60 protein-coding genes and 2 tRNA genes are annotated in these 56,118 nt (G+C 46.1%); 32 read left to right on the forward strand and 30 right to left on the reverse strand.

All coding sequences use genetic code 11. The annotated features are described in order from the left end of the window. Nucleotides 1-115: 115 nt before the first annotated feature. The 6 genes from LZU85_RS18650 to lolB all read right to left on the reverse strand — a co-directional run bounded on the left by LZU85_RS18650 (nt 116) and on the right by lolB (nt 4,758). Nucleotides 116-192: transfer RNA gene (locus tag LZU85_RS18650), tRNA-Met, on the reverse strand. A 282-nt stretch (nt 193-474) separates the two neighbouring features. After that, nucleotides 475-1,566 carry a redox-regulated ATPase YchF gene (ychF, locus tag LZU85_RS18655; protein WP_176297968.1) on the reverse strand — a complete coding sequence of 364 codons (1,092 nt, stop codon included), beginning with the start codon at nt 1,564-1,566 and terminating at the stop codon, nt 475-477. Between the two features lie 10 nt (nt 1,567-1,576). Then, a complete protein-coding gene (gene pth / locus LZU85_RS18660) occupies nt 1,577-2,167 on the reverse strand; it encodes an aminoacyl-tRNA hydrolase (protein WP_176297967.1) in 591 nt (196 codons plus the stop codon). Between the two features lie 136 nt (nt 2,168-2,303). Then, on the reverse strand, nt 2,304-3,248 hold the full coding sequence (locus LZU85_RS18665; protein WP_011078371.1) for a ribose-phosphate pyrophosphokinase: 945 nt from the start codon (nt 3,246-3,248) through the stop codon (nt 2,304-2,306). Nucleotides 3,249-3,277: 29 nt separating this feature from the next. After that, entirely contained in the window at nt 3,278-4,165 is an 888-nt protein-coding gene (ispE, locus tag LZU85_RS18670; protein ID WP_176297966.1) for a 4-(cytidine 5'-diphospho)-2-C-methyl-D-erythritol kinase, read from the reverse strand. Beyond that, nucleotides 4,150-4,758, reverse strand: coding sequence for a lipoprotein insertase outer membrane protein LolB (gene lolB / locus LZU85_RS18675; RefSeq protein WP_176297965.1), 609 nt, complete (start codon nt 4,756-4,758; stop codon nt 4,150-4,152). The genes ispE and lolB overlap by 16 nt, the downstream gene beginning before the upstream one ends. Nucleotides 4,759-4,917: 159 nt before the next feature. Here lolB and hemA point away from each other — a divergent pair, with 159 nt between their 5' ends. From hemA to ybaK, 8 genes are all read left to right on the forward strand, one after another. Further along, on the forward strand, nt 4,918-6,177 hold the full coding sequence (gene hemA / locus LZU85_RS18680; RefSeq protein ID WP_103276927.1) for a glutamyl-tRNA reductase: 1,260 nt from the start codon (nt 4,918-4,920) through the stop codon (nt 6,175-6,177). 28 nt (nt 6,178-6,205) lie between these two features. Beyond that, on the forward strand, nt 6,206-7,294 hold the full coding sequence (prfA, locus tag LZU85_RS18685; protein ID WP_176298100.1) for a peptide chain release factor 1: 1,089 nt from the start codon (nt 6,206-6,208) through the stop codon (nt 7,292-7,294). Nucleotides 7,295-7,310: 16 nt separating this feature from the next. Next, a complete protein-coding gene (prmC, locus tag LZU85_RS18690; RefSeq protein ID WP_419795981.1) occupies nt 7,311-8,174 on the forward strand; it encodes a peptide chain release factor N(5)-glutamine methyltransferase in 864 nt (287 codons plus the stop codon). A gap of 23 nt (nt 8,175-8,197) precedes the next feature. Further along, on the forward strand, nt 8,198-8,581 hold the full coding sequence (locus LZU85_RS18695) for a SirB2 family protein (protein ID WP_045597639.1): 384 nt from the start codon (nt 8,198-8,200) through the stop codon (nt 8,579-8,581). A 38-nt stretch (nt 8,582-8,619) separates the two neighbouring features. Further along, on the forward strand, nt 8,620-9,429 hold the full coding sequence (locus LZU85_RS18700) for a SirB1 family protein (protein ID WP_011078364.1): 810 nt from the start codon (nt 8,620-8,622) through the stop codon (nt 9,427-9,429). Nucleotides 9,430-9,448: 19 nt separating this feature from the next. Next, complete coding sequence (gene kdsA / locus LZU85_RS18705; protein ID WP_026130489.1) at nt 9,449-10,300, forward strand: 3-deoxy-8-phosphooctulonate synthase; 852 nt, start codon at nt 9,449-9,451, stop codon at nt 10,298-10,300. 403 nt (nt 10,301-10,703) lie between these two features. Continuing rightward, the gene (gene ushA, locus LZU85_RS18710) at nt 10,704-12,365 is read left to right on the forward strand and encodes a bifunctional UDP-sugar hydrolase/5'-nucleotidase UshA (protein ID WP_176297963.1); all 1,662 of its coding nucleotides are present in this window, start codon (nt 10,704-10,706) and stop codon (nt 12,363-12,365) included. A 99-nt stretch (nt 12,366-12,464) separates the two neighbouring features. Continuing rightward, a complete protein-coding gene (gene ybaK / locus LZU85_RS18715; protein WP_053542084.1) occupies nt 12,465-12,944 on the forward strand; it encodes a Cys-tRNA(Pro) deacylase in 480 nt (159 codons plus the stop codon). 85 nt (nt 12,945-13,029) lie between these two features. Here ybaK and rluF read toward each other — a convergent pair whose 3' ends face one another. From rluF to LZU85_RS18730, 3 genes are all read right to left on the reverse strand, one after another. Further along, entirely contained in the window at nt 13,030-14,073 is a 1,044-nt protein-coding gene (gene rluF, locus LZU85_RS18720) for a 23S rRNA pseudouridine(2604) synthase RluF (protein WP_176297962.1), read from the reverse strand. A gap of 97 nt (nt 14,074-14,170) precedes the next feature. Continuing rightward, nucleotides 14,171-14,752, reverse strand: a complete 582-nt coding sequence (gene smrA / locus LZU85_RS18725) for a DNA endonuclease SmrA (protein ID WP_237288097.1) — start codon at nt 14,750-14,752, stop codon at nt 14,171-14,173. Between the two features lie 149 nt (nt 14,753-14,901). After that, on the reverse strand, nt 14,902-15,042 hold the full coding sequence (locus LZU85_RS18730; RefSeq protein ID WP_011078358.1) for a DUF3149 domain-containing protein: 141 nt from the start codon (nt 15,040-15,042) through the stop codon (nt 14,902-14,904). 256 nt (nt 15,043-15,298) lie between these two features. On the opposite strand from LZU85_RS18730, the gene LZU85_RS18735 reads away from it, so the two are divergent. Then, nucleotides 15,299-15,375: transfer RNA gene (locus LZU85_RS18735), tRNA-Pro, on the forward strand. A 335-nt stretch (nt 15,376-15,710) separates the two neighbouring features. Here the strand turns inward: LZU85_RS18735 and LZU85_RS18740 are convergent. Continuing rightward, nucleotides 15,711-16,571 (reverse strand): TraB/GumN family protein, encoded by an 861-nt coding sequence (locus LZU85_RS18740; RefSeq protein WP_237288099.1) that lies wholly within the window; start codon nt 16,569-16,571, stop codon nt 15,711-15,713. Nucleotides 16,572-16,983: 412 nt separating this feature from the next. Between LZU85_RS18740 and LZU85_RS18745 the strand changes: the two genes are divergently transcribed. After that, on the forward strand, nt 16,984-19,635 hold the full coding sequence (locus LZU85_RS18745; RefSeq protein WP_237288101.1) for a beta-N-acetylhexosaminidase: 2,652 nt from the start codon (nt 16,984-16,986) through the stop codon (nt 19,633-19,635). A 63-nt stretch (nt 19,636-19,698) separates the two neighbouring features. Here LZU85_RS18745 and LZU85_RS18750 read toward each other — a convergent pair whose 3' ends face one another. After that, a complete protein-coding gene (locus LZU85_RS18750) occupies nt 19,699-20,148 on the reverse strand; it encodes a DUF411 domain-containing protein (protein ID WP_237288102.1) in 450 nt (149 codons plus the stop codon). An 8-nt stretch (nt 20,149-20,156) separates the two neighbouring features. Beyond that, the gene (locus LZU85_RS18755) at nt 20,157-22,901 is read right to left on the reverse strand and encodes a cation transporter (protein ID WP_237288103.1); all 2,745 of its coding nucleotides are present in this window, start codon (nt 22,899-22,901) and stop codon (nt 20,157-20,159) included. Nucleotides 22,902-23,403: 502 nt separating this feature from the next. On the opposite strand from LZU85_RS18755, the gene LZU85_RS18760 reads away from it, so the two are divergent. The 3 genes from LZU85_RS18760 to gltX all read left to right on the forward strand — a co-directional run bounded on the left by LZU85_RS18760 (nt 23,404) and on the right by gltX (nt 26,974). Then, a complete protein-coding gene (locus LZU85_RS18760; RefSeq protein ID WP_176297957.1) occupies nt 23,404-24,522 on the forward strand; it encodes a porin in 1,119 nt (372 codons plus the stop codon). Between the two features lie 84 nt (nt 24,523-24,606). Next, complete coding sequence (locus LZU85_RS18765) at nt 24,607-25,398, forward strand: hypothetical protein (RefSeq protein WP_176297956.1); 792 nt, start codon at nt 24,607-24,609, stop codon at nt 25,396-25,398. 151 nt (nt 25,399-25,549) lie between these two features. Beyond that, nucleotides 25,550-26,974, forward strand: a complete 1,425-nt coding sequence (gltX, locus tag LZU85_RS18770; RefSeq protein ID WP_237288104.1) for a glutamate--tRNA ligase — start codon at nt 25,550-25,552, stop codon at nt 26,972-26,974. 79 nt (nt 26,975-27,053) lie between these two features. Here gltX and LZU85_RS18775 read toward each other — a convergent pair whose 3' ends face one another. The 5 genes from LZU85_RS18775 to bepA all read right to left on the reverse strand — a co-directional run bounded on the left by LZU85_RS18775 (nt 27,054) and on the right by bepA (nt 30,613). Continuing rightward, nucleotides 27,054-27,560: a Fe3+-citrate ABC transporter substrate-binding protein gene (locus LZU85_RS18775; RefSeq protein ID WP_176297954.1), complete on the reverse strand. Its 507-nt coding sequence runs from the start codon at nt 27,558-27,560 to the stop codon at nt 27,054-27,056. A gap of 223 nt (nt 27,561-27,783) precedes the next feature. Then, nucleotides 27,784-28,215: a DUF2069 domain-containing protein gene (locus tag LZU85_RS18780; protein ID WP_176297953.1), complete on the reverse strand. Its 432-nt coding sequence runs from the start codon at nt 28,213-28,215 to the stop codon at nt 27,784-27,786. After that, entirely contained in the window at nt 28,216-28,785 is a 570-nt protein-coding gene (gene wrbA / locus LZU85_RS18785) for an NAD(P)H:quinone oxidoreductase (RefSeq protein WP_176297952.1), read from the reverse strand. 6 nt (nt 28,786-28,791) lie between these two features. Next, entirely contained in the window at nt 28,792-29,142 is a 351-nt protein-coding gene (gene arsC, locus LZU85_RS18790) for an arsenate reductase (glutaredoxin) (protein WP_176297951.1), read from the reverse strand. A 16-nt stretch (nt 29,143-29,158) separates the two neighbouring features. Continuing rightward, complete coding sequence (bepA, locus tag LZU85_RS18795) at nt 29,159-30,613, reverse strand: beta-barrel assembly-enhancing protease (RefSeq protein WP_176297950.1); 1,455 nt, start codon at nt 30,611-30,613, stop codon at nt 29,159-29,161. A gap of 184 nt (nt 30,614-30,797) precedes the next feature. Between bepA and LZU85_RS18800 the strand changes: the two genes are divergently transcribed. Together LZU85_RS18800 and LZU85_RS18805 are read left to right on the forward strand one after the other, a co-directional pair. Continuing rightward, a complete protein-coding gene (locus LZU85_RS18800; RefSeq protein WP_176297949.1) occupies nt 30,798-31,040 on the forward strand; it encodes a sulfurtransferase TusA family protein in 243 nt (80 codons plus the stop codon). After that, entirely contained in the window at nt 31,033-32,103 is a 1,071-nt protein-coding gene (locus LZU85_RS18805) for an AI-2E family transporter (protein ID WP_176297948.1), read from the forward strand. Before LZU85_RS18800 ends, LZU85_RS18805 begins: the two co-directional genes overlap by 8 nt. 106 nt (nt 32,104-32,209) lie before the next feature. Here the strand turns inward: LZU85_RS18805 and bcp are convergent, their stop codons facing one another. Together bcp and LZU85_RS18815 are read right to left on the reverse strand one after the other, a co-directional pair. Next, on the reverse strand, nt 32,210-32,680 hold the full coding sequence (gene bcp, locus LZU85_RS18810) for a thioredoxin-dependent thiol peroxidase (protein WP_011079810.1): 471 nt from the start codon (nt 32,678-32,680) through the stop codon (nt 32,210-32,212). 13 nt (nt 32,681-32,693) lie between these two features. Next, nucleotides 32,694-33,236, reverse strand: coding sequence for a glycine cleavage system transcriptional repressor (locus LZU85_RS18815; protein WP_176297947.1), 543 nt, complete (start codon nt 33,234-33,236; stop codon nt 32,694-32,696). A gap of 315 nt (nt 33,237-33,551) precedes the next feature. On the opposite strand from LZU85_RS18815, the gene dapA reads away from it, so the two are divergent. Then, nucleotides 33,552-34,430, forward strand: coding sequence for a 4-hydroxy-tetrahydrodipicolinate synthase (dapA, locus tag LZU85_RS18820; RefSeq protein WP_176297946.1), 879 nt, complete (start codon nt 33,552-33,554; stop codon nt 34,428-34,430). Nucleotides 34,431-34,475: 45 nt separating this feature from the next. Further along, the gene (gene bamC, locus LZU85_RS18825) at nt 34,476-35,495 is read left to right on the forward strand and encodes an outer membrane protein assembly factor BamC (RefSeq protein WP_176297945.1); all 1,020 of its coding nucleotides are present in this window, start codon (nt 34,476-34,478) and stop codon (nt 35,493-35,495) included. Nucleotides 35,496-35,581: 86 nt separating this feature from the next. Here the strand turns inward: bamC and LZU85_RS18830 are convergent, their stop codons facing one another. From LZU85_RS18830 to LZU85_RS18845, 4 genes are read right to left on the reverse strand one after another with little or no spacing between them, the layout of a single operon-like run. After that, nucleotides 35,582-35,776: a DUF2897 family protein gene (locus LZU85_RS18830; protein WP_176297944.1), complete on the reverse strand. Its 195-nt coding sequence runs from the start codon at nt 35,774-35,776 to the stop codon at nt 35,582-35,584. Further along, nucleotides 35,773-36,462 (reverse strand): M15 family metallopeptidase, encoded by a 690-nt coding sequence (locus LZU85_RS18835; RefSeq protein WP_176297943.1) that lies wholly within the window; start codon nt 36,460-36,462, stop codon nt 35,773-35,775. The genes LZU85_RS18830 and LZU85_RS18835 overlap by 4 nt, the downstream gene beginning before the upstream one ends. Beyond that, nucleotides 36,459-37,592, reverse strand: a complete 1,134-nt coding sequence (gene dapE / locus LZU85_RS18840) for a succinyl-diaminopimelate desuccinylase (RefSeq protein ID WP_176297942.1) — start codon at nt 37,590-37,592, stop codon at nt 36,459-36,461. The genes LZU85_RS18835 and dapE overlap by 4 nt, the downstream gene beginning before the upstream one ends. 16 nt (nt 37,593-37,608) lie before the next feature. Next, nucleotides 37,609-37,956 (reverse strand): ArsC family reductase, encoded by a 348-nt coding sequence (locus LZU85_RS18845; RefSeq protein ID WP_237288105.1) that lies wholly within the window; start codon nt 37,954-37,956, stop codon nt 37,609-37,611. A gap of 204 nt (nt 37,957-38,160) precedes the next feature. Between LZU85_RS18845 and LZU85_RS18850 the strand changes: the two genes are divergently transcribed. Then, on the forward strand, nt 38,161-38,448 hold the full coding sequence (locus LZU85_RS18850) for a winged helix-turn-helix domain-containing protein (RefSeq protein WP_011079818.1): 288 nt from the start codon (nt 38,161-38,163) through the stop codon (nt 38,446-38,448). Between the two features lie 21 nt (nt 38,449-38,469). On the opposite strand, the gene LZU85_RS18855 is transcribed toward LZU85_RS18850, so the two are convergent. Together LZU85_RS18855 and LZU85_RS18860 are read right to left on the reverse strand one after the other, a co-directional pair. Next, nucleotides 38,470-38,802 carry a DUF4156 domain-containing protein gene (locus LZU85_RS18855; protein WP_176297940.1) on the reverse strand — a complete coding sequence of 111 codons (333 nt, stop codon included), beginning with the start codon at nt 38,800-38,802 and terminating at the stop codon, nt 38,470-38,472. A gap of 1 nt (nt 38,803) precedes the next feature. Further along, on the reverse strand, nt 38,804-39,166 hold the full coding sequence (locus LZU85_RS18860) for a DUF2956 domain-containing protein (RefSeq protein ID WP_237288106.1): 363 nt from the start codon (nt 39,164-39,166) through the stop codon (nt 38,804-38,806). Between the two features lie 102 nt (nt 39,167-39,268). Between LZU85_RS18860 and LZU85_RS18865 the strand changes: the two genes are divergently transcribed. Next, nucleotides 39,269-39,745 (forward strand): DUF2919 domain-containing protein, encoded by a 477-nt coding sequence (locus LZU85_RS18865; protein ID WP_011079821.1) that lies wholly within the window; start codon nt 39,269-39,271, stop codon nt 39,743-39,745. Nucleotides 39,746-39,807: 62 nt separating this feature from the next. After that, nucleotides 39,808-40,710, forward strand: coding sequence for a Dyp-type peroxidase (locus LZU85_RS18870; protein ID WP_237288107.1), 903 nt, complete (start codon nt 39,808-39,810; stop codon nt 40,708-40,710). Nucleotides 40,711-40,808: 98 nt separating this feature from the next. On the opposite strand, the gene LZU85_RS18875 is transcribed toward LZU85_RS18870, so the two are convergent. Further along, nucleotides 40,809-41,591, reverse strand: coding sequence for a nucleoside-specific channel-forming Tsx family protein (locus LZU85_RS18875; protein ID WP_176297938.1), 783 nt, complete (start codon nt 41,589-41,591; stop codon nt 40,809-40,811). A gap of 309 nt (nt 41,592-41,900) precedes the next feature. On the opposite strand from LZU85_RS18875, the gene LZU85_RS18880 reads away from it, so the two are divergent. The 3 genes from LZU85_RS18880 (at nt 41,901) to LZU85_RS18890 (ending at nt 43,881) form a co-directional block, all read left to right on the forward strand. Further along, nucleotides 41,901-42,494: an LON peptidase substrate-binding domain-containing protein gene (locus LZU85_RS18880; protein ID WP_237288108.1), complete on the forward strand. Its 594-nt coding sequence runs from the start codon at nt 41,901-41,903 to the stop codon at nt 42,492-42,494. A gap of 110 nt (nt 42,495-42,604) precedes the next feature. Then, on the forward strand, nt 42,605-43,198 hold the full coding sequence (locus LZU85_RS18885; RefSeq protein WP_176297936.1) for an RNA polymerase sigma factor: 594 nt from the start codon (nt 42,605-42,607) through the stop codon (nt 43,196-43,198). Then, a complete protein-coding gene (locus LZU85_RS18890; protein ID WP_176297935.1) occupies nt 43,195-43,881 on the forward strand; it encodes a ChrR family anti-sigma-E factor in 687 nt (228 codons plus the stop codon). Before LZU85_RS18885 ends, LZU85_RS18890 begins: the two co-directional genes overlap by 4 nt. A 118-nt stretch (nt 43,882-43,999) precedes the next feature. Here the strand turns inward: LZU85_RS18890 and LZU85_RS18895 are convergent, their stop codons facing one another. The 4 genes from LZU85_RS18895 to LZU85_RS18910 form a co-directional block, all read right to left on the reverse strand. Continuing rightward, the gene (locus LZU85_RS18895) at nt 44,000-45,400 is read right to left on the reverse strand and encodes an AmpG family muropeptide MFS transporter (RefSeq protein WP_176297934.1); all 1,401 of its coding nucleotides are present in this window, start codon (nt 45,398-45,400) and stop codon (nt 44,000-44,002) included. Nucleotides 45,401-45,456: 56 nt separating this feature from the next. Continuing rightward, on the reverse strand, nt 45,457-46,002 hold the full coding sequence (locus tag LZU85_RS18900) for a peptidylprolyl isomerase (RefSeq protein ID WP_176297933.1): 546 nt from the start codon (nt 46,000-46,002) through the stop codon (nt 45,457-45,459). Then, the gene (locus tag LZU85_RS18905; protein ID WP_237288109.1) at nt 46,002-46,571 is read right to left on the reverse strand and encodes a YajG family lipoprotein; all 570 of its coding nucleotides are present in this window, start codon (nt 46,569-46,571) and stop codon (nt 46,002-46,004) included. The genes LZU85_RS18900 and LZU85_RS18905 overlap by 1 nt, the downstream gene beginning before the upstream one ends. 80 nt (nt 46,572-46,651) lie before the next feature. Next, nucleotides 46,652-47,782 carry a methyltransferase gene (locus tag LZU85_RS18910; protein WP_237288110.1) on the reverse strand — a complete coding sequence of 377 codons (1,131 nt, stop codon included), beginning with the start codon at nt 47,780-47,782 and terminating at the stop codon, nt 46,652-46,654. 205 nt (nt 47,783-47,987) lie between these two features. Here LZU85_RS18910 and LZU85_RS18915 point away from each other — a divergent pair, with 205 nt between their 5' ends. From LZU85_RS18915 to nqrM, 9 genes are all read left to right on the forward strand, one after another. Next, nucleotides 47,988-48,299, forward strand: coding sequence for a BolA/IbaG family iron-sulfur metabolism protein (locus LZU85_RS18915; RefSeq protein ID WP_176297930.1), 312 nt, complete (start codon nt 47,988-47,990; stop codon nt 48,297-48,299). 489 nt (nt 48,300-48,788) lie between these two features. Beyond that, on the forward strand, nt 48,789-50,129 hold the full coding sequence (locus LZU85_RS18920) for a Na(+)-translocating NADH-quinone reductase subunit A (RefSeq protein ID WP_237288112.1): 1,341 nt from the start codon (nt 48,789-48,791) through the stop codon (nt 50,127-50,129). Nucleotides 50,130-50,134: 5 nt separating this feature from the next. Then, nucleotides 50,135-51,379: an NADH:ubiquinone reductase (Na(+)-transporting) subunit B gene (locus LZU85_RS18925; protein ID WP_080609201.1), complete on the forward strand. Its 1,245-nt coding sequence runs from the start codon at nt 50,135-50,137 to the stop codon at nt 51,377-51,379. Beyond that, nucleotides 51,369-52,139 (forward strand): Na(+)-translocating NADH-quinone reductase subunit C, encoded by a 771-nt coding sequence (locus LZU85_RS18930; protein ID WP_039469568.1) that lies wholly within the window; start codon nt 51,369-51,371, stop codon nt 52,137-52,139. Before LZU85_RS18925 ends, LZU85_RS18930 begins: the two co-directional genes overlap by 11 nt. Then, complete coding sequence (locus LZU85_RS18935; protein WP_011150983.1) at nt 52,139-52,771, forward strand: NADH:ubiquinone reductase (Na(+)-transporting) subunit D; 633 nt, start codon at nt 52,139-52,141, stop codon at nt 52,769-52,771. The genes LZU85_RS18930 and LZU85_RS18935 overlap by 1 nt, the downstream gene beginning before the upstream one ends. Before the next feature lie 7 nt (nt 52,772-52,778). Continuing rightward, on the forward strand, nt 52,779-53,375 hold the full coding sequence (nqrE, locus tag LZU85_RS18940) for an NADH:ubiquinone reductase (Na(+)-transporting) subunit E (RefSeq protein ID WP_039469569.1): 597 nt from the start codon (nt 52,779-52,781) through the stop codon (nt 53,373-53,375). A gap of 33 nt (nt 53,376-53,408) precedes the next feature. After that, nucleotides 53,409-54,635 carry an NADH:ubiquinone reductase (Na(+)-transporting) subunit F gene (nqrF, locus tag LZU85_RS18945; protein WP_080536559.1) on the forward strand — a complete coding sequence of 409 codons (1,227 nt, stop codon included), beginning with the start codon at nt 53,409-53,411 and terminating at the stop codon, nt 54,633-54,635. Nucleotides 54,636-54,805: 170 nt separating this feature from the next. Next, nucleotides 54,806-55,813, forward strand: a complete 1,008-nt coding sequence (locus LZU85_RS18950) for an FAD:protein FMN transferase (RefSeq protein ID WP_176297928.1) — start codon at nt 54,806-54,808, stop codon at nt 55,811-55,813. A 19-nt stretch (nt 55,814-55,832) separates the two neighbouring features. Further along, entirely contained in the window at nt 55,833-56,066 is a 234-nt protein-coding gene (gene nqrM, locus LZU85_RS18955; RefSeq protein WP_011079734.1) for a (Na+)-NQR maturation NqrM, read from the forward strand. Nucleotides 56,067-56,118 lie beyond the last annotated feature (52 nt).

Genomic DNA, 56,118 nt, shown 5'->3' on the forward strand with positions numbered 1-56,118 from the left:
AGGAGAGACTCGAACTCTCACACCTCGCGGCGCCAGAACCTAAATCTGGTGCGTCTACCAATTTCGCCACTTCCGCAACTATTCCTAATAACTCTCTAAAAAAAGTTCTTAGGGATGGTGGCTACGACGGGATTCGAACCTGTGACCCCATCATTATGAGTGATGTGCTCTAACCAGCTGAGCTACGTAGCCAAAACCATGTTTTCCGTTCCTTTCGTTTCATCGCTGTCTCGTCGGGAACGGGGCGCATTATGAGGAGTTGCGTCACAACCGTCAACAGTTTTTTTTAATAAATCGGGGGAAATAAATCGTTCGCTTTCTTTTTAAGCAAAGAGGCGTGTTTGTGATCGAAAACTGCTAACAAATTGACTTGGTTTGAATAACTTAATGTGAACTTTTTTCTCAGCCAATAAAAAAGCCAGCAAATTGGCTGGCTTTGTATTCGATTGAGTTGTTTAAAGTTTAAACAAACAATTAAACGTTGAAACGGAAATGAACCACATCGCCATCTTTTACGATGTACTCTTTACCTTCTAGACGCCACTTACCTGCGTCTTTTGCTCCGTTTTCACCTTTAAATTGGATGAAGTCATCGTAGGCAATGACTTCTGCACGGATGAAGCCTTTCTCAAAATCGGTGTGGATCTTGCCTGCCGCTTTTGGTGCGGTCGCACCAACAGGAATGGTCCATGCACGAACTTCTTTCACACCCGCCGTAAAGTAAGTGTGTAGGCTCAGCAACTCGTAACCTGCACGGATTACGCGGTTTAGGCCTGGTTCTTCAATGCCCATATCCGCTAGGAATTCTGCACGCTCGTCATCTTCCAGCTCTGCCATTTCCGATTCGATCGCGGCACAAACTGGAACAACAATGTTATTCTCTTTTGCTGCAAATTCACGAACTGCGTCTAGGTATGGGTTGTTTTCGAAGCCATCTTCATTCACGTTAGCGATGTACATGGTTGGCTTCAGTGTTAGGAAGTTTAGGTAACCAACGGCGGCAAGTTCTTCTTTAGACAGTTCTACAGTACGTGCTGAGCCACCTTCGGTGAGGACAGGAAGCAGCTTTTCTAGAACAGTCAGTTCGAATTTCGCGTCTTTATCGCCGCCTTTCGCTTTCTTCGCTTGGCGTTGAATGGCGCGTTCGCAAGAATCAAGGTCAGCCATGGCAAGTTCAAGGTTGATCACTTCGATATCTTCGATTGGAGAGACTTTGCCTGCAACGTGAACAATGTTTTCGTTTTCAAAACAACGAACTACGTGACCAATTGCGTCCGTTTCACGGATGTTGGCTAGGAATTTGTTACCCAGACCTTCGCCGCGAGATGCGCCAGCTACTAGACCTGCAATGTCAACGAATTCCATCGTGGTTGGCAGAATACGTTGTGGGTTTACGATTTTTGCCAATTCGTCTAAACGCAAGTCTGGCACTGGTACCACGCCAGTGTTTGGTTCGATTGTACAGAACGGGAAGTTAGCGGCTTCAATACCCGCTTTAGTCAGTGCGTTAAACAGAGTTGATTTACCAACGTTTGGCAAGCCAACGATGCCACATTTAAAACCCATGATTGTAACCTTATTCAGCTTTGAACGTGTGGAGGCGGTTTTGTGCTTTGGATAGACCATCTTTGATCAAAATATCCAAGCAGCGAACAGATTCGTCGACGGTAGCGTCGAGTAAGGATTGTTCACTGGCAGGTGCTTTACCCAGTACAAAACCCGCTACTTTATCTTTGTGTCCAGGATGGCCAATGCCGATCCGTAGACGGTAGAATTCTTTATTGTTGCCCAGTTTACTAATGGTATCTCGCAAACCATTGTGGCCACCATGGCCACCACCCTTTTTGAACTTTGCGATACCAGGAGGAAGATCCAGCTCGTCATGCGCGACCATGATCTCTTCTGGTTGAATCTGATAAAACTTTGCCAATGCGGCAATGGCTTTACCAGAAAGGTTCATAAAGGTAGTTGGAATCAGTAAACGCAGTTCCTGACCATTCATCACAATACGTCCTGTTAAGCCATAGAACTTTGCTTCATTCTTTAGCGTAACGTTGTGAACGCGTGCCAGTTCTTCTACTACCCAAGCGCCCGCATTGTGGCGAGTTTTGGCATATTCAGGCCCAGGATTAGCAAGGCCGACAAGAAGTTTGATCTGTTGACTCAAGGTTAGGATCTCTTTGGAATCTTCAAAAGCGCGGTATGATAGCACAGAAAAGTAACGATGGGCGAGGCCAAGCCTATTGCAAATAAAAACACCCCAATCAAGGGGTGTTCTAAAATTGGACTAATCGAAATGGCGATTAGTTAAACATCGCAGAGATAGACTCTTCGTTGCTGATACGACGGATCGCTTCAGCCAACATGCCAGAGAGAGTTAGTTGAGTCACTTTACCGGTTGCGGCCATCTCTTTGCTCAGTGTGATTGAGTCAGTCACGATCACTTGGTCAAGCACAGAGTTTTTGATGTTTTTCGCTGCGTTGCCTGAGAACACGGCGTGAGTTGCGTAAGCAAATACTCGCTTCGCACCACGTTCTTTCAATGCTTCAGCTGCTTTACATAGCGTGCCGCCAGTGTCGATCATGTCATCAACGATCACACAGTCACGACCTTCAACATCACCGATAAGGTTCATCACTTCAGAAACGTTGGCACGTGGACGACGCTTATCGACGATAGCAATATCGATATCACCAAGCGCTTTTGCCGTTGCACGAGCACGAACAACACCACCGAGGTCTGGAGATACAACCACAGGATCTTCTAGACCACGCGCGTGCATATCTTCAAGTAGTACTGGCGTACCGAAGATGTTGTCTACTGGCACATCGAAGAAGCCTTGAATTTGCTCTGCGTGTAGATCAATCGTCAGAACGCGGTCAACACCCACGTTTGAAAGGAAGTCTGCGACTACTTTTGCAGTGATTGGCACACGCGCTGAACGCACACGGCGGTCTTGACGAGCGTAACCAAAGTAAGGAATAACTGCTGTAATACGGCCCGCTGAAGCGCGGCGCATTGCATCAATCATTACGACCAGCTCCATTAGGTTGTCGTTGGTCGGAGCACAGGTAGATTGAATAATGAAAACGTCACTACCACGTACATTTTCGTTGATTTGTACCGCTACTTCACCGTCAGAGAAACGAGAAACAGTGGCGTCACCAAGAGAAATGTAGAGACGATCAGCAATACGTTGGGCTAGTTCAGGTGTTGCGTTACCAGCAAATAGCTTCATATCAGGCACGGTGGAAACCTCAGGGTTGCGTCCAGTTTTTAAATAGGTCGGTTTTGGGCTGAAAGATAATCAGCCAACGTCTCTTTTAGCGGCGAAACATTGCGCCCTTGAGCGACAAATGCCGAGACATTGTCAGAGAGTTGGGCAAGGATTGATTCCGCTTCAGATCTGCTGCTAAATTCAGCGAAAACGCAAGATCCGGTCCCCGTCAATCTTGACGGCGCGTATTGTAGCAGCCATGAAAGTTGCTTATCAACCTTTGGGTGGATCATTCGGACAATTTTTTCGCAATCGTTTCCGTATTCGCTGTCAAGAAGCGTTTCCAGAGAACGCTTTGGCGTATTTCTCGTCAAATCTGGATGCGTGAAAATATCGACGGTGGCGATGTGCACATCGGGTCTTACCACCAAATACCACTTCTCTTCTGGTTGTGCTGGAGTCAGTTTTTCACCAACACCTTCAGCAAATGCCGCATAGCCGCGCACAAAAACGGGCACATCCGCGCCCAGTTTTAAGCCAATGTCGGCTAGTTCATCATCAGAAAGACCAAGTTGCCAAAGAAAATTCAGAGCAACCAATGCCGTTGCTGCATTGGAAGAACCACCACCGATACCGCCGCCCATCGGCAATATTTTGTTCAGATGAATGTTGGCGCCCAAGGTGCATCCCGTCTTTTTCTGGAGTGCATTGGCCGCTTTCCAAATGAGATTTTGTTCTACGGGGAGATCGACAATGTCTGGCGTTAGTGTGATATGACCGCTGTCATTGGCTGTAATCGTGAGTTGATCGCCATGGTCAAGAAACTGAAATAACGTTTGCAGTTCGTGATAGCCATTTTCAGTACGGCCATTGATGTACAAGAAAAGATTGAGTTTGGCTGGTGAGGGCCAAGTTGTTGGGCTGGTAATCATTATTTTAGCGTCCACTTACTCACAACGATGTTTAATTTGATGTCTTGCTGGGTCAGGCTAAGCTTGGCTGGCAGCGGTACAACTTGCTGATGAAATTCCACATCGCGATACTGCGTGTAGGCGATATGCCAACGCTGAAAATTGAGATCTTTCTCTAATGAGCTGAGTGTATTTTGCTCATTGAGTTGAAAGTCGTCAGCGCCATTAGGCAAGCCGATGATCCAATCACTCAGTTGTTCGACAGGTATAACCAACCCGGTTAACTGTTGGACCAAAGCGGTCGCATTCTCAGCGGTTAAGATTTGATCGTCGTAGGTTTCAACGCGAGCACCTTGCGGCGTCATAGTGAGATTTAATGCGGTTTGGCCAAGAAATGTCGTAAAACGCAGGTGGCTTTGCGCTGATGAGTGTTTCCAGTAGAAGTTGAGGTTTTGTCGTTGATCTGGCGAGATGTAACCCAGTTTGCCGACGGCTTGAAATGATTGAATTTGTGACAGTTTGGCTTGATGACTTTGCCACTCAACGCTGGTGGGATGGTCCGGAAGGCCAGTACAGCCAAGCATAAACAGCGGCAAGAGCATTAACCAAAAATAAGTTCGTCGAAACATGGCGGATACTTTCTGTCTGATTTAAGTCTTTGAGCGCTCAACTATAGCATCGAACTCACGAAGTAAGGAAAACAAATCCGCTACACCCTTTTAATAAAGTCGTGCATAAAGTAAAATTCGCCTCCTAATTTTCCATTCTGTACAGAGAAAGCACTATCGATGTCTTTGCTTGCTATTGGCATAAATCACCACACCGCGTCGGTTGACTTGCGAGAGAAAGTGGCGTTCGGTCCAGACAAACTGGCCAATGCACTACAGCAGCTCAGCCAGCATGAAGCAGTCAATGGCAGCGTGATCCTCTCTACCTGTAACCGCACCGAGGTGTATTGCGATGTCAAATCGGGTGCACGCAGCAAGGTGATTGATTGGTTGAGCCAGTTTCATCAAATCGGTTTAGAAGAGCTCAAACCGAGTTTGTATGTGTATGAAGAACAAGCGGCAATTCGCCATCTGATGCGCGTTTCTTGCGGCTTGGATTCTTTGGTGCTGGGTGAACCTCAAATATTAGGGCAGGTGAAACAGGCGTATTCCGACTCGCGCGAGCAGCAGGCGGTAGATGCGTCTTTGGAAAAATTGTTTCAGAAAACCTTTTCCGTTGCTAAGCGCGTCCGCACGGAAACCGATATTGGCGGTAACGCCGTTTCGGTCGCCTATGCCGCTTGTACGTTAGCCAAACACATTTTTGAATCGTTAGAGAAATCGACGGTTTTATTGGTCGGTGCTGGTGAAACCATCGAGTTGGTGGCGAAGCACCTTCACGCGAATGGTTGTAGTAAAATGATTGTGGCAAACCGTACTCGCGAGCGTGCACTGACCTTAGCAGAGCAATTTGATGCTCAGGTGATCAGCTTGCAAGATATTCCCAATCACCTTGCCAAAGCGGACATAGTGATCAGCTCAACGGCGAGCCCACTGCCGATCATTGGCAAAGGCATGGTGGAAACTGCGCTCAAGCAGCGCCGTCATCAGCCCATTTTGCTCGTGGATATTGCGGTACCGCGTGATGTGGAAGCGCAAGTGGGCGATTTGAATGATGCTTACTTGTATACTGTTGACGATTTGCAATCAATTATTGACAGCAATATCGAGCAGCGCAAAGTCGAAGCGATTCAAGCAGAAGCGATCGTGGCGGAAGAAAGTGCCGCGTTTATGAGTTGGCTTCGCTCGCTCCAAGCGGTGGACAGTATTCGTGAGTATCGCCAGTCGGCCAATGACATTCGTGAGGAATTGCTCAGCAAAGCGTTGTTAGCACTGGAAAGCGGTGGTGATCCAGAAAAAGTACTGCGCGAACTGAGTAATCGCCTGACAAATAAACTCATCCATGCACCCACACGTGCGCTACAATTGGCCGCAGAGCAGGGTGAGCCCGCAAAATTAACCGTCATTCGCCAAAGCTTAGGGCTGGATGAACTCAAATAATTCTATCAATCAGTAAGATATATAAATGATGAAAGCCTCGATTCTAACCAAGCTAGAAATGCTGGTTGAGCGTTATGAAGAAGTGCAGCACCTTCTTGGTGATCCGGGAGTGATCGGTGACCAAGACAAATTCCGTGCACTGTCAAAAGAGTATTCTCAACTTGAAGAAGTCACTAAGTGCTTTACTGCCTATCAACAAGCGCAAGAAGATTTAGTTGCTGCGGAAGAGATGGCCAAAGAAGACGACGCAGAGATGCGTGAAATGGCACAAGAAGAGATCAAAGCAGCGAAAGCGGCGATTGAAAACTTGGCCTCGGAACTGCAAATCCTGCTGTTACCGAAAGATCCGAATGACAGTCGTAACTGTTTCCTCGAAATTCGTGCGGGTGCGGGCGGTGATGAAGCCGGTATCTTTGCTGGCGATCTGTTCCGTATGTACAGCAAGTTTGCAGAAAAACGTGGTTGGCGTATTGAAGTCATGTCCGCGAATGAAGCAGAACATGGCGGCTACAAAGAGATGATCGCGAAAGTGAATGGCGATGGCGCTTACGGTTTCTTGAAGTTTGAGTCGGGCGGTCACCGTGTTCAACGTGTGCCTGCAACCGAATCGCAAGGTCGCGTACACACCTCTGCGTGTACCGTGGCAATCATGCCTGAAATTCCTGAAGCGGAAATTCCAGAGATCAAAGCAAGCGATCTAAAAATTGATACCTTCCGCTCTTCTGGTGCGGGCGGTCAGCACGTCAACACCACCGACTCGGCAATCCGTATTACCCACTTACCAACTGGTACTGTCGTGGAGTGTCAGGACGAGCGTTCACAGCACAAAAACAAAGCCAAGGCGATGGCTGTTCTAGCGGCTCGTATTGTTCAAGCTGAAGAGGCTAAGCGTGCAGCTGAAGTGTCTGACACGCGTCGTAACCTGCTTGGTTCAGGCGATCGTAGTGACCGTATTCGTACCTACAACTACCCACAAGGCCGTGTGTCAGATCACCGCATCAACTTGACGATTTACCGTCTTTCTGAAGTGATGGAAGGCGATCTTCAGTCTTTGATCGATCCTGTGATTCAGGAACACCAAGCGGACCAATTGGCTGCTTTGGCGGACAACAACTGATCCCATGTCTGAGTTGATGACACTAGATGCCGCTGTTAAACAGGCGGCATCTCGCTTTTCTGAGTTAGGCAATGATTCGCCGTCTTTAGACGCTGCGGTATTGCTTTGCCATGTACTGGATAAGCCACGTAGCTATCTGTTTACCTGGCCAGATAAAATACTCACCGAACAAGAGCAGCAGCAGTTTGAAGCCTTAGTGGCGCGTCGACTGTCTGGCGAACCGGTGGCTTACATCATCGGTGAACGAGAGTTTTGGTCTTTGCCTTTTAAAGTCGCGCCATCGACGTTAATTCCTCGCCCTGATACCGAGCGTTTAGTGGAGTTGGCGCTAGAAAAAACGGCTACGCAAACGGGCTCTATCCTCGACTTAGGCACAGGCACGGGAGCGATTGCCATTGCACTGGCGTCTGAACTGCCACATCGCACTGTGATGGGCGTGGATTTGCAGCAGGAAGCGAAGCTGCTTGCTGAGTCGAATGCGCTGGCATTGAATATCAAAAATGTGACCTTTAAACAGGGCAGCTGGTTTGAACCTGTGGCTCAAGGCACAAAGTTTGCTTTAATCGTTTCCAATCCTCCTTATATTGATGAGAATGATCCCCATCTTAATCAAGGAGATGTGCGATTTGAGCCAAAAAGTGCTCTGGTTGCCGAAGAGTCTGGCCTGGCTGATATCCGTTATATCGCGCAACAGGCAAGTGACTATCTTGAGCCTCATGGCTGGCTGATGTTTGAACATGGCTACGATCAAGGTATCGCTGTTCGAGAAATCCTAGAAACGTTGGGATATCAAGAGGTAGCAACCGAGAAGGATTACGGTGGCAACGATCGAGTGACTTTGGGTTACTTCGTTGCTTTACCAGAAAACACGGATCACTAGATCCAGATATCAAAGAGAACACTATGTACGAAGCTTTGAAATACTTTCATTTACTCACCATCGTCATCAGCGCGTTGCTACTTTCCGTTCGCTATGCATTGATGATGATGAATTCAAATAAGTTGAAGCACCCATTTTTACAGCGTTTTCCTCATATCAACGACTCGTTATTGTTGTTGTCAGGTATTGCGCTGATTGTGATCACTGGTTTCATTCCATTTACCCCGTCGGCGCCTTGGCTCACCGAGAAAATCACCTGTGTAATGGCCTACATTGCTTTAGGTTTCTTCGCACTTAAACTGGGTAAAAACAAGCTGCTACGTACTTTTTCTTTCTTCGGCGCACTCGGTTGGCTGGCGATGGCAGGCAAATTAGCGGTTTCAAAGACACCGATGTTTTTCGGTTAAGAATATTTAGTGTGAATTAAGTAAACGGATAACAAGTAATGCTGGAATTGTTTGACGAAGATTTTGACAACATGGAACTGGTGGAAGGGGCGTTAGAGCTCAATAAAGCCATTAATCCAGAAACAGAAGATCTTTGGGTAAAGCATGAGTTGGCTCGTTTGTTAAAAGAAGCGGAAAACGAACTGTTTGTCGAGCGAGATGAAAAGCAGCGCTTTGATGCCTTTCTACGCCTATTTTTCATCCAATGGCAGTTCCAAGGTGATCGTGAAGCCTATTTTGATTCAGACAACAGCTTTATTGACAAAGTATTGCAGCGTCGGAAAGGTATCCCTGTCAGTTTAGGAGCGATACTGCTTTATCTAGGTCGCCAGCTTGGCTTCGATTTACATGGTGTCACCTTCCCAACCCAGTTTCTTTTGCGAGTGGATTGGTGTGAAGGGGGCGTTCAATACATCAACCCATTTAATGGTGAGTTTGTTGGCGAGCGCCTTTTACAAGCTTGGTTGATTGGTCACGAAGGGCCGTTAGCAACGTTGAAACCTGAGCATCTTGAGGTGGCGGATAACCCTACGGTGATTGGCCGCTGGCTTGCCTTGTTAAAAGGCGCACTACTTCGAGAAGAGCGCTATACTCTGGCTTTACGTTGTACCAATCTGGCGTTAACGTTTGTGCCAGATGACCCTTATGAAATTCGTGATCGCGGCTTTATCTATCAACAACTAGAGTGTCATCAAATTGCGGTGTCTGATTTTCAATATTTTATTGATCAGTGTCCCGATGACCCTGCGGCAGAGCTGCTAAAAAAACAAGTTAACGTTATGAGTGGCAAAGCGGTCACTCTACATTGATCAAATAAGAGACATAATGATGGAACAGAAAATTGTTCAGATTGGTGATATCCCAGTTGCCAACGATAAGCCATTTACTTTGTTTGCTGGCATGAACGTACTAGAGTCACGTGATTTGGCGATGCAGATCTGTGAGCACTATGTGAAAGTGACCGATAAGTTGGGCATTCCTTACGTATTTAAAGCGTCTTTCGATAAAGCCAACCGCAGTTCTGTTCACTCATACCGTGGCCCAGGTCTTGAAGAAGGGATGAAAATCTTCCAAGAGCTGAAAGACACGTTTGGCGTAAAGATCATCACCGATGTTCACACGGAAGCACAAGCGCAGCCTGTAGCGGATGTGGTGGATGTTATCCAGCTACCTGCGTTCTTGGCTCGCCAGACTGACCTTGTGGAAGCGATGGCCAAAACGGGCGCGGTAATCAACGTGAAAAAACCTCAGTTCATGAGCCCAGGTCAAGTGGGCAACATCGTTGAGAAATTTGCGGAGTGTGGCAACGATAAGATCATTCTTTGTGAGCGTGGTTCTTGTCATGGTTACGATAACCTAGTCGTAGATATGCTGGGTTTTGGCGTCATGAAAAAAGCATCAAAAGGCAGCCCAATCATTTTTGATGTGACCCACTCACTGCAAATGCGCGACCCATCAGGTGCGGCATCAGGCGGTCGCCGTGAACAGACCGTTGAACTGGCGAAAGCCGGTTTGGCAACGGGTATTGCTGGTCTGTTTATTGAGGCGCACCCAAATCCAGACCAAGCACGTTGTGATGGCCCATCGGCATTGCCACTTGACAAACTAGAGCCGTTCCTTGCGCAAATGAAAGCACTGGACGATCTGGTGAAAAGCTTCGCGAGTATCGACATCCGATAATATTTGCGTGTTATCGAGATCAAAAAGGACCGAGAAAACGGTCCTTTTTTTTGCTTGTAATTTGTCCCGCTGAACCTCTGTTTAATGCCTATTCTTCTAATACTGTTTAATTGGTGAGCTGATTCACATTTATCTCGAACGGCATGCAATCTCAGACAAACGTTTGCTTGTGATCGCGTGAGTTTTGTCACTGTAACTCTCAGGCTTTGTTACAGTTTTTCGTGGTTTTTATAGTGATCAATGCATCAGAAATATGAAAACGGACTGAAATGGTTTGGCCAGTTACTTTAAACTGTATCAAGTTTTACAGCCAACCTAACTCGGTTTAATAAATTGAGCTTATGTTTAAAAAGGCCTGTAGATATTTGCAGTGGAATCCCCAAAAAGTTCAAAAGGTATGACAATGAAGCAACGCCTGATTATAAAAACCGCGCTTAGCGCAGCTATTCTGGCAACTCTGGCGGGTTGTGCAACTCAGCCAACTCAAGAATGGGCAGCAGATACAACTTACAAACTGACAGTATTGCACACGAACGACCACCACGGCCGTTTCTGGCAAAACAAATACGGTGAGTACGGTATGGCAGCTCGCAAAACTCTGATCGACGAGCTGCGTGCTGACATCCAAGCGGAAGGCGGCAGCGTACTGCTACTTTCAGGTGGTGATATCAACACAGGTGTTCCTGAGTCAGACCTTCAAGATGCTGAGCCAGATTTCAAAGGCATGAGCAAAATCGGTTACGACGCAATGGCGCTGGGTAACCACGAGTTTGACAATCCTCTAGACGTACTGATGAAGCAGAAAGAGTGGGCTAACTTCCCAATGCTGTCTGCCAACATTTACGACAAGAAAACTGGCGAGCGCATGTTCCAAGCTTACGAGATGTTCGATAAGCAAGGCATTAAAATTGCGGTTATTGGTCTAACAACCGAAGACACAGCTAAGCTAGGCAACCCAGAATTCATTAGCGCAATTGACTTCCGTGATCCGAAGGAAGAAGCGAAGAAGCTGATTGCTGAGCTAAAAGAAACAGAAAAACCAGATTTGATCTTCGCCGTGACGCACATGGGTCACTACGAAGATGGTAAGCGTGGCATCAACGCTCCTGGCGATGTGGCACTGGCTCGTTACCTAAACGAAGGTGATCTAGACATGATCGTCGGTGGTCACTCGCAAGAGCCGGTTTGTATGGAAGCACCAAATGTGGTGAAGAAAAACTTCAAACCAGCAGACGAGTGTAAGCCAGACCAACAAAACGGTACTTACATCGTGCAAGCGCACGAGTGGGGTAAATACGTTGGCCGTGCTGATTACGAGTTCCGCAATGGTGAGCTACGCATGGTGAGCTACGATCTGATTCCGGTTAACCTGAAGAAGAAAGTGGAAGTCGATGGTAAGAGCCAGCGCGTCTTCATTGAAAGCGAAATTAAAGAAGATGCGGCATTGCTAGAATTCCTACGTCCTTACCAAGAGAAAGGGCAAGAGCAACTTAACGTCAAGATTGCAGACACAAACGGCAAGCTTGAAGGTGACCGTAATGTAGTTCGCTTCCAGCAAACTAACCTTGGTCGTCTAATCGCAGCTTCGCATATGGAGCGTGCAAAAGCTGACTTCGCAGTAATGAACTCGGGTGGTGTACGTGACTCGATTGAAGCGGGTGAAGTGACTTACAAAGATGTACTCACCGTTCAGCCTTTTGCAAACATCCTGACTTACACCGATATGACGGGTAAAGAAGTGCTGGATTACCTAAACGTTGTTGCAACGAAACCTGTTGATTCAGGTGCTTATGCGCAATTCGCAGGTATCTCAATGACAGTGGCAGACGGTAAAGTTTCTAACGTATTCATCGGTGGCAAACAGCTTCGTCTAGATGAAACTTACCGCTTCACCGTACCAAGCTACAACGCCGCGGGTGGTGATGGTTACCCTAAACTGACTGGCCACCCTGGTTACGTGAACACTGGTTTTGTGGATGCTGAAGTACTGAAAGAGTTCCTAGAGAAGAACAGCCCAATCGATGTGAACAAGTTCGCGCCAAATGGTGAAATTGTTTACAAATAATCGATAAGAGAAAGAGTTTGACTCAATCTCGCTGATATCTTTAACTAAAGCGCTATTTCGATCTGGAATAGCGCTTTTTGTTTATACAGGAGAAAGACGATGACTCCGGCTATCAATCTTGCCAAGAAAAAGAAAGTTCCTCATACCATCCATGAATATCAGCACGATCCACGAGCGGCAAGCTATGGCTTGGAAGCGGCAGAAGTGCTTGGGCAAGATCCAAAGAAAGTCTTTAAAACGTTGCTATTTTGCTTAAATGGTGAAGCAAAAAATTTGGCGGTAGCGATCATTCCCGTTGACCAAAAACTCAATCTAAAATTGGCAGCGAAAGCCGCTAATGGCAAAAAAGCCGATATGGCCGATCCTGAAATCGCGCAAAAAACCACAGGCTATGTCGTGGGCGGCATTAGTCCGCTCGGGCAAAAGAAAGCTCTGCCCACCTTTCTCCATATCAGTGCAGAGCAACAAGAGACCATTTGTGTCAGTGCAGGCAAGCGTGGCTTAGAGATTGAGTTAGCACCCAAAGATTTACTGATGCTCACTCGAGGGCATTTTGCTGAGCTCTGTTTAGAGGCCTAAGCTCTTTGAGGGGTAAAATAGAAAACGTTTGGTGAACAACAAAGGACGCTCGTTCGAGCGTCCTTTTTAATGGTTGCGAGGAATATTATTTCTTAAGAGTCAAAGTGCCGCCCGTGCGTTTGACGGGTTTTGCTGCGTTGGGATTGTCATAGCGTTTTGCTTTTCCAGCTTGCTCTTGGCGCTTTGGTTTTTCAAAACGCGGTTTATCGCCATCCTGCTGCTTTCTTTGCTGCGCTTTTTTTGAATTTGGCGCATGGCGAAACTCATCAGCATTGTTGCCTTTGAAAGTGCGCTGTTTTTGGTTGCGACGTGCAGTAGAGGTTTGGTTTTCCTCACGGCTGTCAAACAGCTTAGCGTCGGTGGCTTTGCGAATACGGCGGCCTTTGGCGTCAACGCGAGAGGCTTCTTCGGTGCCAACAGAGCCTTCACACATCGCAAGGATCTCCGTCACCTCATCGTCGGTAAGGTAACGCCACTTACCGTTCGGAATGCCGTCGAGAGAAATGTTCATAATGCGCACACGACGCAGTTTAAACACTTCATAGCCGAGTGCTTCACACATACGGCGGATCTGGCGGTTCAAACCTTGAGTTAAAACAATACGGAAGGAGAACTTGGTTTCCTGTGTGACTTTGCAAGGCAAGGTTACGGTATCGAGAATATTGACGCCGCTCGACATTGCTTTAATAAACTCAGGTGTAATGGCTTTATCCACTCGCACCACATACTCTTTTTCGTGGTGGTTACCCGCACGGAGAATCTTATTAACAATATCCCCATCATTGGTTAGGAAAATCAGACCGTCAGACGGTTTATCCAATCGACCAATTGGGAAAATACGCTTCTTATGACCAATAAAATCAACGATATTGCCCGGAATGTTGCGTTCAGTGGTACAGGTTATGCCGGTGGGTTTATTGAGCGCGATGTAGACCGGTTTTTCTTTCGTGGCAACGGGTTTTCCATCGACACAAACATCATCACCAGGTAGGACTTTGGTGCCCATTTCTGGCTGTTTGCCATTGATGGTGACGCGACCTTGCTCGATGAGTTTATCGGCTTCTCGGCGTGAGCAAAAACCAGTTTCACTGATGTATTTATTAAGGCGTTTAGCGTTATCTTGGGACATGTTGTTCTCTCTTAACGTTTCACAACGGCGTTGTATCGATCACTCCCTTACTGGCTGTAAGGGAAATTGGGGCGTGCATTCTAGCACTGAATAAATGTTAGCCTAAGCGTTTTTGATGGCGTTCTCGATTCTCGAGTTTTTTATCGGCACTTTTCTGCAACAAAACGTAGAGAGCGCCAGTTCCACCATGAAAACGCTGCGCACTGTGGCAACATTGCACTTCTTTAATCTGCATTAACCACGTCGTGACAAAACTTTTCATCTTGGCGGGGGGATCGGATAGCTCGCCTCGACCATGAGCGATCACGACGGTGCGAATGTCCATTTTCATGCATTGTTTGAGAAAGTGAACAAGTTCATCTCGTGCTTCTTTGAGTGATTTCTTATGCAGGTCTAGCCGGGCTTGGATGGGGTACTTGCCTAAACGCAACTTACGATAGACACCCTCTTGTACGCCGTCTCTTTTAAACTCCACCATGTCATCAGGTTTGAGCATTTCTGCGTGATCAAGGCTGAGGTGCTCTGGATTATCCTCGATGAGCCAAATCGCCGCTTCGCGCCGCGCCAATTGCGATTCACTGACTTGGTGTTTTTTCTTGTGCTCAGCAGTGTCATGAGTGATGGGCTTTACATCCCCCATCATTTGTTGGAAAAGTTCGAAATCATCGTCGTGAGACATAACGGCATCTCAAAGCTTGATTAATGGTTGCAGGAGTATACCAACGGTTGGGGGAAAACGATCAATCCAGAGAATAAAAAACCGGAACAGGCAGAAAACCCATTCCGGTGCAAAGCGTTTCTATAAAAGATTATAGAGCTTGGCGATATCTAGTGAGGAGATTTGTCATTCATGACCTTGTAAACGATGAAACCGCCGTAAAACAGCATTAGACCTAGTGCACCAAATATGACAATCATTGAAGAAAGTCCTACCGCATTACCGAATAGCAAATCGAGCCAAAAGTCCATGGTTTCCCCCAAAGTGTGAAGACAGGGTAAAGTTAAAAGCTGGTGCTATTTTGCACACTGATCTGGATCAATTGTGTTGCATAAGTTAACGGTATGTTTTTGTTGGTGTGTTTCTGCTCACATTTTATGTGCTACTGGTGGCGGAATAAGCAAACGGATAAATTATTACAAAAAAACTGCGCTTAGCTCTTGCGTCGTCAGCCAGAATCCGTAATATACGCATCCGTTGACGGAACAAAGCTTCTGTGACACATCTCGGTGAATAGCGCAGCTTGGTAGCGCATCTGGTTTGGGACCAGAGGGTCGGGGGTTCGAATCCCTCTTCACCGACCACTTTAAGAAAGCCTGCTTTTTAGCAGGCTTTCGTCGTTTTGGTTTTAGACAAAGTTTGCTTACTGATGTTGAACCTTGTGGGGTTCGCCTGACGTTAGAATATGGATCTTCACCGACCATATTAAGAAAAGGCCCTGCAGAAATGTAGGGCCTTTTTGCAATGTTTTGGTTGTAGAGAACGGGGGCTGGAACGCCAGTCCGATGGAAGCCCATCCGCGTCGATTTCCTCTTCACCGACTACTTTTAGAAAGCCTGCTTTTATAGCAGGCTTTCGTCGTTTTGGGGTGAGGCAAAGTTTGTTCGCTGATGCCGAACCTTTTATGAGGTGGCCAAAATTAGAAATGGCATTGCGCAGGCTGGCTTTGGGTCAGTTGCTCGGTTTTAAAACCGAATTGCTCGAGCAGTGCAATGAGATTCTCTTTACCTACCAGATGCAACGCTCCGACCACCACTGCATAATGACCAGGCTCCTCTTGAGCAAGTTGAGAGAGCTTTTGGACCCAATCGTGATTTCTATCCGTCAGCATGGCTTTTTCCAACTCAGGGGAGATCTCCGACAGGTTAGCGAACTCCACCAGTTTTTGTTTGTCGCCTTTTTGCCAGCTCTCAACCAAACAAGAGAGTAACTGCTCACTTTCACTAAACTCTGACAGCGCACTAATCAGCAATTCTTTGCCATCTTGAGGTGTTTTGGTGAGTAGATCGATTTGAAATTGCGCACTTTCCAACGGATGAAGAGGGACACCATGTTGACGTGCTTTTTGAATAAGATAAGTATCCACGCCAAGTTCTGAGTGGTACCCCAGTTTTTGTACTTGAGCCATTTGGATGGTTAAGGCGCTTGCCCACGGCGGAGCAAGCATCAATTGTTGATAGGGCAAGCCGAGCTCATTGGCGATTTGTTGCAACTGCTGTTTCTGTTCATTGGTGAGGACTTGCTGACTGACATAGCGTTGAGGCGGGTAAGTCACCTGACTCAATTGCGATAAATCGGCCTCCACGATGAGCGCTTGGCTGTTAGCGATGGCGTTTTCTATCTCATTGGGTAGCGGGTACAGTGCATCGCTTCCCACATGAATCGAGCCTAATATTCTGAATTCCGTTTTACCTTTGCTGGCTTTCCACACTAATGGTTCGGCAATTACCGTGGGAACGAGAGTTACAATCGCAATAATAAGGGTAACGAGCTTGAGCATGTTTTGCTTCCTGAAAAATGTTCCGGCAAATTTGTTGATTTGGTAAAAATGACGAGGGTTAACGGAGCTAAAAGTGAGATCAAATACTCAATTTCAATGTCAAATTCTGATGATTTGAATTTTAAAGCACGTCACCATTGTGGGAAATTTCTTTCAATAGTGTCCATTGTGTTGATGTTTTTGTGATCTGTATACGATAAAAACTCGTCAAAAATGAAATTACGAATTTAACGTACGTTTTAACTTGTTGAAATTAAAGTTTTTATATTTTCATGTTCGTTCTCAGTTTGAACTAGATCACTTCTCCTACTTATTAATTTCACGCTTAGAAAAAACTCGCTGTATGTTGAATGCATTGGTAAGTAACAGCCGTTTTGGCTGGATTGATTTTCTGAGTTTTAGGGTAAGTAAGATGTTGAAACAAACTTTAATTGCTGCGTCGGTTATCGCTTCTTTAGCGGGTTGTTCTACATTACAAAGTGATGAGCAACGTGTCGTCAATTCATTAGCGGATAATTTGGATATTCAATACCAAGTTATGACAAATCATGGCGCGAACGAGGGGCTGGCCTGTGGTGATATGGGGGCGGAATGGGCTTCTTGTAACCGAGTGAATATGAGGCTGGTGAATCAAGGCGAAGCGGTCAGCTCGATAGATTGGGCCATTTACTTTCACAGCATCCGTCTGATTTTAGATGTGGAAAATGACCAATTTAAAATCTCTCGTGTAACAGGTGATCTACACAAATTAGAACCGACGGACAAATTTGATGGTTTTGCCGCAGGTGAAGAAGTCGTACTGCCTCTGATTGGTGAATACTGGACGTTGTTTGAAACCGATTTCATGCCAGGTGCTTTCGTCACTGCGCCAAACGCAGAGCCAAAGATGATTGCCTCTCTAAACACGGAAGATGTGGCATCTTTCGTGGCCGGTCTTGAAGGTAACAACCTAAAGCGTACACCAGACGATAACAACGTATTCGCGAGTGCTGTGTCTCGCTTTGAGAAGAACCAAGACCTAGCAAAACAAGATGTATCAACTACGCTGCTACCGACGCCACTGTTTGTGGAAGCAGGCAAGGGCACTGTTGATATCGCGGCGGGTATTGCGCTGCCTAAAGACGCATTCGATGCAGCTCAATTTGCAGCAATTCAAGAACGTGCAGAAGTGGTTGGTGTGAATGTTCGCGGTGATGTTCCGGTTAGCATCACGGTTGTTCCAGCGGACTTCACTGGTGAGTTAGCCAAATCGGGTGCTTACGAGATGAGCATCCAAGGCGACGGTATTGCGATTAAAGCGTTTGACCAAGCAGGCGCTTTCTACGCAGTGCAATCTATCTTTGGCCTGATAGACAGCCAACATGCTAATTCTCTACCACAACTGTCGATCAAAGATGCGCCTCGTTTTGATTACCGTGGCGTAATGGTGGATGTGGCTCGTAACTTCCACTCTAAAGACGCCATTCTTGCGACGCTAGACCAAATGGCGGCGTATAAGATGAACAAACTTCATCTTCATCTAACGGATGATGAAGGTTGGCGTTTGGAAATCCCGGGTCTGCCTGAGCTGACAGAAGTGGGTGCTAATCGTTGTTTCGACGTTGAAGAGAAAAGCTGTTTACTGCCTCAGCTTGGCTCGGGTCCAACGTCAGACAACTTTGGTTCTGGCTACTTCAGCAAAGCGGACTACGTGGAAATTTTGAAATATGCCAAAGCACGTAACATCGAAGTGATTCCAGAAATCGATATGCCAGCCCACGCTCGTGCCGCAGTGGTATCGATGGAGGCACGTTACGATCGTCTCATGGCCGAAGGGAAAGAAGCACAAGCGAACGAATACCGTCTGATGGATCCTCAAGATACATCGAACGTGACGACCGTTCAGTTCTACGATAAGCAAAGCTTTATCAACCCATGTATGGAATCGTCAACACGCTTTGTTGATAAGGTGATTTCAGAAGTGGCAGCCATGCACGCAGAAGCAGGCGCACCGCTAACAACATGGCACTTCGGTGGTGACGAAGCGAAGAACATCAAGCTAGGCGCGGGTTTCCAAGACGTTAACGCGCAAGACAAAGTAAGCTGGAAAGGCACGATTGACCTGTCTAAACAAGACAAGCCATTTGCACAGTCTCCGCAATGTCAGACGCTTATTACCGATGGCACAGTCAGTGACTTCGGTCATCTGCCTAGCCACTTTGCAGAGCAAGTGTCGAAGATTGTGGCCGAGAAGGGCATTGCAAACTTCCAAGCGTGGCAAGATGGCTTGAAGTACAGCGAAGGTGAGAACGCGTTCGCAACAGAAAATACTCGCGTAAACTTCTGGGACGTTCTGTACTGGGGCGGTACATCTTCAGTGTACGAGTGGTCTAAGAAAGGTTACGACGTGATCGTGTCTAACCCCGACTACGTTTACATGGACATGCCATACGAAGTGGACCCGAAAGAGCGTGGTTACTACTGGGCAACACGTGCAACGGATACGCGTAAGATGTTTGGCTTTGCGCCAGAGAACATGCCGCAAAACGCAGAAACCTCTCTAGACCGTGATGGCAATGGCTTTACGGGTAAAGGTGAAATCGAAGCGAAACCTTTCTACGGCCTGTCTGCACAGCTTTGGTCTGAGACCGTGCGTAACGATGAGCAATATGAGTACATGGTATTCCCTCGCGTACTCGCTGCCGCTGAGCGTGCATGGCACCGCGCAGATTGGGAAAACGACTACAAAGTGGGTGTGGAATACTCGCAAAACTCTAACCTAGTCGACAAAGCGGCACTAAACCAAGACTACAACCGCTTTGCCAACGTACTTGGTCAACGTGAACTGGCGAAACTGGAAAAATCAGGCATTGACTACCGCCTACCTGTACCGGGTGCGAAAGTCGAAGAGGGTAAACTAGCTATGAACGTTCAGTTCCCTGGCGTTACGCTTCAATACTCTCTAGACGGCAAAAACTGGCTGACGTACGCGGATGATGCTCGTCCAACCGTAGAAGGTGAAGTCTTTATCCGTTCTGTGTCTGCGACAGGCGAGAAAGCAAGCCGAGTAACAAGCGTGAAGTAATGCTTAGCGCGTAAAGAAAGAAAAACCCAGCTCAGCTGGGTTTTTCTCTTTATCGTTCAATCGCTATTTTTGATTGCCTTCATGGCGGCGATACTCAAACACTTGGCCTTGTTCGTTAAAGGCATACACAGAGTAGCTGTCTTTTTTATCGCCATACTCCATGCCCGGAGAGCCCATTGGCATGCCCGGAACCGCAAGGCCTTTCGCATTGCGTGGTGGATTTTCTAAGAACGCTTTAATATCGTCAGCCGGAATATGCCCCTCAAATACGTAGCCTTCAATTTCCGCAGTATGGCATGAATAGAGTTGCTCGTTCTTCAATCCTAGCTTCTGCTTAACGCTGTTCATATCATCGTGAAGCTCTTCTTTTACGGTGAAACCATTCTCTTCCATGTGTTTAGTCCACTCGCCACAGCATCCACAGTATGGCGATTTATGGTTGATGACATCCGCTGCCAAAACATTTGCTGACAGACCTATCAGCAGCATAAGAGTAAGTGTTTTTAGTTTCATAGTGACCCCTAAGAGCGTGTTGTCGTTTTAAATAAGCGTAGTCGATTGGCGTTGCTGACCACGGTAATGGAAGAGAGTGCCATGGCTGCACCAGCCACCACAGGACTCAAAAGAAAACCGGATACAGGATACAGTGCGCCAGCCGCCACCGGAATACCCAAAGAGTTGTAAATAAAGGCACCAAAGAGATTTTGCTTCATGTTTTTCACCGTCGCTTTGGACAGTTCAATGGCGTTGAGAACGGCAAGTGGTGACGAGTTGAGCAGCGTCATCTGTGCGCTTTCAATCGCCACATCACTGCCACTGCCCATCGCAATGCCAATATCGGCCAAGGCTAGAGCTGGCGCGTCATTAATGCCGTCACCGACCATGGCGACTTTGCGACCTTGCGATTGAAGGCGTTCAATATGGCTCGCTTTCTCATCGGGCAGCACTTGCGCGATGACTTCATCGATACCCAACTCTTGAGCAATGGCGTTGGCCACGCTTTGGTTGTCACCTGTCAGCATTACGGTGTGGATGCCTTCTCTCTTCAAGGCTTGGATAGCTTGTTTAGAATCGCTTTTGATTGGGTCTGAAATGGCGATCAAACCGATTAAACGCTGGTTAAGCACGGCAGCGACTGGCGTCCAAGCGTTTTGCGCACATTCGTCAATCGCCTCAGTGGCGGTGCTCAAATCAAATTGTTGCGCTTGTAAGTGATTTAATGACACCACCAACAGTTCATCCCCCGCAATGACGGCGCGAACCCCTTTGCCTCGCATATTTTCAAACTGGCTCACTTCAAGCGCTGGTGCTTTGTGGTGTAGGGCGTCTGCCACAATCGCTTTGGCGAGTGGATGCTCTGATTGCTGTTCGGCACTTAACAGCAGTGAACGTAAATGCTGCTGATCGTAGTCAAAGGCATAGAGCGCTTGGACTTTTGGGGCTCCTTGGGTCAAGGTGCCGGTTTTGTCGAATACCACAGTGTCGATTTTGCTGGCCGATTGCAGCACATCCGCATCTCGGATCAAAATGCCCATTTCAGCCGCTTTACCAACCCCCACCGTCACCGACAATGGGGTTGCAAGGCCGAGTGCGCAGGGGCACGCGATGATCAGTACGGTGGTGGTGACCACCAACATGTAACTGGCTTTTGGCTCTGGGCCAACGAAAAACCAAATTGCCGCAGAGAAAAGGGCAATGGCCACGACAACAGGCACGAAGACCGATGAAATCTGATCCGCCAGTTTGGCGATAGCGGGCTTACTGCTTTGCGCCTGACGCACCATACGGATAATACGAGCCAGCATGGTATCAGCACCGATCCCAGTTGCTTGAATAATTAAGCTGCCGTCATTATTTAGAGTGCCAGCAGAAACGTTATCTTGCGCTTGTTTGAAAACCGGAACGGGTTCACCTGTGAGCATGGATTCGTCGAGATACGACTCGCCAGAAATCACCAAACCATCAACGGGAATTTTTTCTCCCGGCTTGATGCGCAGTTTCATCCCTAATTGAATCTGTTTAACAGCGATGGTTTGCTCGCCTTGGTCGGTGATCAAACTTGCGGTTTGAGGCTGGAGGTTGATCAGCGATTGCAGCGATTGAGTTGTACGCGCTTTGGCTTTCGCTTCGATATAGTGTCCTAGTGAAATCAAGCCGACAATCATCGCGCTGGCTTCAAAATAAACGTGACGTGAGGCTTGCGGAAACCAACTCGGAAATAAAACCACCAACATCGAGTAGAGCCAAGCCGCTCCCGTCCCCAATGCAACCAGCGTATCCATAGTGGCGCGTTTGTGAGTGAGTGCTAACCACGCATTGGTAAAGAAGCTTCTTCCCGCGGTAGCAAGCAACAATAGGCAGACTAAGCCGACAACTCCCCATGCGATCTGATCTTGAGTGTTTGCGATACTCATGCTGCCACCTAATACCCCCCACAACATCAGTGGTGCACCAAGGGCAATTCCTGTGAAAGCGCTGACTTTGTGTTTTCGCTGCGCTTGCATTATCTGTTCACTTTGCTTTTGTTGTGTCAGTTCAGCGTCGAGCACTACTTCCGCCTGATAACCCGATTGTTTGACGGCGGCAAGCAATGCTTCTGTTAAGTCCGCTCTGCTTGAGCGTGTAAACACAAGTGCACTTTGCTCTGCAAGATTGACTTGCGCCTTGTCAATTCCATCGACAGAAAGCAGCGCTTTTTCGACGGATGAAACACAACTTGCGCAGGTCATGCCTTGAATCAGTAACGGTATGCTTTGCTGAAGTTCTGGTGAGGTGATCGCCTCTGTGGATAAGAGAGAGGAGTCAGCCTCGCGCGTGGGTTCACTTTGCGGCAATGGTAAAGAAGTCACTGCGGGCGCTTGCGCTACCTCTGTTGTTGCGATATTCCCAGGTAGGGCTTGGTAACCAATAGAAGCAATAAGCTCAATGATCGCTTGTTCACTCAAGCTGGTGGTAATAGCAAGTTCTGTTTTACTCACGGTAAAGCGAATCACCTCGCTGTGCTCACTGAGTAAGGCGTTCACTTTACTCACACAGCGACCACAGTTAAGCCCTTGAAGCTGGAAGTGATAATCATGGCCAGCATGATAACCAAGCTTTTCTATCGTCTCAGCAATCTCGACCAGAGTGGACGGGGTCTCTAAGCTGATTTCGTTGGGAGACAGCGCTTGAATCGTGACACTGTGCTCGGCATGCAGTGCTTTCTCTACCTTACGAGCGCAACCCATGCAGTTGAGGCCAGAGAGCGCAAGGGTAAATTGGTTCATCTTTTTATCTCCCACGAAATAATGTGGCAATAAAGATAAACCTTACCGCCGGGGGAAGGTCAAGCATTGGTTCGTGCAATCAATTACGTCAAAATGGCTTTGCCGTACCGATATTTCGCCTCATTTCCTTGCGAGGCACTTCAATCTTTTTTCTTTGGAAATATAAAGTTCCGTTAATTGAGCTAAAAGTTGTGTGAGTCGCTTCACGATACGGCAACATATTTGCCGCCACGTCGCAATAAAAAACTAAATTTGACGTTTTTTACATTTATCTTTTCTTTTTAAGGTGTTGATTTTTAATTGTTTACATTGTTTTTCATTGATTTATTTTGAACTGGCTCAGGTTGTTGGAACTGCCATTTTTTAAAGAAAAAAAAGTCTGAGATATTTGCCCCGTCCAAAATTTAGTTCTCCAAAAAAATCAGATGGTTACTAGGAATAGCAATTCATCGAGTTTAACGAAGAACAAGGAAAAACATAATTCTAAATAGGGGTTAATCTTATGTCTCACTTTAAAAAAACGCTTTTAGGTGCAGCAATTGCAGTGGCCGCAACTGGTGCAACCGCTAAAGAAGTTGGTGTGAACTCTGACTTTAATGTCGAAGTTTACGGTGTTGCAGCTATCTCATTGGTGAACTACAACGTCACTGATAACAATGATACCAGCAGTGGCTTTGTTGTAGAAAACGAATCTCGTATTGGTTTCCGTGCGCACAAAGAAATGTTTGATAATGTATTGATTACAATGCAAATTGAATCAGGTTACGTTGACAGCACTGACTGGGGTCATGGCGGCGTTTCAGGGGGTGTGCTTGGTTTCCGTGACACTTTCATTGGTGCATCAGGTGATTGGGGTAACGTTCGTGTTGGTCGCGTTCTAACTCCACTATACGAAATTGTTGACTGGCCATTCTCTAACCCAGGTCTAGGTTCTGTATTCGATTGGGGCGGCATCAATGGCCACTACGATCGTCAATCTAACCAAGTTCGCTACGATTCTCCTAAGTTTGGTGGTTTCTCGTTCGCAGCGTCTGTTGGTCGTGATGACAATGACAATGGTGGTGGTGCAGCAACTCGTGATGCCAACTTCTTTGGTGCTAGTGCGAAGTACAGCTTGGATAAAGTGACCTTCATGGGGGCAATTGAATCGGGAACTCGCGTAGTGGCGAAATCTGGCGGTGATTGGAGCTTTGACAAAGATGGTAAGCCTACACAAGCGCCAGTAGTTGCAGGTTATGAAGATGATACGTTCGCTTACATTGTTGGCTTTGAAGCAAGTCTTCCCGGTGGCTTTGGTATCGCAGCAGCCTATAAAGGGGAAGAGTTAGATAATGGATCTCGTAAGTATACTCAAGATTCCTACTCTATTGTTGGTCAATACTGGAATGGTCCAATTGGCTTTAAGGTGGGTTATGCGGCGAATCTCGAAGCTGATTTGAGTGGCACTACGGCATCAAATTCGGCGTTGAAAGCGGATGCTTTGGCTGATAGCAACACCATTTCTGCTCAGTTGATGGCGGTGCATAATGGTTTCGTACCTTACCTACGTATTGCAGGTCGTACCGTTGGTGACGCGGATACCGATATCGTAACTCGCATTGGTTTAGAATACGGCTTCTAAGTGACCGTCTTCTGAATAAAAAACGCTAGCAGTACACTGCTAGCGTTTTATCGTTCTAAAAATCTAAGAAATAAGGTGTATGAAATGTACAAAAAGATGTTGGTTATAGGATTAATTTTGCTAAATGGATGTACTACCTTATCGAGCGATGACGATTTTAGTGATGCGATTAGCTCTGTTAGTCAGAAAGCGAGTTATATTACTGTAGAAGCGAAAGGAGTTACCCCAATAGAAAATGATTCTAGAGGTGGCTTTGCCATAAAAAATGTCTCGAAAGTTATCGCGAACTTTCCAACAAATGAAAGCTCAACTGCTCCCGACTCCTACATTGCGATTGAACTGAGCTATTTCAAATCAAACAATGAGTATACTTCGGTCTCTATTAAGAATAAGCAACGTTCCATTACAATGACAGCACCAACCGATGAAACATGCTCAGAGCACTGTACTGTTACACAGCATTTTTCATTTCCTATTTATGAAAACGAGTTGTTGTCTGCGGCAGAAAATGGGCTTCACTATTCTGTGAATGCAAGAAACAACAGCTCTCAACTTAATTTTTTAATTCCAGCAGGGTATTTTGAAGCAATCCTCGCGGAGCAAAAACAGAACGTTGTCATCGTTGAGAATGAGAACAATGTTTCAAAACAGCCAGCTGTAATGGTTTCTAAGCCTGTAGAAATGGCCCAATATTGGTATAGCGAAGCCAGTGCAGAAGATAAACAACGTTTTGCTCAATGGGCTTTTGAGAACAGAAAATCCATCTCAACTCAGCTACCAGCGACATCTAAATCTCTCGATATGCTGAGTTATTGGTATGAAAAGGCAACAGCCGAAGAAAAAACGCAAATCTTAACTTGGTTACTAAACAAGTAACCAATTTGAGCGGGTAATCGACCTGAACTGTTGGGCTTGGCAAAATGTCTTTTGTATGGTCATTGTAGATTTACCTCATAGTGCTAAAATGTCGCACATTTCTTAGTGGTGCTAGTCTTATCAGCACGCTTCTTCCAAAAGGTAAAAATTAATGACGGTTAAAACTCGTTTTGCTCCTAGCCCAACTGGCTACCTACACGTTGGTGGTGCTCGTACAGCACTTTACTCTTGGTTATACGCGAAAAGCCAAGGTGGTGAATTCGTTCTACGTATCGAAGATACTGACCTAGAGCGCAACTCTCAGGAAGCGGTAGATGCCATCATTGAAGGTATGCAATGGTTAGGTTTGGAATGGAACGAAGGTCCTTATTTCCAAACGCAACGTTTTGACCGTTACAACGAGATGGTTGACAAGCTGCTTGCGGAAGACAAAGCGTACAAATGTTACGCATCAAAAGAGCTACTTGACGAAGTTCGTGCTGAGCAAGAAGCTAACAAAGAAATGCCTCGCTACGATGCCGATCATCCAAAGATTAAAGCGGCTAATGAAGCAGCAAAAGAGGGTGATCCATGCGTGATTCGTTTCCGTAACCCGAAAGAGGGTAGCGTAGTATTCGAAGATCAAATCCGTGGCCGTATCGAAATCAGCAACAGCCAAATGGATGACCTGATCATCCGTCGTACCGATGGCTCACCAACCTACAACTTCTGTGTAGTAGTCGACGATTGGGATATGGGCATTACGCACGTTATTCGTGGTGAAGACCATATCAACAACACGCCTCGTCAAATCAACATCTATAAAGCACTAGGTGTAACCGTACCTACGTTTGCGCATTGTGCCATGATCCTAGGTGACGATGGTGCGAAACTGTCTAAGCGCCATGGTGCGGTGTCAGTGATGCAATACCGTGATATGGGTTACTTGCCAGTCGCATTGAACAACTACCTCGTGCGCCTTGGTTGGTCTCACGGCGACCAAGAAATTTTCTCTCAAGAAGAGATGATCAACCTATTTAGCTTGAATGCTATCTCAAAGTCAGCGTCTGCGTTTAATACCGACAAGCTGCTTTGGTTGAATAACCATTACATCAAAACATCGGATCCAGAGTATGTGGCAGAACACCTACAATGGCACTTGGATCAAAAGGGCATCAAGACAGAAAATGGTCCAGCCATTACTGACGTGATCAAACTGGTTGGTGAGCGTTGCAATACGTTGGTTGAGTTGGTTGAGCAAATTGGTTACTTCTACCAAGATTTTGACGCATTTGATGCTGATGCAGCGAAAAAACACCTGCGTGGTGTGGCGAAGCAGCCGCTAGAAGTCGCACTGGCTAAAGTGGAAGCCCTTACTGAGTGGACAACAGAAAAACTACACCAAGTGATTGCCGATGTGTGTACTGAACTTGAAATCGGCATGGGCAAAATTGGTATGCCTCTACGTGTGGCGGTAACCGGTGGTGGTCAATCACCTTCTGTGGATGCGGTAATGCAGCTTATCGGCAAAGAGCGTGTTGTTGCGCGTATTAAGATGGCGTTGGCGTTTATTGCAGAGCGTGAAGCAAACGCATAATTGGCCAGTAAGAATAACAAAACCGCAGCTCAGTGCTGCGGTTTTTTTTGCTTTGTTTGAGGGCGAAAAAGAGTACGCGTTATTTGAGACCGATGCTGTTCAATCGGCCCATAAAGGTGAGGATCTCTAAATTCTCTTTGTGCGCTTCCAATAGCGCTTTTTTGGTTTGTGAGTAGGCTGCGAGCTTGCCATACTTGCTGATTGAACGAACCACGGTTTTGTACTTGTATTCGCCCTTTTCGTCCATCACTCGCCACTTTGCGATATAGCAAGTATCACGGTTGTTGGGATCTGCAATGGTTGGGCTCGGTTTGTGAACAATTTTAGGTTCTACGCTGTGGGGTAATCGAGTCATCAAGTATGGATCTTTTAGTAATCGACGCCAAAACTTACCCCACATCTCTTTTCCAATCTCGTTGCGCATCTTAATTGCTTTCTGAAGCGCTTTTTTTTCCCCGATTTTTACAAATCCAATTGAACGATGAAGCACTTTGTCTTCAGGCGTATGGATATGAATTTTGAAGGCAGTTTTGCCTTTTGAAATAAAGCGATGCCCAGTGCTAGTTATCAAATTGCTCTTAGTCATAATCTTTAATAATATTTTTATTAATATGGGGTAGAGTAAGAAAATATTAGTGATAATTAAAGTAGTAAAAGCAAAAATTCGCCAGTGGATTTGGTTTCTGTGCAGTGAAGTTCAGTTCTTGAATCTGTCAACGATTGCAAACAACGAGAATAAAAAACGCACAAGAACAATGTTGCTCCTGTGCGTTCAGTGATTATGAGGGGAACTTGTTTACTCGACCATGTTAGGAGTGATCAAACTTTGCTTTCTCGTCTTTTTCTACCTGCGATAGCTTCTTAAGTTTCATCCCCAACTCTTGTCCGCGTGCTCTGGCAAAGAGAATATTGCCAGCAAAACCAAGCGTTGTTAGCAGTAGCTCTACAAGGGCAAGCCATCTTTCACCACCATCGACGTACAAAATGGTCAGTGCGTGTAAGAAATAGAGCATCAACACAAAGTTGGCCCAAGCATGGGTATATGGTTTTCCCGCTAAAATGCCCGGCAAAGGCAATAACAGCGGAATACACCATGCAACAGCCAGTGTAGTGGAACTCAAATGTGGGTGCGGTGAGAGTGCCATTTGCCACAATATGACCCACAGCAACAGTGATAGGTTGCCAAATAAGGCCAGATAACGGTACTGCTGAGTTTTTGGACTCATTTCGACATCAGACATTTACGACTCCTTTTGCTTTTTGGCAACTTGTGCCAAGCGCTTTCCTAATTGTTGCGCTAAGCGAATTTCTTCCGCTGTCAACGAAGCATCATGACCAACACTGCTGGCACCATAGGGTGTGCCTCCTGATTGGGTTTGATGTAAATCAGGCTCAGAATAGGGGATGCCCAGAATTAACATGCCGTGATGCAGCAGTGGGACCATCATATTCTGTAGCGTCGTTTCTTGCCCCCCGTGCATACTACTTGATGAAGTAAAAACACAGGCTGGTTTATCAATCAAAGATCCATTCAACCACAGCGGTGAGGTTTGATCCCAAAAGTGCTTTAGTGGCGTTGCCATCGCACCAAACCAAACGGGACTGCCCATTGCCAAACCATCGCAATGACGCAACTCGTCCAGAGTAACAATCGGATCAGCCGCATGCTGTGAGCCAGTGTTCAATTCTGCTACGGTACGTAAAATGGCTTCGCTGTGGGGAACGGTCTCTATTCCCCGGGCGATTTGACGAGCAAGCGATTTGGTTTTGCCGTGGCGACTGTAATACAGCACTAAAAGCTGAGTAGTCATAGGCAATTAAAGGATCTCAAGTACTTGCTCTGGTGGGCGACCGATGCGTGCTTGGCCATTGGCAACCACGACTGGACGTTCAAACAATGAAGGGTTGTCTGCCATCGCTTGGAAAAGCTGTTCGTCCGAGACGTTTGCATCACCTAACGCTAGCGATTTGTAGAGCTCTTCTTTGGTGCGCATCATGTCACGCACAGACGAAAAACCAAGCTGTGCGAATAGGGCTTTCAACTGCGCCACATTCAATGGCGTTTCTAGGTATTTGACCACGTCAGGTGTAACACCATTTTGCTCTAACAGTTCTAGTGTTTGGCGGCTCTTTGAGCAACGAGGATTGTGATAAATCACGACTGACATAAGTATCTCCATATCATTATTGTAATGCGAGGAAGCGATCACGCTGAACCATCAACTGATCGATTCTAGCGTCGTATCTTGCTTGTTGTAGACTGCCCAATTCGGCTAATTGGCTTGCCTGAGTGTAGTACTGTATGGCTTTGTTCCAATTCGCTTGCAACGCGAGAATTTCAGCTCGGGCTGCGAGGTCTTCACCACTGTTTCCTACGGCAATGTTGGCGCGTGAGAGCAAGTGCCAGCCGTTGGTATCTTCAGGACTATCGTGGGTATAACGTTGCAGTATGCGAATCGCTTCTTCAGTTTTTTGCGCTTCGAGCAAAGCGTTGGCGTAGTTTATCGTTAGAACCTTGTTATTGGGAATGCGTTCTAACGCATTTTTTAACATTGTGATTGCTTTCTCTGGCTGCTTTTGCTCGATATAGAGATCCGACATAGCATCCAAGTAGAAAATGTTATTTGGGTCGGCTTTATTAAGTTTCGTCAGAATTTCTGAAGCTTCAGTAAGCTGTTTATTATCAAGGTGAACTAATGCTCTTCCATACTCAAAGGCAGGGATAAGATCCGGCGTTGCTTTCTTCTGCGTGCGCTCAAACCAATCCATTGCAGCATCCGAATCGATACCAGCATACCGCGCCACAATGCGCGCACGAGTCAGATGATAATCCAATGAGGGTTGGATGCGCATCGGAGGATAGGCTTGCGCTCTAGCTCGGCTATCGGTAATACGGTCTTCAGGCAATGGGTGGGTGAGTAACATCGGTGGTGGTGTGCTGGCATAGCGATATTCGTCAGCTAGGCGAGAGAAAAATGTCGGCATCGCTTGTGCATCAAAGCCTGCCTTGGCGAGGGTATTAATACCAAAACGGTCCGCTTCTTTTTCATTGCTGCGAGTGTAGTTAATTTGGCTCTGCATATTCCCCGCGGTGGTGGCGGTAATGGCCGCTATGCCTGCTTCTGGTGCGGCAATGGCCAGCAACAAAGCACCGGCTAGTGCAGCAAGTGTAGCGGGTGAGCGTCTCGCTTGCTCTTCCATGCTACGAGCTAGGTGTCGCTGTGTAACGTGGGCAATTTCATGTGCCACAACGGACGCGAGTTCACTTTCCGATCGCGCATGCAAAAATAGCCCAGAATGCAGTGCTACATACCCACCAAAAAAAGCGAACGCATTGATGTTGCGATCGCGAATCATAAAAAAGTGGAAAGGGGTTTTTACGTCATTCGCATTGGCCACTAAGCGATGACCGAGCGTGTCGATGTACTCATTAAGCACAGGATCGTTAACGATAGGTTTGCTACTGCGCAACATGCGCATGTAGGCATCTCCGTAGATCAGTTCTTGATCGATAGAGAGCGTTGCACCTGCGGCAGTACCTATGTCGGGTAGGTCCACAGAGTTTGACCAAACGGGAGCTGGCAGTGCCAATGTCAAAGCGACAGAAAGGCTAACAATAGTGCGTGCGCGTTTTAACATAGTAATGATTGATTCTCCATATAGCAGCAATGATAAGACCCATCGATGGCTAATTGGTTTCGTAAAGTGTTACAAAAGAAAATGCCAGTGCAAGGTCCAAACTGCAAATCAAACTTTGATAAATGCTGGCACCCATAAAAAAACACTTTACAATATCTCCCTATGTTTAGTTTTAGGCGAGAAGATGGAACGTAAGCGACTCGATCTTAGGCAACAGCGCTGCCCAATGTCATTGCTTTTGGCGAAGCGTCACAGTGCAGAGTTATCGGAAGGAAGTCAATTAGTTATTCAGGTTTCTGACCAGGGCTCCATGCGAGATATCGTCCGCTACCTTCAGTCACGCTCGTTTATTGTTGAAACAAAAATGGAACAGGATTGCTATCTCCTGCATATCACACTCAATAAGGAATCATCGTACGATGTTTGAAATGGTCAGTCGCTGGTATAAGCGTCGTTTTTCAGATCCCCATGCCGTCAGCTTAGTGGCTATCTTGCTGTTTGGCTTTGTTACGATCTATTTCTTTGGTCATCTTCTTGCCCCTCTTTTGGTCGCCATTGTGTTGGCATATCTGCTCGAATGGCCAGTCGCACAACTTCGTCGTTTTGGTGTTCCTAGAACAGTTGGTGTTATTACGGTTATCTTACTGTTTATCGGTTTAATGTTGATTGCATTGTTTGGATTGATTCCAACCATTTGGACGCAGATTGGCAACTTAATCAACGACATTCCGAACATGTATAATGGATTACAACAGTTTATCGCTTCACTTCCGGAACGTTATCCAGAGTTAGCTAACCTGCAAATCGTGGAAGCGATCGCCACTAACGCGAAAAACAAAGTGTTGGGAATGGGAGAAAGTGTTGTTAAAGGATCATTGGCTTCCTTGATTAGCATTGCCACTTTGGCGGTATATCTGATCTTGGTGCCGCTGTTGGTGTTCTTCTTACTCAAAGACAAAGAAGAAATGATGCGAATGGCCAGTGGCCTGCTACCCAAAAACCGAAATCTGGCCAACAAAGTTTGGCGCGAAATGAATGAGCAGATTTCAAACTACATCCGTGGCAAAGTGTTGGAAATCTTAATTGTCGGTGGAGTGAGTTATATCACCTTCGCCATCTTGGATTTAAGATATTCGGCACTACTGGCAGTAGCCGTTGGCCTTTCAGTACTCATTCCGTATATTGGTGCCGCAGCGGTAACGGTTCCTGTTGCGATCGTTGCACTGTTCCAGTGGGGTATCTCAACCGAGTTTTATACGTTGCTCATCGCTTATGGCATCATCCAAGCGCTCGATGGTAACGTGCTTGTGCCAGTCCTCTTTTCTGAAGCGGTCAATCTGCATCCCGTCGCGATTATTGTCGCGGTTTTGGTGTTTGGTGGCCTATGGGGATTTTGGGGCGTGTTCTTCGCTATCCCGTTGGCGACCTTAGTGAAAGCGGTGTGGAAAGCACTGCCAAGTCAAGATGATCACGAAGCACAACCGTCCTAAGATGGTATTGCCTCAATTCATTCATTTATTGCTCATAAAAGAAAGCCCAGCGAACACGCTGGGCTTATTATTGTCTGCTGGATACGTAAAGATGCTTTAACTCGTCCTATTTACTCTGCTCAAGATAATTAAGAACCACTTCATGGTGGTCTTTGGTTTTGAACTTATCAAAGACGTGTTCAATAACGCCTTCCTCGTTGATGAGGAAACTAATACGGTGAAGGCCGTCGTACACTTTGCCCATGAACTTCTTCTCGCCCCAAACACCAAATTGTTCAGCAACGGCGTGATCTTCATCTGACAGTAAAGTGAAGTTGAGCGAATCTCGTTCAATAAACTTACCCAAACGTTTGACGGGATCGATACTTACGCCCAGCACAACCACATTATGCTTTGCGAGTTCGCTATGGACGTCACGTAGGCCTTGGGCCTGAACGGTACAACCGGGAGTCATTGCTTTTGGGTAGAAGTAAAAGAGAACTTTTTTTCCTTTGAGGTCTTTGAGCGAGACAAGATTTCCATTTTGATCAGGCAAAGAAAATTCTGGAGCAGGGGAGCCTGCTTGCAGCATATTCATGTCGTTATTCCTTTTAAAGGGTGTTTTTTATAAAGTTCAAAGTGCCTTGTACGTTCAGCGAGCGGCAAAGATCATTAAAGTCTTCTTGGATTTGCATTAGATTGCATTCGCTTTGAACATGAGCCGTAATCGCAATATGGAACTGGTCTTGTTCCTTGTGTACGGCTGCTTTGTTGATGGTTTGCGCACTAAGGGCGCTAAGGCCAATTTGTTTGTCAGCGAAAAAATGAGTGAATTTTTCCGTTAAACCTACTCGGTCATCCGATTCGACAAACACTTCCATTGTGTAGCTGTTGCTCGAAGGATGATGAGTAGAGGTTCTTTTCATAATGGTGATGAGATCATGCTCTTGCCCAAGTAATGGAAGGGTAGTCTCTACTCTGGTGATGCCATTGGCGTTTCCAGAAAGCAACATGATGAGGGTAAATTCGTTGCCGAAAATCGCGATTCGACTGTCAATAATATTACAACCAGCGCGTGTCACTAATTGTACGACCTGGTTACAGATGCCTGGCCGGTCCGTGCCCATTGCGGTGATTACCAGATGTTGAGTCATAGATTCGCTCTTATTGTGCATTTTGTTTTTTCCGGATGGTAACACAGAAGTTTAAGGAAAATGTCGAGTCGCTTCCGTTTTTTACGTTAGAGAATAGCGTGTTGCGAAAAGTGCTTTGTTCACCAGACGCTGACACGCTATCGATATTGTCTGATTATAGTTGAGTGAATCTCGCTTTTCCGAGTGGGAGCGCCTTATAAACCACCAATAAACGCAAATATTCATCCACTAGTATTCAGGAAGCGAGTTTGCGCTCTTGTTTTTTTGAATCGCCTTACAGTACCATGCAGGAAGGATTATATGAGGGAGAAAGACATGTTATCAGGAAGTATCGTTGCGTTACTTACGCCGTTTAAAGCCGATGGTGAAGTGGACTTTGATTGTCTACAAAAATTAGTTGAATATCACATCGCTGCCGGTACGAACGGTATCGTGGCTGTGGGTACCACAGGAGAGTCTTCAACGTTGACAGTTGAAGAGCACGTTAAAGTAGTCAACAAAACGGTTGAATTTGTTAATGGTCGAATCCCAGTTATCGCTGGCACGGGAGCAAATGCTACCCATGAGTCGGTGACTTTCAGCCGTCTGCTGAATGATTCAGGTATCGATGCATGCCTGAGTGTTACTCCATACTACAATAAGCCAACGCAAGAAGGTTTGTTCCAGCACTACAAAGCGATTGCTGAAGTGAGTAATGTTCCCCAAATTCTCTATAACGTGCCTGGGCGTACTGCGGTTGACCTTTTGCCAGAAACCGTCGCTCGTTTGGCCGAGATCGATAACATCGTTGCATTAAAAGATGCGACGGGTGATTTGAAGCGTGTTGCACTTCACCGTGAACTTTGTGGCGAAGATTTTATCTTACTAAGTGGTGATGACGCGACAGGCCTCGATTTTGTTCGTTTGGGCGGTCAAGGTGTGATTTCTGTAACCAACAATATCGCAGCGAAAGACATGGCGGATATGTTCCGTTTGGCGCTTGAAGGGCGTTTTGAAGAAGCAGAAGTGATCAACCAGCGTTTGATGCCATTACATAAGAACCTGTTTATTGAGTCGAGCCCAATTCCTGTTAAATGGGTTGCTCAGCAACTGGGTTTAATTGAATGTGGCCACCTGCGTTTACCGATGACAGAATTGTCTGAGAAGTGTCGCCCGATCGTTGCGCAAGCAATGACCGATGCAGGAATTTACTAAAAGAATGTTGTCACGCCGGAGTAATCCGGCGCTTTAGGAGTTTCAATGAAGTTTTCTCGTCAGTTGGTGCTTAGCTCGCTGGCTGTTTTCGTTTTGTCTGCCTGTTCTGGCAGTCCGACTCAGCGTCGTCAGGCAAAGGATGATTTTGCTTACCTCGAAACCCCACCGCTAGAGCAGTGGCAGTTACCTGAAGGGGCCACTCCCCAGTTTTACCCCAATTACAACATCCCTCAGGGCGAGTTTGCTGGAGGTATTGGTCAGCAAGTGGATATTCGTCCACCTCAGCAAATTCTTGAACTCATTCCTGGCGCTCGTTATGAGCGTAACCAAGGTGAAGTGACCTTGTGGCTGATTAAGCAAGAAGAGGCAGATGAAGTTTGGCAAACGGTTAAAGACCTGATCGCGGAGCGTCAAATCCCCATTGAAGCACAGTCAGATTCACACATCGAAACTGGCTGGGTTATCTGGCGTTCTGAAGATGAAGATGTTGAAATTGGCAGTCGATATTCGATAGACAGATTTGAAGCCAGTAATCGACACGGTTTTAAAATCAATTTGATCGATTGGCGTGAGGGAACGGAGTCAAAACCTGTCACTCTGGTGAATAAAGAACGCTACAACGTCTTTATGACCAACTTAGTCACGTCCCGATATGATCAAACGAAGCGTGAAGAAGCGCAGCGTCGAGCTCAGGAACTGGTGAAGCAAATTCCTATCACTATGGGTACCGATAGAAGCGGCTTCCCCGTCATTATTGCTCGTACACCTTACAACGTGTTGTGGCAACGACTTCCGACGATTCTACCTAAGATGGGCTTTACCATTGAGGAACGCAATCAATCTCAAGGTACTATCAAGGCGAAGTACGCGTCGCCAGACGATGAGTTTTGGAATAAGATTGGCGTGAAGCCGATGGAGATGAAGTCTGGGACTTACACCTTCTTGTTTGGGGATTTAGGTAACCGTACGTCGATTAACGTGACGGATGCGTCAGGTAAGCCCGTTGAAGAAGCGTTCTTGAAATCGATGGCGCCAGTGTTGGCTGCGGTCGTTAAGCTAGACTAAATTCGTTGATGGATATGAAAAAGGGGCGTTAAGCCCCTTTTTCGTGTTTAGTGATTTCTGATGGTGGATACACAGAGCTTTTACTCTTATTCGTCATCCGTTTTACGTTGTTGGTTTTTCTTATCCAACTCGTTCAGTTTGTCGAGATCACTTTTCTCTCGCAGTTTATCCACTTGGCCGAATTTCATTTTGGCGGTGTATTTTAGTGCTGCAATATTGCCGACAATCACGCTTAGAACAACGAAACTGATGACCCAAGGGTTGGTTAAAAGTTCTTTCATACTGCCTCCGCAGGGCAAATATTGGCGATAAACTGATTGTAGATCAGAGAGAGATTGGCGAGTACATGTTTTTGTCCATCAATGGGATGCTGTTCCAGTTGATGTCTCAATTGTGTAAGTGTTAGTGCTTGCAAAAAATCGCAAGAGGTTGCGACATGGCTGATGTGCCATGGTTCAGCGGCAACACCGCCTAAGTCTTCCGCATAGGGAAAGAAAAAACCGAACTGTGATAGGTGTTGTTGCAACCAAAGATAAAAGGGCGCTTGATGACCAGAGTGGTATTCCCAAGGTTCCAATTTGAGCGATTCGTTTTCGGGCAGGAGATTGCGTGCAAAGACATCAAAATCACACCCCCAATGATGTCGACTGGCACCTGGCAGTGCAGACCAACGCAAAATCGCCCACATTTTCTCTTCATCGGTTAGAGACTGTTTATCAATTGGTTGAGAGTTGCGATCGAGAATCGCTGTCGTGCCAGAAAATTTTGCGTTCCAAATAGCCCGCTGGCGTTGAAAATCACGAAAACCGCTGGCAATTTCCATTTTAAAACCAGCGGTTTGAGCCGCTTCTAGCAGAGCGAAAAGATCATTTTTCACCTCCGGGTGGAGCCAAAACCATTTTTCCCCCACTAAAACGTGTTCTAAATGAGACGTTTCGCTGCCAGTCAGCTGCTCAATGGTGTTCATGCCAATAAGTTTTCCAATGTTTTCTGGTACATATCGGTGAGTTTTTCTAAGTCATCGATTTTCACACACTCGTTCACTTTATGAATGGTGGCATTCACCGGTCCGAGCTCAACCACTTGTCCGCCCATTCGTGCGATGAAGCGTCCGTCTGAAGTACCGCCAGTGGTCAGTAACGCGGGTTTGGTTTGGTTGACGCTATCGACAGCATCCACCACCGCGTCCAGAAGTGCTCCCGTATCAGTTAGGAATGGGTCGCCGTTGTACGTCCATTTGAGATCGTAACTGAGGTCATGTTGGTCGAGTGTTTGAGTCACTCGTTCTACAATTCGCTCGTTGCAAAGCTCGGTACTAAAGCGCAAATTGAACTGAACGTGGAACTCACCTGGGATAACATTGGACGCACCCGTACCTGCTTGTACGTTCGGGATCTGGAAGCTGGTTGGCGGGAAGTATTCATTACCCTTGTCCCACTCAGTGGTCGCTAGGGCGTGGATTGCCAAAAGCGATTTGTGCACTGGGTTGTCCGCAAGATGAGGGTAAGCCACATGGCCTTGAGTCCCTATGACGGTTAAGTCGCCAGTGATCGAACCACGACGACCATTTTTTACCACATCACCAACGACTTCGGTGCTTGATGGCTCGCCGACAATACACATGTCGATGTTTTCATCGCGCGCCATCAACGTTTCCACAACGCGAACCGTGCCATTGATAAACGGGCCTTCCTCATCTGAGGTGATCAGGAAACCGATAGAACCCTGATGATCGGGATGTTCTGCGATAAAACGCTCCGTCGCGACGATCATGGCTGCCAATGAGCCTTTCATATCCGCTGCCCCGCGGCCATACAAATAGCCTTCTTTTTCGGTCGGTTCAAAAGGCGGTGTGTGCCAATGCTCTAATTTTCCAGCGGGCACCACGTCAGTGTGGCCTGCAAAGGCGAAGAGTGGCGCTTGTGTGCCACGGCGAGCCCAAAAGTTGGTGGTATCTTCAAACACCATGCGCTCAATGGTAAAACCAAGAGCCTCTAGGCGCGCTATCATGACATCTTGGCAACCGGCGTCTTCGGGGGTTACCGACTGGCGACTGATGAGATCTTTGGTTAGAGCCAGTACTGGGCTGTCTGTCATCCTTGATAATCCTTCATTAATTGAAAATTTTTGAATACTGTTCTGCTTTAAAGCCAACGTGTAGCTGGTCATTGATTCGCAAAATTGGGCGTTTGATCATCGCAGGGTGTGCGACTAGCAAATCAACGGCGGTTGTCTCATTGAGCGACTCTTTTTGCTCGTCAGTCAACTGACGGAAGGTGGTGCCGCGCTTATTAAGCACTTGCTCCCAAGTCAATTGCTGACAAAACTCACTCACAAGTTCCGCGTTAATACCTTGCTTACGATAATCATGAAATTCGTAAGCAACGCCTGCGTCTTCTAGCCATTTTTTTGCTTTCTTAATGGTGTCGCAGTTAGGAATGCCATACATGGTAATGGTCATGTGTTTTTCCTTTTGGGCTAATTCTTTTTGTTGTGTTTTGCATCCTATCAAGAAGCGACAGAACACACAAAATATCGTCAGGAATATTTTGAAGTTCAAAAAAACTCACACTTTCGCTAAGGGGATTGGAGAGTTATTGATCAACCTCAACAAAAGACTGAGAAAAAAAGAAATAATGAGTTAGCACAAGTTTAGGAGGTGTCAATGGAATTGAGTCCTGTTTTCGCAAGGCGGCTGTATTTGGCCTTATTGGTGGAGAACCTTGAAAGGCCAAATGTGCCTAAGTTAATCGAAAAAACGGGGTGGCCTCGTCGTACTATTCAAGATGTACTGAAGGCGCTGCCGGGGATTGGAATCGAACTTATGTTTGTTCAAGATGGCCGACGTCATAATGATGGTTATTACCAACTGTCAGACTGGGGACCATTTGATAGCCAATGGGTTATGGAACGTGAGAAAGATATCGCCAGCAGCCTTGGATTTCGTGCGTAAGCCAGCATTCGCTGGCTTTTTTTATTGGCAGCGATAAGCGGTGCCAAGCAAGCTAAAAGAGGTAACAAACGCCTGCGGCGCAATGACGAAGATGGTGTCTGCATCTAATTCTTTGGCATTGTTTTTCAAATCATTCACCGCTCCCTGCATCATGGTGTCATTGGCAAAGAAGAGATAGCTATACCAATGACCTTCATTTCCTGTCACCGTGCCAAGATACTGACACTGTTTAGGATTAAACTGGTCATCAATGCGGATTTCGATTGCTTGTGAGCCGGAAAGTGGCTGATGGGTTGGGGTGGTACACCCCGCTAAAAACAGGCTAGCAAGTAACAGTGAGCCGATGTTTTTCATATTAGTTCCTCATCATGGTGTAAACAATAAATCCCAACCAGCTAACAATTAGCAGCCCCCAAGGAAGTATATGTACAAATTGGCTTGGTGTTGGGATCGTTGCTTGAGTGTCGAATATTTCGTCTTCAATCGAGCTCTGTTGCTCTTTGCTTTTATCGCGTAATTGCTTCTTACGCATTTTGTCCGCTTGACGATGCTTCTCTTTTTGCTGCTTTTTATAAAGCGCGATGCCTTTCTCAATGCCTTGTGCGATCAGTTTGGTTTGTTCTTTGGTTTGCCCAGGCTTTTGTGTTGCTCTAGCGATTTTGAGTGCTTCTTGCTGAGATTCTGGTGACGGTGTGATTGTGTTGTGTTTCATCATCATAAGTCTGCTGTAAAAGAGATGGTAATAGTCTAACCTTTGCGGGTTACTAATTGAATCATTTGCGTTAAAGTGTCGCGAGTCCCATTGATTAAGATTTAGATTTTGCGATATTCGATAGATCATTATGACAACCAAGGTTATCTCAAAGCGCCTTTGTTGCTTTGGTTTGGTTGGTTTTTTTTAGCCCGAGCTTGGGTCGTCTTTGCTGGTGCAGGGGCAAGCCGCGAGAGTGGCGGCAAGATCTTGCAAATTGTTTACCCTGATAACCATACCCTCTATTTAGGTCTTCTGATTGGCATTCCAAGTGTTTTGCTGATGTGGATTATGGGATTGAGAAAGCCCGGCCGCCAATGGATTGATAAACTTACCAACTATGGACGGGGTTTCACCTTATGTTTGGTGTTAGGGCAAATTGTGCAGACGACCTACCATGTTTATTTGGAACATGGCGAGTTTAGCTGGACCAATGGGTTAACCCTATTAATACTACTTTGGTTTGGTATTTACGTATTCAATAGTCAGTGGGTAAAAGATTGTTTTCATGTCCCTAATTTACCCACAGACGACAACCTTAACTGACGATCATCAATAATTATCCGTCAGTTTCGCCCTACACTGGGGGCAAAAAAGAGGAGTTTATTATGTCACTTGCTCAAACGGCGATTCTGCCAGAAGCGGGCCCATTCGCGTTATACACTTTGCTTAAAATCAACCACAATCCAGCAAAGGTATTGGCTCAATTACAATCGCTGCCAGCACTGGTTGAAGAGTTCAACCAATCTCAGCCTGATGCAGAGTTGACGCTTTCTATTGCGTTTAGCAAGTCGTTTTGGCAGCAATTGGATATGGCGATGCCAGCGGAGCTGATCGATTTCCCTGTATTGGGTGAAGGGGAGATTGTTGCGCCTTCAACGGATGTGGATGTGTTACTGCATTGTCATTCCAAACGCCATGACCTGCATTTCTACTTGCTGCGTAAACTGCTGTCAGAGGTTGCAGAAGATATTACTGTCGTCGATGAAACCTACGGGTATCGTTATCTTGATTCGCGCGATATGACCATGTTTGTTGATGGTACTGAAAATCCGAAAGCAGAAAAGCGCGCGGAAGTGGCGTTGATCCCAGACGGAGAGTTTGCTGGTGGCAGCTATGTCATGGTTCAGCGATTTGAGCACAACCTACCTGCTTGGAATCGTTTGAATGTGTCTGCTCAGGAGAAAGTGATTGGCCGCACCAAACCAGATTCTATTGAGCTGGACGACGTCCCTGCTGCTTCACACGTTGGTCGAGTGGACATTAAAGAAGAAGGCAAAGGGCTTAAGATTGTTCGTCACAGCTTACCGTATGGCAGTGTGACTGGTTCGCATGGCTTGCTGTTTATCGCCTACTGCCACACATTGCACAATTTCAAAGCGATGCTTGAGAGCATGTATGGTGTCACTGATGGTAAAACAGACCAATTGTTGCGTTTCACCAAAGCAGTTACCGGTGCGTATTTCTTCGCGCCATCGAAAGAAATGCTGAGTGCATTAGCGGTGAAATAAGTTATCTAGGGATGCTCAATTACTCCAAGACTTTGAGCAATACCAGATGTAAAAATGGCGCCAATCGGCGCCATTTTTGAAGAACTTAGTTGGTTCAATTAGAACTTGTAAGTAGCTGCGAAGTAGTGACCAACACCAGATGAAGGGAATGCTGATGAGTCTTTAATTCCGTATACATCGCTGTATAGTTTTAGACCGTAGCCCAGAGCGAAGTTATCTACGTGCCAGTAGATGCCATTAAACATAGCCAGACCGTCACTCGAGTTTGCTCCGTTGTTGTCATCCATACCAAATTCATAATCTAAATAACCTTGGTAAGAAATAAACGAACCATTTTCGAAGTTCATAAATGGTTTAAACCAGTTAGTTGATACTTGGTAACCATTCCAGTCTTTCGTTTGGAAATCATAGCGCGCATACAAATTGAACTGCATCTTGCCAAACCATGGAACCATTACATCAGAGCCTAGACCCCATTTTGTTTTGTAGCCATTGTCACCACCATCTACAACGTTTTCACTAGCAATGTATAGCTCTTGGATAGGACCAAAAGAAAGATCTTTGCCCGTTGCAGCATCTAAAGACATGCGAGGGTTAAACTTAAGGAACAGACGATCTGCGCCATCCTTGTCACTACTAGAGCTGTTTGATGGATTGAAAAGGTCAACATAACCATACAAATCAAAAATGCCAGAGCGACCGCCAAATTCCATTTCTAAGTATGTGTGATTTGCATCACCGGGTTTCTCATCAATGGTATGCATTACATTGAACTGCATCCAGGAGTAATCATTCTCACGAACGCCATTTGAGTAGTCAGCGGCCATAACTGGTGCTGAAGTTGCTGCTAACAGACCAAGAGCTAATAGTGATTTACGCATAAGGGGAACTCTCTATATTTGTAACGGGTTGAGACGCTAATCCTTGCGCTACATGTTTTCCGATTTGCGCGCATCATAGCGATTTAAATCTCAAATAAAAGTGACTTGAGTGCAATTTTTCATCAATTTGAGTGATGTAGATCTCCTTTTTGGTCGAAAGTCGGGAACTTTTCTTTTGCTATAAATCTAGATGCATTTGTGATTTTGTTGAAAGTGGGAGTTGTATGGGAATTGTTAATCTTTGAGTTTATTGTGATCTAGGTAAAGGTTTGCGCGTACAAACTAGCGTGAATTTTGAACGGAGGAATTATGAGTGAGCTAATGCTTTTTCCTCTAAGCTCAACGGTGCTCCCGGACGGAAAAATGAAATTACGCATTTTTGAGCCTAGATATCAACGGATGGTCAAATGGTGTTGTGAACACAATGTGAGCTTCGGCATGTGCCTTGTCGACAACAGCCAAAGAAAGAGTCAATTATCGTCTTTGGGTACAGAAGTGAAGATTGTCGATTTTGATGCTTTGCCAGATGGCCTACTCGGTATCACGGTACTCGGATTACGGCGTTTCATGAGCGAGTCGATTCGTATTGAGCAAGATGGGTTACGTATTGCTACAGTAAACTTTCTTGAAAATTGGCCTCAAGAGCTTTTATCCGCACCACAACGTTTTGTTGGTGAGCAACTGCAAGAGGTGCATCACTCTTTCCCGCAGCTTGGCGAACTCTACAATGAGTGCTTCTATCAAGATGCTAATTGGGTGGCAAGGCGTTGGTTAGAAATATTACCACTCTCAGTTGAGCAGTTCGATCATTTGGCGGGGACAGAGAATTGCCACACAGCGATGCACTTTTTATCAGAGGTTGTAGAGAATGCTGCGCGTGATGAAAAGGCTAAACTGAACTAAAAGGGCACTAGAAATGATTGGAGTGAGGTAACAAATCTCTTCTAATAGTGATCTGATTAGATACTGTTTACGTAGATGTGAGAAAGGGTCGTTTTTTAAAAGGAAAGGGTATGCAGAGTGATATGCCTGATGGTCCGAGTTCGATGTCCAAGCAAGATTGGACAGACTGCATGGAACGGGTCAAACAAAAAGACAAGCTGGCGTTTGCGACAGTGTTTAAACACTTTGCACCGAAGTTGAAGCAATTTGCCTATAAGCACGTCGGTAACGAACAAGTTGCGCTCGAGATGGTTCAGGAGACAATGACGACCGTTTGGCATAAAGCGCATCTTTTTGATGGGGAAAAGAGTGCGTTGTCGACGTGGGTGTATACCATCATTCGTAATTTGTGTTTCGATTTGCTGAGAAAGCAGAAAGGCAAAGATTTGCACATCCACGCTGATGACATCTGGCCTTCCGACTACTACCCACTGGATATGGTTGATCGCTATTCCCCAGAGCAGGACATGTTGAAAGAGCAGGTGATGCGCTTTCTTGATTGTCTTCCCAAAGCCCAGCGAGAGGTTCTTCAAGCGGTCTATATTGAAGATCTACCTCACCAGCAAGTCGCGGAGATGTTTGATATTCCGTTGGGGACAGTGAAATCGAGACTGAGATTGGCAGTTGAAAAGCTTAGACACACGATGCAGGCGGACAAATTATGAGTACACATCCAAATAACGCATTACTACAAGCCTATGCCAGCGGCGATATTGACGCAGTTTCTGGTTTGGCGATTGCCACTCATTTAGAAGTTTGCCCCAATTGCCGTGATCTTGTTGCTGGATTTGAAACTCAGCATGCAGACGTGTTCGTGGCAGAGACACAGAGTGCGGATGAGATTAGCGCGTCATCTTTTGAGCTGTCGCTATTCGACGCCATGTTTGATGACATTATCCAAAGCGAGAGCAAAGCTGACGTTCATGATGTTTATGAACCGCGCTACATCGAAGTGAAAGGGAAGCGATTTATGCTGCCTCAGACGCTATGTCGTTATGCTGATTTGATGAGTGAGTGGCGTAGCTATGGTGGAAAAGTGTTCAGCTCGCAGCTCGATTTTGGAGAAGAGGCGAGAGTGAACCTGATGTACATTTGTGAAGGTGTGCAAATTCCTCAGCATACACACAAAGGCATAGAGACAACGCTAGTCTTACATGGCTGTTTTAGCGATGAAGATGGTGAATATCGTGTGGGGGACTTTTTGCAAAGGGACGCCAGCGTGAAACACAGCCCACGCACTGAGCAAAACCAAGATTGTCTTTGTTTAACAGTGTTGACCGAACCGATGATTTTTACCCAAGGCGTCGCGCGCATATTTAACCTGTTTGGTAAGGGGCTCTATCCTTAACGAAGTGGGTTGATATGGAGTAACTCCTGTTTAGGACGCCAAATATAGAAAGGCTTGCGATATGCAAGCCTTTTTTATGCTTCGTACTCAGTGTTTACCTGTGACTTAAAGGGGCACGTTAACTCTGGCGAACATCGGCACTTTCATCGGCCGCTTGAGGCTCTTCACTCGATTCTTTCTTGGCTTTTTCAAGCAAATCATGGAAGTAGTGACGCAGCGAATAGAGCATGATCAAGCTTGGGATAACCATCAGTGCGGTGATGACGAAGAACACAGACCAATTGTTCAAATAGTCAACCAGCTCGCCACTGAACGAAGCAAGGGTTGTGCGTCCAAAGTTACCCAGTGATGCCAGCAGTGCGTACTGAGTCGCCGAGAAGGCTTGTCCGGTCACCATGGTTAAGAATGAGACAAAGGCAACCGTTGAAAATGCAGAAGTAAAGTTGTCGACAATCAGCGTCGCCAAGAACAGATTTTCATTCGGACCGACTTGCGCCATCCAAGCGAACATCAAGTTACTGGCTGCCATAGCGATGCCACCAATCATCAAACCACGGACAATACCAAATTTCACGTTGATCATGCTGCCGACCAGCGTAAAGAAGATGGTGATACCCCAACCCAGCAACTTAGAGTAATAGCCAATTTGCTCATTGCTAAAGCCCACTTCTTTATAGAAAGTGATCGACATTCGGCCTAAGAACGCTTCGCCAATCTTAAATAGGAATACAAACAACAACAAGGTCAATGCGACACGCACGCCATTACGCTTGAAGAAATCTAGGAAAGGCTCAATAACGGTGACGCTTAACCAGGCTACAACTTTAGATCCGACGAGCTGATTGTGGCGAGCTTCTGCTTCCTGTTGCAATGCTTCGCGTCGAGTTGTTGGTTCACCGACGAGAAGCGTAAAGATCATCAACAAAGCCACAATGGCAGCCATGCCGTAATACACGCCGTTCCAGCCGATTGAATCGGCGTTGATAAAGGCGAGGTAACCCGGTAAAGAGTAACCCGTCCACCAACCAATAACGGCCATCGCCGATGCTTGTGGCAGTTTGGATGAATCGGATTTCGGGAAGGTATCGATACGGAAAGCGTCGATAGCGATATCCTGTGTTGCTGAAGCGATGGCGATGCCAAGTGCAAGTGCTGACGTCAGCATGAGATTGTTGGCCGGATTGACTCCCGCGATCAACAAAGTACAAATCAGTACAAAGGATTGGCAGAGAAATATCCAACTACGGCGTTGACCCAAAGAGCGATGAAGTAAAGGAAGCTTTACTCGGTCGACCAAAGGTGCCCAAAGAAAGTTAATGGCGTACACAGCAAAGACACTGCCAAAGTAGCCGATGGCGGCACGAGTCAATCCGGCATCTTTGAGCCAACCAGACATATTAGAGCCGATCAGTACCCAAGGGAAACCACTGGAGCAGCCCAGCATAAAGACCCAAAGCAAGCGTCGATCAAGATAACTCTGAACCGTTTCACGCCAAGAAAGCGTTTGTGGTGAAGACATAACCTATCCTTGTAGTTAGTAGAATACGCCCCTTGTATTGCAAAGGGCGGGGATATTTATGGGAGCAGTGTGGCCTTAGTGATTACGATAGGTTCCACGGGAATATCTCTCATTTGTCCTTGGCTTTTGGTGGGTTTTGTCGCCATTTGTTGGATGACTTCGAAGCCCTTGGTCACTTGACCGAACACCGCGTAACCCGGAGGTTGGCGATTGTAGTCTAGGAAGTCATTGTCAGCGAAGTTTATGAAAAACTGGCGCGTAGCAGAGTTAGGATCTTGCGTTCTTGCCATCGCGATAGAGCCCGTCACGTTTTTTAGGCCATTACTCGCTTCATTCTTGATTGGTGCGTAGCTCGGTAAACGATTCATTTTCTCGTCAAAGCCACCACCTTGCGCCATAAAGCCTGGAATGACACGGTGAAATTGCGAACCAACGTAACTGCCGTCTTTTACGTATTTTACGAAGTTTTCGACGGTAATTGGCGCTTTTTCATCGTTGAGTTCGACTGTGAAATTGCCTAGTGATGTTTCAAACTCGACTTTAGGCCCCGCGATAGCGAGGCTGCTGGTTAATACTAATGTTGTGCAGATGACTCTCATCATTAGAAACGTTCCTTCATGTAACCTTGCAATTCTTGATCATTGGCGATTTCAGCAAGCACCAAAGTGATCACATCATTGAGTACCTTTTCAACTTCTTGATCAGAGGCGCTTAACATGCCGCTGCGGCTTGCTGCACCGTTATAGGTTTTGGCTAGCTTGCCTTTCGGGGTTTCTGCGGTGACTTCAAGAATCACTTTCGCGTCCATCTCGTTTTCCATCACAGAATGTTTTACATTGACGAGCACTTCCTGAACTTCAAGGCTAATCAGATTGTTGCTATTCAAATCGGCTTTGTAGCCCTGTGAGGCAAATTGTTGCTGTAGCAGTGTTTCTAATGTGATTCGCATATTCTGCTTCGCATGCAAAGGCAGGATGTTTGAACGGCCACTGTCAATAAGTGCGACGTATTGAGCTGCGCGTACATCTTTACTGGTCATGCTGTACGTTTTGTTCTGCACCATAGGATTGGCGCTTAATGTTGCGGTTGGCGCAAGATTAAGTTGTTCTGGTTGAGGGGCTGAACAAGCAGAAAGTAGTGCGATAGACGCAGCTAAAACCAATTTTTTCATCGTGTATTCCTTTTCTAGCAGCAGAAGCTGACCGTAAACGTATATTAAAGTGAAGATTGTCTTTAATTAAAACTAGCAGGCTATTTAGTTGCCTGTAAAATCACAAACTTACTATTCGAAGCGACTAATTTCACATTCTTGTCACCAAAAAGGCGTTTGAGTTTGGCGTCATAACCCAAATGGCGATTACCAATCACCTGCAGCTTGCCCCGTTTCCTCAGTACTTTCTTGGCATCGCAGAACATTTGCCATGCAATATGATCCGTTATGGCTTGCTGTTGATGGAACGGAGGATTGCAAAGCACAAGATCGGCACAATCTGGCTCAAATCCATCAAGGCAGTTATTGGCAATGTACTCAGCATTCAATGGCGCTGTGACATTTTCTTGTAAATTGAGGCGAGCGGACTCAACCGCCATATAGCTCTCATCCACCAAGGTTAATGTCGCCTTCGGGTTGAGCTGAGCGGCTTTGACGGATAACACCCCGTTACCACAGCCTAAATCGATAATGTGCTTGAGGTTATCATCTTGCGGGATGTGCTCGAGCATAAAACGCGCGCCCAAATCGAGACTCTCACCAGAATAGACGTTTGGCAAGTTGTTGAGTGTCATCTTGTGTTCTTCAACATTCCAACGAGTCACTGGGCTGATGTCATTCATTTGCGCACAGTCTGCTTGGCAAAAAACGAGACGATGCTTTTTCCAAGCAAGGGAGGTTTTTGTGGTCCCTAGATACTTTTCAAGCAGTTTGAGGGTTGAGGTATGAATTTCTTTGGCTTTATTAACAGCGACTACTGGAACGTCTGGTGAGAGTGTTTTCCGCAATTGAGTTAACTGCCAAGTCAAATGACGGTTGTTTTTGGGAAGCTGAATTAACACCAAACTGGTCTCTGTTGGAATTGCGTCTAGTGTGGTCAGTAGCTTTACTTCACGGCATTGATTTCGTAGTAAATTTTCTTTTGTCCCTTGTTGAGAAATAAAAGAATCGCTCATCATAGTGACTTGGTGTTGAGCTGAAAACCAGCACGAAAGAGCACCGAAGTGATCGTTCAGGATAAGAATATTCTGTGGGGAGTCTAAAGCCAACTCTTCTACATAATTGATCAAGTATTCATCGCCTGCGTCCCATGCTTGCAGGGTTTCATTGGCGTTGTTTGGGTATCTGAATAGGGTAAGCTGTCGGTCAAAGAGATTGAGTTCGGTTTTCATGCAATGGTATTTTTTTCATTGAGTTTTAACGATATTCTCGCAGAAGGATAGCAAACAAGATAGGCACAGCTAACAAAAAACACTTAGGGATCTTCGTCTAACACCTAAGACATTGTTAGAATGAAGGCTCGTTTTTTGTGTATGTATGAAATTTCGCATTAGTTCGACTTATACTTTTTAAGTTGGTGAGAGAGAGGGTTTGAATATGATTCAAGAAATCATAGAGACAAAATTACACCATACATTTGAACCTAGTCACTTGAGTGTGGTGAATGAAAGCTACATGCACAATGTACCACCGGGTTCGGAAAGTCACTTTAAAGTGATTGTGGTGAGCGATCTTTTTGAAGGTAAAAGATTGATCGCTAGACATCGTTTAGTGAATCAAGCTTTAGCGAATGAACTGGAAAATAACATCCACGCTTTGGCGATTCATACCTATACTGTTCAGGAATGGAAACTACAGCGAGATGGCGCGCCAGATAGCCCTATGTGTATGGGTGGTACCAGTCATTGAGCGATTTATAACCTGAAGTGTTAAATTTTCAGTTGTTCTATTCAAAAAGATGGTCAAGCCATCTTTTTTTCTATGTGTACAAAATCGACAAATTGCGTGACAAATTTGGTTAAGAAATGCGTTAACACTGTTTCAACAAATGAACGGAATGAATAGGATGTTTCAAACTATGAATTTCACCTATTCATCTGGCACGATGGTTTTGGGCCATTTGTGCGACATGTCAAAGTTATGAACAATAGTTAGCCTATATCTATCAATTCTTTCCAAATAATACGGCTAATGCGTTTATTGGTCATGGCATCGCGTTTGGAAAAGATGCTAAACTATCGCACCTGATAAATCTCTTCACTAAACTGTGAAGTGATTTTTAATAGGATGTTGCGATTTTGGCGTTTAAAACATCGCCAAAACCGGACACTGATGTCGTGTCTAAAAGTTACGCAATCATAAAGAATCTTTTTCCCGATAAAAGTAGTGCAAGTGCGTATGATTACAATAAAGAAGGGTTTGGACCTTCCTATCGCAGGAGCTCCTTCCCAGGTGATTAATGATGGTAAATCCATCACAAAAGTCGCCTTGCTTGGCGAAGAGTACGTTAGCATGCGTCCTACGATGCATGTTCGCGTTGGTGATGAAGTGAAGAAAGCCCAAGTTCTTTTTGAAGACAAAAAGAACCTTGGCGTGAAATTTACTTCTCCAGTGAGTGGTAAAGTTATCGAAGTGAATCGTGGCGCGAAGCGTGTACTTCAATCTGTTGTGATTGAAGTGGCAGGCGACGAGCAGGTGACCTTTGATAAGTTTGAAGCCTCTCAACTAGCAGGTCTTGATCGCGAAGTGATCAAAACTCAGTTGGTTGAATCTGGCCTTTGGACCGCTCTGCGTACTCGTCCGTTCAGCAAGGTTCCAGCAATTGAATCGACAACTAAAGCGATTTTCGTTACCGCAATGGATACCAATCCATTGGCAGCGAAGCCTGAGTTGATCATCAATGAACAAGCGGAAGCGTTTGTTGCTGGTTTGGATGTGCTTTCAGCCCTAACAGAAGAGAAGGTTTACGTTTGTAAATCTGGTACGAGTTTGCCTCGTTCTTCTCAATCTAATGTGGAAGAGCACGTATTTGACGGCCCACACCCTGCTGGTCTAGCGGGTACCCACATGCATTTCCTCTACCCAGTGAATGCAAACAACGTGGCATGGAGCATTAACTACCAAGACGTGATCGCGTTTGGTCAGTTGTTCCTAACCGGTGAACTATTCACTGACCGTGTTGTTTCTCTGGCAGGTCCTGTTGTGAATAACCCACGCCTAGTTCGCACCATTATGGGTGCAAGCTTGGATGAGTTAACTGACAGTGAAATGATGCCAGGTGAAGTTCGTGTGATTTCTGGTTCAGTACTAACAGGTACTCATGCCACGGGACCTCACGCTTACTTGGGTCGTTACCACCTGCAGGTTTCTGTTCTGCGTGAAGGTCGTGACAAAGATTTGTTTGGTTGGGCAATGCCTGGTAAGAACAAGTTCTCTGTGACCCGCTCTTTCCTTGGTCACCTGTTTAAAGGTCAGTTGTTTAATATGACAACCACCACAAACGGTAGTGATCGTTCAATGGTTCCAATTGGTAACTACGAGCGCGTAATGCCACTTGATATGGAACCTACTTTGCTGCTTCGTGATCTGTGTGCAGGCGATACCGACAGTGCTCAAGCACTGGGTGCGCTGGAACTGGATGAAGAAGACCTAGCATTGTGTACCTTTGTATGCCCAGGTAAATACGAGTACGGTCAACTACTACGTGACTGCCTGAATACAATTGAGAAGGAAGGGTAAGTTTCATGGGCCTTAAGAAGTTTCTTGAAGACATCGAACACCACTTTGAACCAGGCGGCAAACACGAAAAATGGTTTGCTCTGTACGAAGCTGCGGCAACGCTATTCTACACGCCAGGTTTGGTGACGAAAAAGAGCTCACACGTTCGTGATAGCGTTGACCTAAAACGCATCATGATCATGGTTTGGTTTGCAGTGTTCCCAGCAATGTTCTGGGGTATGTACAACGCTGGTGGCCAAGCGATCGCGGCTCTAAACCACATGTACGCTGGTGATCAACTGGCGCAAATCATTGCAGGTAACTGGCACTACTGGCTAACCGAGATGCTGGGCGGAACGATTTCTGCTGACGCAAGCTGGGGTAGTAAGATGTTGCTTGGTGCAACCTACTTCCTACCAATCTACGCAACGGTATTCCTCGTTGGTGGTTTCTGGGAAGTGCTATTCTGTATGGTGCGTAAGCACGAAGTTAACGAAGGTTTCTTCGTAACCTCGATCCTTTTCGCATTGATCGTTCCTCCAACGCTACCTCTATGGCAAGCAGCGCTAGGTATTACCTTTGGTGTTGTGGTTGCTAAAGAGATCTTTGGTGGTACTGGTCGTAACTTCCTGAACCCAGCGTTAGCAGGTCGTGCTTTCCTATTCTTCGCTTACCCAGCGCAAATTTCGGGTGACGTAGTGTGGACAGCAGCGGACGGCTTCTCTGGTGCAACTGCGCTAAGCCAGTGGGCTCAAGGCGGCAACAGTGCACTAGTAAACACAGTGACTGGTGCGCCAATCACGTGGCTAGACGCGTTTATCGGTAACATCCCAGGTTCAATCGGCGAAGTTTCTACGCTTGCATTGATGATCGGTGCAGCAATGATCGTTTACATGAGAATCGCATCTTGGCGCATCATTGCCGGCGTAATGATCGGTATGATCGTCGTATCGACATTGTTCAACGTGATCGGTTCTGATACTAACGCAATGTTCAGCATGCCATGGCACTGGCACCTAGTTTTAGGTGGTTTTGCATTCGGTATGTTCTTTATGGCAACCGACCCAGTATCGGCTTCATTTACCAACAAAGGTAAGTGGTGGTACGGCATTCTTATCGGTGCAATGTGTGTCATGATTCGTGTTGTTAACCCAGCATACCCAGAAGGTATGATGCTGGCGATTCTATTCGCGAACCTGTTTGCACCACTGTTTGACCATCTAGTGGTTGAGAAGAACATCAAGCGGAGACAAGCACGCTATGGCAAGTAATGACAGCATTAAAAAGACGCTGGGTGTTGTTGTCGGGTTGAGCCTTGTTTGTTCAATCGTAGTATCAACAGCAGCCGTGGGTTTGCGTAGCAAGCAGCAAGACAACGCTGTGCTAGACAAGCAAACAAAAATTCTTCAAGTGGCCGGCATTGAAGCATCAACGCCAGCTCAAGTGAGAGAGTTTTACGGCGAGTACATTGAGCCACGTTTAGTGGATCTCAATACTGGCAACTTCGTTGACGGTAATGCAGCTAAATATGATCAGCGTTCAGCAGCAAAAGATCCTGCTCAGTCAATCAAGCTGACCGCTGAACAAGACAAAGCTAAGATCATCCGTCGTGCAAATGTTGGCGTGGTTTACCTTGTTAAGAACGAAGGTAAAACCGAACAGTTGATTTTGCCAGTACATGGCACTGGTTTATGGTCAATGATGTACGCATTTGTTGCAGTACAAACGGATGGTAACACTGTGAATGGCATTACTTACTATGAACAGGGTGAGACTCCGGGATTAGGTGGCGAAGTTGAAAACCCATCTTGGCGTGCACAGTTCGTAGGCAAGAAACTGTTTGACGAAAACCACAAGCCAGCCATCAAGGTAGTGAAAGGTGGTGCGCCAGTAGGTTCTGAGCACGGTGTCGATGGCCTATCAGGTGCGACACTGACGGGTAATGGTGTTCAAGGTACATTCGACTTCTGGTTGGGAGATATGGGCTTTGGTCCATTCCTAGCAAAAGTGCGTGATGGAGGTCTGAACTAATGTCTAGTGCACAAAACATTAAAAAGAGCATTCTTGCGCCAGTATTGGATAACAACCCAATTGCGCTCCAAGTTCTTGGTGTATGTTCTGCGCTTGCAGTAACTACCAAACTAGAAACAGCGTTTGTTATGACACTAGCGGTAACGTTTGTAACTGCATTGTCTAACTTCTTTGTTTCTGTAATCCGTAACCACATCCCTAACAGTGTGCGTATCATCGTTCAAATGGCGATCATCGCATCTCTAGTAATCGTGGTAGACCAGATCTTGAAAGCTTACTTGTACGATATCTCTAAACAGCTATCGGTATTCGTAGGTCTTATCATTACTAACTGTATCGTAATGGGTCGTGCAGAAGCGTTCGCGATGAAATCTGCACCAGTTCCATCGCTGATCGACGGTATTGGTAACGGTCTTGGCTATGGTTTTGTTCTTATTACTGTGGGCTTCTTCCGTGAACTATTCGGTAGCGGTAAGTTGTTTGGTATGGAAGTACTACCACTAGTAAACAATGGTGGTTGGTATCAGCCAAATGGTCTGATGCTTCTAGCGCCATCTGCATTCTTCCTAATCGGCTTCATGATTTGGGCGATTCGTACGTTCAAACCAGAGCAAGTAGAAGCGAAGGAGTAAGGGCAACATGGAACATTACATCAGTCTGTTAATTAAATCGATTTTCATCGAGAACATGGCTCTGTCTTTCTTCTTGGGTATGTGTACCTTCTTGGCGGTATCTAAGAAAGTGAAGACCTCTTTCGGTCTAGGTGTTGCAGTAGTGGTTGTTTTGACTATTGCTGTACCAGTGAACAACTTGGTTTACAACTTAGTACTTAAGGAAAACGCGCTCGTCGACGGCGTGGATCTGAGCTTCCTAAACTTCATCACCTTTATCGGTGTAATTGCGGCACTCGTACAGATTCTAGAGATGATTCTTGACCGTTTCTTCCCGCCTCTGTACAACGCGCTAGGCATCTTCCTACCGCTGATCACAGTAAACTGTGCGATCTTCGGTGGTGTATCTTTCATGGTACAACGTGACTACAACTTTGCTGAATCTGTTGTTTATGGTTTCGGTGCAGGTGTGGGTTGGATGCTCGCGATTGTTGCCCTTGCAGGTATCCGTGAGAAGATGAAGTACTCAGATGTCCCTCCTGGTCTGCGTGGTTTAGGCATTACCTTTATCACTGTAGGTTTGATGGCGTTAGGCTTTATGTCTTTCTCTGGTGTTCAACTGTAAGTCGGGTAAACCGCAGCAAATAAGGAATAGTTAATGTCTACTATTATTTTTGGTGTAGTGATGTTTACCTTGATTATACTGGCTCTAGTACTAGTGATTCTTTTCGCTAAGTCTAAGCTTGTACCAACAGGTGACATTACAATATCTATCAACGGCGACGCCGATAAGGCGATCGTAACTTCTCCAGGTGGCAAGCTACTAAGCGCGTTAGCTGGTTCAGGTGTATTCGTTTCTTCTGCTTGTGGTGGCGGTGGCTCTTGTGGTCAGTGTCGCGTAAAAGTGAAGAGCGGTGGTGGTGATATCCTTCCAACTGAGTTGGATCACATCACTAAGGGTGAAGCGCGTGAAGGTGAGCGTCTAGCGTGTCAGGTGGCTGTGAAAACAGACATGGACATCGAGCTACCAGAAGAAATCTTCGGCGTGAAAAAGTGGGAATGTACGGTTATCTCTAACGATAACAAAGCAACATTCATTAAAGAGCTTAAGCTACAAATTCCAGATGGCGAATCAGTACCTTTCCGTGCTGGTGGTTACATCCAGATTGAAGCACCAGCTCACCACGTGAAATACGCAGATTTCGACGTACCAGAAGAGTACCGCGGTGACTGGGACAAGTTTAACCTGTTCCGTTACGAGTCTATCGTAAAAGAAGACATCATCCGTGCATACTCAATGGCGAACTACCCTGAAGAGTTCGGCATCATCATGCTAAACGTACGTATCGCGACTCCGCCGCCAAATAACCCAGACGTAGCACCGGGTCAGATGTCTTCTTACATCTGGTCACTAAAAGAAGGTGATAAGTGTACGATTTCTGGTCCATTTGGTGAGTTCTTCGCGAAAGATACAGATGCAGAAATGGTCTTCATCGGTGGTGGTGCAGGTATGGCTCCTATGCGTTCTCATATCTTTGACCAACTGAAGCGTTTGAAGTCTAAGCGTAAGATGTCTTACTGGTACGGTGCGCGTTCTAAGCGTGAAATGTTCTACGTAGAAGACTTCGATGGCCTAGCGGCTGAGAATGATAACTTCGTATGGCACTGTGCACTGTCTGATCCGCTTCCAGAAGATAACTGGGATGGTTACACAGGCTTCATCCACAATGTGCTTTACGAAAACTATCTGCGTGATCACGATGCACCAGAAGATTGTGAATACTACATGTGTGGTCCACCGATGATGAACGCGGCTGTTATCGGCATGCTGAAAAATCTCGGTGTTGAAGATGAAAACATCCTACTGGATGACTTCGGTGGTTAATTTCATCTAACCCATTGAAACTATGGCTGGCTCGTAGGAGCCAGCCATTCTTTTTTCCTCGCTATTCTTTTTTCTTTTTTTGAATAGTGCGCCAAATGGCCATAGAAAATCGGTGCGTTAACCGTGAACCTATTTTCCATATCCATTTAATAACAATAGGAGTTTAACAAGTGAAAAAGTGGCTTGTTGCTTTCGCTTCTCTATTGGTACTTGCTGGTTGCGAAAAGCCCGCAGAGCAGGTACATCTTAGCGGCCCAACGATGGGCACGACTTACAATATCAAATACATCACTCAAGAAGGTTTACCAAAGCCGGACGTACTTCAGCAAGAGATCGACCGTTTGCTAGAAGAAGTTAACGATCAGATGTCGACGTACCGAAAAACCTCTGAATTGAGCCGTTTTAATCAGTCTCGCGATTCTGCGCCGTTTGCGGTTTCTCAACAAACGGCCACCGTTGTTAAGGAAGCGATTCGTCTCAATCATTTGACCTTGGGGGCATTGGATGTCACCGTTGGACCTTTGGTTAACTTGTGGGGATTTGGTCCTGAAGCGCGTCGTGATGTTGTGCCGAGTGCTGACGATTTAGCGGAACGTAAAGCGCAAACCGGCATTGAGCATTTGTCGGTTGTTGATAACACGTTGATCAAAACCTTGCCTAACCTCTATGTGGATCTGTCGACGATTGCGAAAGGTTGGGGCGTTGATGTGGTTGCAGACTATATTCAATCTCAGGGCGTACAAAACTACATGGTCGAAATCGGCGGTGAAATTCGCTTAAAAGGGGTTAACCGTGAAGGGGTGCCTTGGCGTATCGCGATTGAAAAGCCGTCGGTAGAAGAGCGCGCTATCCAAGATATTATCGAACCGGGTGATATGGCGATCGCGACTTCCGGTGATTACCGTAACTACTTTGAGCGTGATGGTATTCGTTATTCTCACATCATTAACCCAGAAACAGGCATGCCAATTAACCATAGAGTGGTTTCTGTCACCGTGTTAGACAAATCCTCGATGACAGCAGATGGTCTCGCAACCGGTCTAATGGTGTTGGGTGAAGAAAAAGGCATTGAGATCGCTAATCAAAATAGCATCCCAGTGCTAATGATCGTGAAAACAGATGATGGCTTTACAGAAATCGCTTCTGAAGCGTATAAGCCATATTTGAAGAATCAGTAAGTGATATAGGTTTGTTGATATGAGTACATTTCTAATTACCTTTGGTGTGTTTGTCGCCGTGATTGCCGCCATGGCAGTAGGCTACATCTTCCAGAAAAAGGTGGTGAAGGGAAGCTGTGGCGGTCTGGGTGCTGTTGGCATTGAAAAAGTGTGTAACTGCCCTGAGCCCTGTGATGCGCGTAAAAAACGCGAAGCACGTGAAGCCGCGCGCGCGGAAAAATTGGCTCAGTGGGACAAAGACCGCATCGCTTGATGTGAGTGGATAGCACTTATGCTCTCTACTCATGCCATTTGAATTAAGCTAG

Source organism: Vibrio floridensis (assembly GCF_021852965.1).
GTDB lineage: Bacteria > Pseudomonadota > Gammaproteobacteria > Enterobacterales > Vibrionaceae > Vibrio > Vibrio floridensis.

Bases quoted from the DNA above. Each gene is read 5' to 3' on its own strand.
- LZU85_RS18765 (WP_176297956.1), top strand. From the start codon at position 24,607: ATGTACAAAAAGATGTTGGTTATAGGATTAATTTTGCTAAATGGATGT.
- LZU85_RS18755 (WP_237288103.1), bottom strand. From the start codon at position 22,901: ATGAACCAATTTACCCTTGCGCTCTCTGGCCTCAACTGCATGGGTTGC.
- LZU85_RS18775 (WP_176297954.1), bottom strand. From the start codon at position 27,560: ATGACTAAGAGCAATTTGATAACTAGCACTGGGCATCGCTTTATTTCA.
- LZU85_RS18750 (WP_237288102.1), bottom strand. From the start codon at position 20,148: ATGAAACTAAAAACACTTACTCTTATGCTGCTGATAGGTCTGTCAGCA.
- lolB (WP_176297965.1), bottom strand. From the start codon at position 4,758: ATGTTTCGACGAACTTATTTTTGGTTAATGCTCTTGCCGCTGTTTATG.
- smrA (WP_237288097.1), bottom strand. From the start codon at position 14,752: ATGTCTCACGACGATGATTTCGAACTTTTCCAACAAATGATGGGGGAT.
- prfA (WP_176298100.1), top strand. From the start codon at position 6,206: ATGAAAGCCTCGATTCTAACCAAGCTAGAAATGCTGGTTGAGCGTTAT.
- LZU85_RS18760 (WP_176297957.1), top strand. From the start codon at position 23,404: ATGTCTCACTTTAAAAAAACGCTTTTAGGTGCAGCAATTGCAGTGGCC.
- nqrE (WP_039469569.1), top strand. From the start codon at position 52,779: ATGGAACATTACATCAGTCTGTTAATTAAATCGATTTTCATCGAGAAC.
- LZU85_RS18880 (WP_237288108.1), top strand. From the start codon at position 41,901: ATGAGTGAGCTAATGCTTTTTCCTCTAAGCTCAACGGTGCTCCCGGAC.
- kdsA (WP_026130489.1), top strand. From the start codon at position 9,449: ATGGAACAGAAAATTGTTCAGATTGGTGATATCCCAGTTGCCAACGAT.
- LZU85_RS18695 (WP_045597639.1), top strand. From the start codon at position 8,198: ATGTACGAAGCTTTGAAATACTTTCATTTACTCACCATCGTCATCAGC.
- ushA (WP_176297963.1), top strand. From the start codon at position 10,704: ATGAAGCAACGCCTGATTATAAAAACCGCGCTTAGCGCAGCTATTCTG.
- bcp (WP_011079810.1), bottom strand. From the start codon at position 32,680: ATGAATATGCTGCAAGCAGGCTCCCCTGCTCCAGAATTTTCTTTGCCT.
- bamC (WP_176297945.1), top strand. From the start codon at position 34,476: ATGAAGTTTTCTCGTCAGTTGGTGCTTAGCTCGCTGGCTGTTTTCGTT.
- wrbA (WP_176297952.1), bottom strand. From the start codon at position 28,785: ATGACTACTCAGCTTTTAGTGCTGTATTACAGTCGCCACGGCAAAACC.
- LZU85_RS18860 (WP_237288106.1), bottom strand. From the start codon at position 39,166: ATGATGATGAAACACAACACAATCACACCGTCACCAGAATCTCAGCAA.
- LZU85_RS18850 (WP_011079818.1), top strand. From the start codon at position 38,161: ATGGAATTGAGTCCTGTTTTCGCAAGGCGGCTGTATTTGGCCTTATTG.
- LZU85_RS18935 (WP_011150983.1), top strand. From the start codon at position 52,139: ATGTCTAGTGCACAAAACATTAAAAAGAGCATTCTTGCGCCAGTATTG.
- arsC (WP_176297951.1), bottom strand. From the start codon at position 29,142: ATGTCAGTCGTGATTTATCACAATCCTCGTTGCTCAAAGAGCCGCCAA.
- LZU85_RS18915 (WP_176297930.1), top strand. From the start codon at position 47,988: ATGATTCAAGAAATCATAGAGACAAAATTACACCATACATTTGAACCT.
- LZU85_RS18815 (WP_176297947.1), bottom strand. From the start codon at position 33,236: ATGACTCAACATCTGGTAATCACCGCAATGGGCACGGACCGGCCAGGC.
- bepA (WP_176297950.1), bottom strand. From the start codon at position 30,613: ATGTTAAAACGCGCACGCACTATTGTTAGCCTTTCTGTCGCTTTGACA.
- LZU85_RS18920 (WP_237288112.1), top strand. From the start codon at position 48,789: ATGATTACAATAAAGAAGGGTTTGGACCTTCCTATCGCAGGAGCTCCT.
- LZU85_RS18800 (WP_176297949.1), top strand. From the start codon at position 30,798: ATGGAACGTAAGCGACTCGATCTTAGGCAACAGCGCTGCCCAATGTCA.
- dapA (WP_176297946.1), top strand. From the start codon at position 33,552: ATGTTATCAGGAAGTATCGTTGCGTTACTTACGCCGTTTAAAGCCGAT.
- nqrM (WP_011079734.1), top strand. From the start codon at position 55,833: ATGAGTACATTTCTAATTACCTTTGGTGTGTTTGTCGCCGTGATTGCC.
- rluF (WP_176297962.1), bottom strand. From the start codon at position 14,073: ATGTCCCAAGATAACGCTAAACGCCTTAATAAATACATCAGTGAAACT.
- LZU85_RS18700 (WP_011078364.1), top strand. From the start codon at position 8,620: ATGCTGGAATTGTTTGACGAAGATTTTGACAACATGGAACTGGTGGAA.
- dapE (WP_176297942.1), bottom strand. From the start codon at position 37,592: ATGACAGACAGCCCAGTACTGGCTCTAACCAAAGATCTCATCAGTCGC.
- LZU85_RS18805 (WP_176297948.1), top strand. From the start codon at position 31,033: ATGTTTGAAATGGTCAGTCGCTGGTATAAGCGTCGTTTTTCAGATCCC.
- LZU85_RS18885 (WP_176297936.1), top strand. From the start codon at position 42,605: ATGCAGAGTGATATGCCTGATGGTCCGAGTTCGATGTCCAAGCAAGAT.
- LZU85_RS18895 (WP_176297934.1), bottom strand. From the start codon at position 45,400: ATGTCTTCACCACAAACGCTTTCTTGGCGTGAAACGGTTCAGAGTTAT.
- LZU85_RS18830 (WP_176297944.1), bottom strand. From the start codon at position 35,776: ATGAAAGAACTTTTAACCAACCCTTGGGTCATCAGTTTCGTTGTTCTA.
- LZU85_RS18740 (WP_237288099.1), bottom strand. From the start codon at position 16,571: ATGCTCAAGCTCGTTACCCTTATTATTGCGATTGTAACTCTCGTTCCC.
- LZU85_RS18910 (WP_237288110.1), bottom strand. From the start codon at position 47,782: ATGAAAACCGAACTCAATCTCTTTGACCGACAGCTTACCCTATTCAGA.
- prmC (WP_419795981.1), top strand. From the start codon at position 7,311: ATGACACTAGATGCCGCTGTTAAACAGGCGGCATCTCGCTTTTCTGAG.
- LZU85_RS18835 (WP_176297943.1), bottom strand. From the start codon at position 36,462: ATGAACACCATTGAGCAGCTGACTGGCAGCGAAACGTCTCATTTAGAA.
- LZU85_RS18875 (WP_176297938.1), bottom strand. From the start codon at position 41,591: ATGCGTAAATCACTATTAGCTCTTGGTCTGTTAGCAGCAACTTCAGCA.
- LZU85_RS18900 (WP_176297933.1), bottom strand. From the start codon at position 46,002: ATGATGAGAGTCATCTGCACAACATTAGTATTAACCAGCAGCCTCGCT.
- LZU85_RS18890 (WP_176297935.1), top strand. From the start codon at position 43,195: ATGAGTACACATCCAAATAACGCATTACTACAAGCCTATGCCAGCGGC.
- gltX (WP_237288104.1), top strand. From the start codon at position 25,550: ATGACGGTTAAAACTCGTTTTGCTCCTAGCCCAACTGGCTACCTACAC.
- ybaK (WP_053542084.1), top strand. From the start codon at position 12,465: ATGACTCCGGCTATCAATCTTGCCAAGAAAAAGAAAGTTCCTCATACC.
- LZU85_RS18780 (WP_176297953.1), bottom strand. From the start codon at position 28,215: ATGTCTGATGTCGAAATGAGTCCAAAAACTCAGCAGTACCGTTATCTG.
- LZU85_RS18870 (WP_237288107.1), top strand. From the start codon at position 39,808: ATGTCACTTGCTCAAACGGCGATTCTGCCAGAAGCGGGCCCATTCGCG.
- LZU85_RS18745 (WP_237288101.1), top strand. From the start codon at position 16,984: ATGTTGAAACAAACTTTAATTGCTGCGTCGGTTATCGCTTCTTTAGCG.
- LZU85_RS18845 (WP_237288105.1), bottom strand. From the start codon at position 37,956: ATGACCATTACCATGTATGGCATTCCTAACTGCGACACCATTAAGAAA.
- hemA (WP_103276927.1), top strand. From the start codon at position 4,918: ATGTCTTTGCTTGCTATTGGCATAAATCACCACACCGCGTCGGTTGAC.
- LZU85_RS18930 (WP_039469568.1), top strand. From the start codon at position 51,369: ATGGCAAGTAATGACAGCATTAAAAAGACGCTGGGTGTTGTTGTCGGG.
- LZU85_RS18925 (WP_080609201.1), top strand. From the start codon at position 50,135: ATGGGCCTTAAGAAGTTTCTTGAAGACATCGAACACCACTTTGAACCA.
- LZU85_RS18905 (WP_237288109.1), bottom strand. From the start codon at position 46,571: ATGAAAAAATTGGTTTTAGCTGCGTCTATCGCACTACTTTCTGCTTGT.
- LZU85_RS18730 (WP_011078358.1), bottom strand. From the start codon at position 15,042: ATGGACTTTTGGCTCGATTTGCTATTCGGTAATGCGGTAGGACTTTCT.
- nqrF (WP_080536559.1), top strand. From the start codon at position 53,409: ATGTCTACTATTATTTTTGGTGTAGTGATGTTTACCTTGATTATACTG.
- ychF (WP_176297968.1), bottom strand. From the start codon at position 1,566: ATGGGTTTTAAATGTGGCATCGTTGGCTTGCCAAACGTTGGTAAATCA.
- LZU85_RS18855 (WP_176297940.1), bottom strand. From the start codon at position 38,802: ATGAAAAACATCGGCTCACTGTTACTTGCTAGCCTGTTTTTAGCGGGG.